Here is a 55124-nt window from a genome sequence, read left to right as displayed (position 1 = left end):
GGCGAGGAGGTGTCGATCGGTCACCCCCGGCAAGCGCAGGCGCTGGGGATCAGCACCATCCACCAGGAGCTCTCCACGGTGCCGGACCTGACCGTCCTCGAGAACATCTTCCTCGGGCGGGAGGAGGCGTTGACCGGCACCAAGTCGCTGTTCGTCAACCGCCGCCGGATCGCCCGTCAGATCCAGGACCTGGCCGGCGAGTTCGGCATCAGCCGATCCGAGCTGTGGCGTCCGGTCGGTGAGTTCGGCGCCCTGAAGAAGCGCGCCATCGAGATCGTCAAGGCTTTGGCCGTACCGCCGAAGATCCTGATCCTCGACGAGCCCACGTCGGGCCTCGAGGAGCACGAGAAGACGCTGCTCTTCGAGCACATGCGCAGCCTGCAGCGCCGCGGTGTCGCGCTGATCTGGGTCACCCACCACCTCGACGAGATTTTCGGGCTGGCGGACGTGGTCACCGTGATGCGCGACGGGCGCACCATCGCGCGCACCGAGACGGCGCGGCTCACGAAGCGCGAGCTGGCCGCACAGATGTTCGGCGGCGACGCCATGGAACTCATGGAGGCCGCCGACACCGTTCCCGCGCCGAGGAACCGGGCCGACGGCGACGACGCGCCGCCGCGGCTGCGGGCGCGGAACCTGACCCGCCACGGGGTGCTCCGCGACATCTCCTTCGAGGTGCGGCGCGGGGAGATCCTGGGCATCGCGGGACTGGCCGGCGCCGGGCGCACCGAGCTGGTGCGGGCCCTCATGGGCCTGGACAGGCTGTCGTCCGGCCAGATCGAGATCGACGGGCGGGTCCGCCGGATCCGCCATCCGAAGGTGGCCTACAAGGCGGGCCTCGCCATGGTGCCGGAGGACCGTAAACAGCTGGGCATCCTCGCGGAATTCTCCGTCGCCGAGAACATCTCCATCGCCGAGCTCGGCTCCGTCACGGCCGCCGGTGTGCTGCGCGGGCGGCGCGAGCGGACGCTTGCCGACGGGTACATCCGCAGCCTCGGCATCAAGACCCCGGACGGCACGGAGATGATCCGCAATCTCAGCGGTGGCAACCAGCAGAAGGCGATCATCGCGCGTTGCCTGAACACCAAGCCGTCGATCCTCATTTTCGACGAGCCGACCCAGGGCATCGACATCCACGCCAAGGCCGAGGTGCACCGCCTCATCCGGGAGGTTGTGCAGGAGGGGACTTCGGTGATCGTCATCGCCTCAGAGTTCTCCGAGCTCATCAGCCTCTGCGACCGGGTGGTCGTCCTGAACCGCGGAGCGCTCGTCGGCGAGATCCGCGACATCCCCGACCGGGTGGCGACAGAGGGCTACGACGCCGTCAAGCACGCCATCATCGACAAAGCATCGAGAGCTGACCGATGACAACATTTCGCTCGGGCGCCGCTCGAATCCTCGGGATCGAGGGCGTTCCCATCCTCCTGGCCTTCATGGCGGTCACCGTCGGCTTCGCCTTGGCCGTACCGTCGTTCGCCGACGGTGACTCCATCAAGTACTACCTCAACGAAGAAGTTCCGATCTTCATCATCACGGCCGGTCTGGCCCTGGTCATCATCGCCGGCGGGATCGATCTCTCGGTCGGCGCCGTCCTGGGCCTGAGCGCGGGCACCTCGCTGTGGGCGTCGATGCACGGGTTCAACTCGGTGGTGGCGGTGCTCGTCGGCGTCGGGACGGGCCTGGCCTTCGGGCTCGTCAACGGCCTGGTGATCGTCAAGTTCCGGCTCAACGACTTCATCGTGACGCTGGGAACGCTGAACGTGGCCGCCGGCCTGCTCGTGGTGCTCACCGACCACGTCCAGCTCGTCGGGACGCCGGACTCGAAGTACCTCGCCGTCGCCCGTACCTCCGTCGCGGGCCTCACCAGTGCCATGGTGCTGGCGGTGGTTGTCATCGCGGTGCTGCACCTCGTTCTGGTCAAGACCCCGTTCGGCCGCAAGATCCGCGCGACCGGCATGGGCAGTGCCCCCGCGTTGGTCGCCGGAATCGACGTCGGGCGGGTCAAGCTCTACGCCTACCTGGTGTCGGGCGCCCTGGCCGGATTCGCCGGCGTGCTCCTGGCCTCCCGGCTCAACTCCGTCCAGCCCGGCATGGCCAGCGGTTACGAACTCGTCGCGGTCGCCGCAGCGGTGCTCGGCGGCGTGAGCCTCGCGGGCGGCCGGGGCGGCATCTGGCAGGCCGGACTCGGCGCGCTGCTGCTGGTCACCCTCAAGCAGGGTTTCCGGCTCATGGGCGTCGACCCGCTCATCTTCTCCATCATCACGGGCGTCTGCATCCTCGTCGGCGTGATCGTGGACCGCGGTGTCCGCCGCTTCGCGCTGACGTTGCGTACCCCCGAGCCCGTCCAACCACCGGCCAGCGAACTGCAGCCAGCGACAAGTGAGGGACGATGACCACCATCGGGACTGAGCGGGTGTCCGCGTTCCGCATCCGGGTCCTGCGGGATCCCTCGTTCGGCATCCTCGCGCTCCTGGTCGTCGCGGTGGCCGTGATGTCGTTCGCCGAACCGACGTTCGCCACCGCCGGCAACCTGACCAACATCGTCAACGCGATGATCACCGTGAGCTTCCTGGCCATCGGTATGACCGTGGTCCTCATCGCCGGCGGTCTGGATCTGTCGGTGGGATCGGTGATGGGCCTCAGCGCGGGTGTGGCGGCCAGTTGCCTCAACAACGGACTGTCCCTGGCGGTGGCCTTCCTCGCCGCGTTGGGCGTGGGTGCGGGCATCGGCCTGATCAACGGGCTGTTGATCACGAAGCTGGGCATCCCGGACTTCATCGCGACCCTGGCCATGCTCGGCCTGGCCGGTGGGTTCCTGCTGTACTGGACCGCCGGTGTGCCGATCCTCGGCTATATGACCGAGCCCTACTACTACGTCGGCGGGCTCCGCCGGATCCTCGGCCCGATCACCGTGCCGATGCTGCTGGTGCTCGTGGTCGGCGTGGTGGTCTCCGTCTTCCTGCGCCGCACCGCCCTCGGCGTGAAGTTCTACGCGGTCGGCAGCTCACCCACCGGCGCCATGCACGCCGGCATCCGGGTCGACCGCATCAAGATCGCCGCGTACGTCATCAGCGGGCTCATGGCCGCGGTGGCCGGCATCCACATCGCCGGCCGTACCACCACCGTGCCGCCTCTGATCGGCAACGGCTACGAGATCAGTGCCATCGCGGCGGCCGTGATCGGCGGCGCCTCGCTGTCCGGTGGCAAGGGGCGGGTGATCGGCGCGCTCGTCGGCGCGCTCACCCTGACGCTGACCCGCAACATCATCAACCTGACCGGCGTCGAGTCGAGCTGGCAGGCCGTGGTCACCGGCCTGGTGCTCATCCTCGCGATCCTGGCGAACCAGGCGTGGAGCGGCATCGCCCGTTCGGTCGGTGCTCCCCGGCGCTGACGCGCAGCGCGGACAACAGACATCCCGGTAACACCCCTATACACCCCACACAGTTAGAGGAGATCGACATGGCCAACTTCGAAGGGTTGTCGCGCCGAGGCCTACTGCGGACCGCCGGGTTGCTGACCGGGGCGGGCGTAGGCGGGGCACTGCTCGCCGGTTGCTCGCCCAACGGCGGCGCATCGGGCGCCGGCGGTGGCGGTGGCGGCGGGACGGCCGGCGAGTCGTTCGACGAGGCTGTCAAGAAGATTGTCAACGGCCGGGAGATCAAGGTCGGCTTCACCCCGCCGGTCCTCTCGGAGAACTTCACCCAGATCGAGCACGCCGCCTGGCGCAAGATGAACGAGTACGAGCAGCGGTTCGGCTGCCGCTGGACCTGGGAGCGCCAGGCGCCGGTCGGCGACTTCAACGCGGTGCAGGGCACCCTCGGCATCGTCCAGTCGTGGGTCTCGCGCAAGTTCGACGCCATCGCCGTGTGCACCGGCGCCAACTTCGCGACGGTGCAAGGTCTCTACCGCGACGCCTCGGCGAAGGGCGTCAAGATCTACCAGTTCAACCAGCCCGCCGAGCTCTACCCCGAGGACCAGCTGCAGACCGTCACCAACGTCGGCTACGACAACAGGTGGCAGTCGGGCTACCTCGCCGGCAAGTACATCGCGGAGAAGCTCAAAGGCCAGGGCAACATCCTGCAGATCTGGGGCCCGTCCGGCTCGGACTGGACCCGCGGTCGCAAGATCGGCTTCGACAAGGCCCTCACCGAGTACCCGGGGATCAAGGTGGTCGGCGAGGCCGACGGCGGATACGTGCGCGACAAGGGCTTCGCCGCGGCGCAAGACCTGCTCACGAAGAACCGTAACGTCAACGCCGTCTACGGCGAGAACGAGGAGATGGCCCTGGGCGCGTCCCAGGCGATCGACACCGCCGGCCTCAAGCACTGGGACGGCACCAGCGGGATCCTGACCGTCGGCGCCGACGGCCTCGTCTCCGGCTACAAGCAGATCATGGCCGGCAAGCTGACCGCCACCGTGGACATCGGCGGCATCGACCAGGGGCAGAACCTCATCGAGGCGATTTTTGTCTCGGCCGTGCTCGGCCAGGCGGTGACCCAGTTCATCAACAACCCCACTCAGGTGGTCGACAAGTCCAATGTGGACTGGCATCTCGCGTACACCGAGTGGGGCCTCGCAGCCCCGAAGAAGTACGGCGCCTGAGTCGACGGATCAGGCCTGAAGGGTGGGCCGGCGGTGTTCCAGCCGCCGGCTCACCTCAACGTCCAGCAACACCAACTAGGCGAACGGTGAGTTGAACATGAAGATCGCGGGCGTACGGGCATACCCCGTCGGGCTGCCCCTCGAGGAGGAGCTGCGGTGGGGTGCGATGGCGGTGACCACCAAGGGCGGCATCATCGTCGAGGTGAGCACCAGCGATGGGTTGGTGGGAATCGGCGAGGCCGGCTTCTCGGCCGAGTACTTCCCGACCGTCGGCCCGCTGATCAACGGGCAGCTCGGTCCGATGATCACCGGTCGCGACCCCCGGGACATCGGCGCACTGTGGCACGACATGATGCGAGCGACGCACATGTGGGGCCGCCGGGGCGTCGAGACGTACGCGCTGAGCGGCATCGACATCGCCCTGTGGGACCTGCTCGGCAAGATCACCGGGCAGCCGGTCCACCGGCTGCTCGGGACGTCGCAGCACTCGGTGCGGGCCTACTTCGCCCCGTCGTTGAAGCCGGTCGACCAGGCCGTCGCCGAGGCCCGGGAGGCGGTGGCCGCCGGCTACACGGCGATCAAGCTGCGGGTGGACGGTGACCTGTCCCGGGCGATCCGGCTCGTCGAGGCGGTGCGGTCCGCGGTCGGCGCGGACGTCGACCTGATGGTCGACGCCAACATGGCCTACGAGCGCAGGGGCGCCCTGGCGCTCGCCAAGGAGCTGCACAACCTGCAGGTGGCCTGGCTCGAAGAGCCCATCATGTCGCGCAGCCTGTCGCAGTACGTGTCGAGCCACTCGTGGCTGGCGGACCGGATCGACATCCCGCTGGCCGGCGGCGAGTCGCTGCTGACCCGGTACGAGTACATCGATCTGATGGCGAACCTGCCGTTCGACATCATCCAGCCGGACGCCGCCAGCGTCGGCGGCGTCTCCGAGCTCAAGCGGATCGCGGACATGGCCAGCGCCTGGAACCTGCGGTGCGTCCCGCACATCGGCTGCTCGTCGGGGACCGGCATCGGCATCCACGCCGGTCTGCAGGTCATCCTCAGCTGCGACAACGCGCCGCTCATCGAGTTCGACGCCTACGGCGGGCTGGGCTGGGAGGGCTTCCTCGTCAACCCGCCCGTGGTCACCGACGGCCGCGTCTGGGGCAGCGAGGAGCCCGGAATCGGCGCGCGTATCGCTGACGGCGCGGCCGAACGCTACCGTGTCGGCTTCGAGGGCATGACCGCGTAAACCGCTCGCGCGGTCCGGTCCGCGCGGTCACCACGGCGAGGGCGTCCGCGACTCCCGGGCCGCTCGAGGACGTCCGATCAGACGTCGCCGGGGCGGCAATGGGACTACGCCGCTTCGAGCCGGTGGACCTCGACCTTGCCGAGGTCGAGGTCCACCGCTGCCATCGCGCCGCCGATGTGGCGCGGCGTGGGAGCGCCGCGAACGGGAGGCGGGCTACGCGGCGTCGAGCGTGCCGGGGTGGCGCAAGGTGCTGCACCTGATGCTCGGCGACGCCATGGCGGCCGGGCTGATCGCGACGAACCCGGCCGCGCGGCGCCGGGGCCGGGGCCGCCGGGCGGGCCGCTCGCGGCATCGGGCGCCGGAAAGGCGGTGACGACCGCGCTCGGCTTCCTGCGCATGGCCGAGCGCGCGGCGCCGCTGTCGGGCCGGGACGACACAGCGGCCAAGTTCGGCCAGCTCGCCCTCGGGCTCGGCGCGTTCGCCGTCGTCGTCGCCGCGATCCTGTTCGTCGCCGGCCGCCTCGACGGCCCGCGCGGCGACCGGCGGGTGGCCTGGCTGTTCCTCGCCCCGGCTGTCGGCGGCCTCGCCGTCGCCGTCGTCTACCCGGCGGTGCGCACCATCATCGCCTCGTTCTCCGACGCCCACGGCGAACGGTTGGTCGGCCTCGCCAACTACGCGACCGTCTTCGGATCCGCCGACCAGCTGCTCGTCGCGGCCGGCGGCACCCCGCGGCAGTGGCTCATCACCCCGCCGCTCAACACCCTGCTGCTCGTCGTCGTGGTCTCGATGTCCACCGCGATCCGCGACCTGGACGCCGTCTCCCTGCACCTGGGCCACCGCGTCCGCGGCGGCCTCGTCCGCGACGCCCTACTCTGAGGGCTGGCGATGTAAACGATTCGCCGGGCACAGCAACAGATGGAGGTGATATTCCCTAGCGTGCCATCCAAAGGGTTGACCAGACGCCGCCTTGTGAGTGGCGCTGCGGCGACCGTGCTGGCGTTCGCCTCCGGCTGTGCTCATGAAGACGACGACGGCTCCGGTGCCGGCGTGCTCGCCGGCGCACCTCAGGAGGAGTTCACACCGCCGACCGGGAAGCTGTCCGGATCGCTGCGGATCCTTGCCTGGAGCCATTTCGTGCCGACGTACGACCGTTGGTTCGACGACTTCGTCCGCCGGTGGGCGGGGCGGGTCGGCGTCGACGTCAGCATTGACCACATCGATCTGAGTCAGATCACGACCAGGGTGGCGGCCGAAATATACGCCGCTCAGGGCCACGACCTCATCCAGCACGTGGCGCCGTTGCCGCAGTTCGAGCCCGCCGTACTGGACCTGAGCGATCTCGTCAGGGAAGCCAACCGGCGGTGGGGGCCGCAGGCGGACCTGTGTCGGCAGTCGAGCTTCAATCCGACGACGAACCGGTACTTCGCCTACGCACCGGGTTGGGTCCCGGATCCCGGCAACTTCCGGCGCTCGATGTGGTCGGCGGTCGGCCTGCCCGATGGACCGGCAAGCTGGGACGAGCTGTTACGCGGCGGGGCCGAGATCCGCCGGGCCGGCGGCGTCCAGCTCGGCCTGGGGATGTCGCAGGAGCTCGACTCCAACATGGTCGGGTGGTCGCTGTTGTGGTCGTTTGGATCCTCCGTACAGAACGCCGATGGACGGGTCACGCTCAATGGGCCCGAGGCCGTCGCGGCGGTGGAGTTCATGACGCGGCTGTACCGCCAGGCCATGACCGACGAGGTGTTCTCGTGGATTCCCAGCTCCAACAACCAGGGGATGGTCGCCGGTCGGCTGTCGTACATCAGCAACTCGATCTCTGCCTGGCGCGCCGCGCAGCGCAACACTCCTGCGGTCGCGCGCGACATCGAGTTCGTGCCGGCGTTGGGCGGGCCGGCGGGTGCGTTGGCCGCGCACCACCTCGTGCACAACTGGGTCATCCCGAAGTACGCCGCCGGAGCGGCCGCCGGTCAAGAGTTCCTGTTGCATTACACCGCCAACTTCGCGGCCGCCACGTACTCGTCCATGCTGTACGACCTGTGCGCTTGGCCCGGCCGCACGCCAGAGCTGGCAGCCTGGCTGCGGCGCGACCCGTTCGGCGCCAGTCCGCCGGACAAGCTGGCGCTGCTCGCGGGCGCCGCCAAGTGGAGCGTCGGCCTTGGCCACCCGGGCACGGCGAACGCCGCCACCGGTGAGATAGTCAGTAGCTTCGTCATTCCCAACATGTTCGCCCGCGCGGCGCGAGGCGAGGTCAGCGCCGCAACCGCGGTCGCCGACGCGGCGGCTCAGGCCCGGTCCATCTACGCCAAATGGCAGACCCGGGGTCTGGTGGCCTGATGGGAAGTCACACGTTCGCGCAACGTCGCCGCCGCATCCGCGAGCGCGACACCGCGCTTGCCATGCTATTCGTCGTACCGACCGCCGGCTACGTCCTTGCCTTCATCCTCGGGCCGGTCGTCCTGGCCGTCGCCTACGCACTCTCCGACGTGACCGTTGCCGACCCGAGCTTCGACTGGGTTGGCCTGGCCAACATCGACGTCGTCCTGGCCGACTCCGTGTTCTGGCGATCGCTGCTGAACACGTTCGTCATCACCGCAGGAACGACCTCACTGGCCGTGGCCGGCGGCAATGTGCTGGCTCGACTCATGCTGGCTCGCGTGTACGGGCGCTGGCTGGTCCGCCTCTGTGTGCTGCTGCCCTGGGTCACTCCGGTCACCATTTCGGCGGTATCGTGGCTGTGGCTGCTCAACTCGGTCTACTCGCCCCTGGACTGGGCCGGACGGCAGCTGGGCCTGCTCGGCGCGGCTGAGAGCGCCAACTGGCTGGGCCGGCCTTCGACGGCCGTGGCGGCGGTCGTTGCGGTGCAGGCGTGGCGGCTCACCCCGCTCGCCGCCGTGATCATCATGGCCGGGCTCGTCGCGATCCCGCGCAACATCCATGAAGCGGCACGTATCGACGGCGCGGGTCGCTGGATGCGGGCCCGCTTCATGACGGTACCGCTGACCGCCCCGATCGTCGCGGTCGCAGCGTTGTTCTGCGCGGTCTTCACGTTCGGCGACATGGCGGTCGTGCGGATACTGACCGATGGCGGCCCGAACCGCTCCACTGAAATGCTTGCCACGCTTGCGTTCGGCAAAGCCATCGACGGCGGCGACGTGGGTCAGGGCGCCGCGGTGGCGCTGTTCCTGCTGCCCGTGCTGCTCGCGGCCACGCTGGCTATCGTCGGCCTGGTACGTCGGATGGTGGCCCGGTGATCCCCGCGGAGCGCACCGCACGAGCGCGGCGGCGGCAACGGCTCGGCACCATAGCCGTGCACGCGGCGGCGTACACCGCAGCGCTGCTGGGCGCGGGGCCGTTCTTGTGGAGCACCCTCACCGCCGTGAAGCTCAACCGGGACCTGTACGACCCGGCGCACAGCCCTCTGTGGTTCAACGCTCCACCGACCGCAGACCACCTTGTCCATCTGTTGCGGCACACCGCATTCCCGACGTTCGCGCGGAACACGCTGTGGATCAGTACCCTCGTGGTGGCGGGCACCCTCGTGCTCGCCACGCCCGCCGGTTACGCGCTGGCGCGGCTGCGGCGGCCTTGGGCCGGTCGCCTCGGCATGCTCATCTTCCTCACCTATCTGGTCCCGCCCAGCGTCCTGTTCCCGCCGCTGTCGCGGCTCGTCGCCGCCGCCGGGCTGCAGGACTCGGACTGGGCGTTGGTGCTGATCTATCCGACCATGACCATACCGGTTTCTGTCTGGCTGCTGATGGGATTCTTCAGCGCGATTCCGGCGCGGTTGGAGGAGCAGGCGATGGCGGACGGCTGCACCCGTTTCGCCGCGTTTCGCTGGGTTGCGCTGCCGCTGGTGGCGCCGGGGCTGGTGGCCGTCATGGTGCTCAGTTTCGTGCTGTGCATGGGCGAGTATCTCTACGCGACGGCGTTCGTTGCCCGCACCGCCGGGAAGGTGGTCTCGACCGGAGTCCCCACCGAGCTGATCGGCGGTGATCTCTTCTACTGGCAGTCCCTGCAGGGTGCCGTTGTGCTGGTCGTGGTGCCCGTCGCCGTCGTGTTCAACCTGCTGCTCAAGCGGTTCGTTGCGGGATTCACCGCAGGTTCGGTCGCCGTGGGATGAGGCAGGGCGCCGGCTACCGCCGTCGCGGCCGGCCGGGTTGCTGAGAACCCGGCCGGCCGCGATGGCGAACCATCTTTCAGCAGCAGCGCACGGTGGTGCGGTTTTTCAGCCGCTCGAACTCCCGGCGGGTCAGCGGGGCTTGCGCCGTGCGGTGTTTGTGGTGGTGCGCGAGGTAGTGGTCGTAGCCGGTCTCGCCGGCCAGTTCGCGCAGGTACCACCAGAGCCGTGCCAGTAGGTGCCGCCGGTTCATCGGTTGCTGTTGCCGTCGATGGCCGCCGCGACGACGAGTTCCCGGCGCTCGCCGGCCTTGGTGAAGAGGCCGGCGGGCACGGCGATCTCCGATTCCACGAAGGGCGCCTCCGTCGTCGGTACTTCCCGGCCCCGGATGATCGCCTGCAGGCATACCCGGGCTCCGTCGACGATGACGATGATGATCAGGACCGCGAGGAGCACCGCCAGGACGCCCTGGACCGTGGAGTTGGTGACGACCTGCTGCATCTGGTCGAGGTTCTTGGCGGGTGCGAGCACCTTGCCCTGCTCGAGTGCATCGGCGAAGCGCTGGCGCTGGGCGAAGAAGCCCATCTTCGGGTCGGTGGAGAAGATCTTCTGGTAGCTGGCGGTCATTGTCACCGCCGTGACCCAGGCCATCGGGATGGCGGTGACCCAGGCCCATTTGAGCCGGCCGCTCTTGACCAGGATGACGGTGACAATGGCCAGCGCCGCGGCGGCGAGCAGCTGGTTGGCGATGCCGAACAGCGGGTAGAGCTGGTTGATGCCGCCGAGTGGGTTGGTGACGCCGGTGTAGAGGAAGTAGCCCCATGCGCCGACGACGGCCGCGCTGGTCGCCCACACGCCGGGCAGCCAGCTGACCCGGCCGATCGGCTTCCAGATGTTGCCCAGCGTGTCCTGGAGCATGAACCGGCCGACCCGGGTTCCGGCGTCGACCGTGGTCAGGATGAACAGCGCCTCGAACATGATCGCGAAGTGGTACCAGAACGCCTTCACCGCCGTACCGCCGAGGAATCCGGAGAAGATCTCGGAGATCCCCACCGCGAGGGTGGGCGCGCCGCCGGTACGCGACACCAGTGTCGGCTCACCGACGGCCGCGGAGGCGGCCTGCAGGCTGTCGGGCGTGACGGTGAACCCGAGGTTGGTCACCGCGGTCGCGGCGCTCTGGAACGTCGCGCCGACCACGCCACCGGGCGAGTTCATCGCGTAGTACAGCCCCGGGTCCAGCAGCGACGCGGCGATGATGGCCATGACCGCGACGAAGGACTCCATGAGCATGGCGCCGTAGCCGACGAGCCGGACCTGGGACTCCTTCTGGATCATCTTCGGCGTGGTGCCCGAGGACATCAGCGCGTGGAACCCGGACAGCGCTCCGCAGGTGATCGTGATGAAGGCGAACGGGAACAGCCCCCCGACGAAGACCGGGCCGTTGCCGTTCGAGGCGAACTTGGTGATCGCCTCGTTCTGCAGGGACGGATTGGTCACGAGCACGCCGATCGCGAGCAGCGCGATCGTGCCGATCTTCATGAACGTCGAGAGGTAGTCGCGTGGTGTCAGGAGCATCCACACCGGCAGGATCGAGGCGATGAAGCCGTAGCCGATGAGGCAGAACACCAGCGTTTCGGGCTTGAGGGTGAACGCACCCGCCCAGCTCGAGTTCTGCACCCAGCCGCCCGCGGCGATGGCGAAGACCAGCAGGGCGACGCCGATCACGCTGGTCTCCACGACGCGGCCCGGTCTGAGTACCCGCATGTAGAAGCCCATGAACAGGGCGATCGGAATGGTCATGGCGATGGAGAAGGTGCCCCAGGGCGACTTCGCCAGCGCGTTGACCACGACGAGCGCGAGGACACCGAGCAGAATAATCATGATCGAGAAGACCGCGACGAGGGCCGCGGTGCCGCCGACCCGGCCGATCTCGTCGCGAGCCATTTGGCCCAGGCTCTTCCCGTCGCGGCGCATGGACAGGAACATGACCACCATGTCCTGCACGGCCCCGGCGAAGACGACACCGACAATGATCCAGAGGGTCCCGGGCAGGTAGCCCAACTGCGCGGCCAGGATCGGCCCGACCAGCGGCCCGGCGCCCGCGATCGCGGCGAAGTGGTGGCCCAGCAGCACGCGGCGGTCGGTGACGTGGTAGTCGATGCCGTTGTCCAGCCGCTCCGCGGGCGTGGCCCGCCGGTCGTCGACCTTGAGCACGCGCCGGGCGATGAACCGCGCGTAGAACCGGTAGGCGATCGCGTACGAGCACAGCGCCGCGAACACCAGCCAGATCGCCGAGATGTGCTCGCCGCGGGCCAGAGCGACGACTCCCCAGGCGACCGCGCCGACAATCGACACGGCCGTCCAGATCACGATGGACCGCACGCCCGGGCGGGCCCGGGTCGCCGGAGTGAAGATGCTCATGCATGCTCTCCAGGGTGAGGGTGTCCGCCTGGACGCGTCCCCGGCGCACGGACCCCACGGTCCGCGCGCTTCAGTAGCAGATAACTGGCGGTCATCAGCGCCATGCTGAGGAAGATCCAGGCGAACTGGAACCAGTAGAAGAAGGGCAGCCCTGCCAGCCGTGGCGTGGTCCGCGCGTACAGCGGAACGCAGAGGATAGCCACGAGCGGCAGGGCCAGGCCGGTGTACGCAGCGACCCTGATCGCCTTGCGGAATCTCGCCACCCCAGCCTCCGGAACAGTCGTCGACGATGCCTGAATGTTGCGCACCCATGTCGCGCGGTTTACCGCCCGATTGCCTCTTGTTTCGTGTCAACCGATCCGGAAGCCTGCGCAACATACGAAGGACTGAGAGGGTGCCCATGGTCGAATCCGCCAGCACCGCCGCCTTCACGCTGGTCGTCGCCGGCACGTCGCTGCTCGCGATCGCCGCGCGGCGCTTCCGGGTGCGCGACGAGCTGCCCACGCTCGACGACTGGGCGCTGGCGGGGCGGCAGTTCGGGCCCGTGCTTACCTGGTTCCTGCTCGGCGGCACGATCTACACGGCCTACACGTACGCCGCGGTACCAGGTCTGGTGTACGGCGTCGGGGCGCTGGGGTTCTTCGCGCTCGCGTACACGGTGATCGTCTACCCGCTGGCCTTCGTGCTCCTGCCGAGGCTGTGGCAGGTGGCGAGGGACAACGGCCACACGACGGTGGCCGACTACGTGCGAGCCCGCTACGACTCACCGCTGCTCGCGCTCGTGGTGGCGCTCACCGGGATCCTCGCGACCATGCCGTACATCGCCCTGCAGCTGCTCGGCATCCGCGCGGTCCTGGTCGCCGGAGGCCTCTACCCCGACGGGCTCGCGGGCGACCTCACGCTGGTCGCGGTGTTCGCGGTACTGGCCGGCGCCACGTACCGCAGCGGGCTGCGCGCGCCGACCGTCATCTCCCTGGCCAAGGGAGTCCTGGTCGGCACCACGGTCGTCGGCGTCGTCGTGCTCGTGCTCGACCGGCTCGGGGGACCGCAAGCCGTGTTCCGCGCCGCCGGGGACGCCATCACCGCGCGCGGCGTACCGGAGGCCTCCTTGACCCTCACCCCCTCGCTCTACACCGCCTACGCCACGCTGGCGCTCGGCTCGGCGCTCGCGCTGCTCATGTACCCGCACGTCCTGACCGCATCCTTCGCCGCGTCCAGCGGTGACCGGCTCCGCAAGGCGATCGTCGGGCTACCGGCGTGGACCGCCGTGCTGGGCCTCTTCGCGCTGCTCGGCGTCGCCGCGCTCGCCGCCGGCGTACAGGCCCGGCCCGGCAACGCCGAGGCGGCCGTGCCGCTGATGGTGCGGGAACTGACCTCACCGGCTGCCGCCGGCCTCGTGTTCGGCGCGCTCGCGGTGGGCGCGCTGGTGCCTGCCGCGGTGATGTCGGTCGGCGCGGCGGCGCTGTTCGTCCGCAACGTCTACGTCGAGTACTTCCACCCGACCGCGACGCCGAAGCACCAGGCCCACGTCGCCCGCGCGGTGTCGCTGGTGGCGAAGTTCGGCGCGCTGGCGTTCGTCTTCGGCCTGCCGGACCAGGACTCGATCAACCTGCAGCTGCTCGGCGGGGTGTGGATCCTGCAGACGTTCCCCACGGTGGCGCTCGGGCTGTTCACCCGCTGGCCGCACCGCGGCGCACTGCTCGTCGGCTGGCTCGTCGGCATGGTCGCGGGGACCGTATTGCTCGCCTCCGGCGGCTTCTCCTCGGTTGTCTCGTTCGGCGGCGTGCAGGTGTACGTCGCGCTCGCCGCACTGGTGCTCAACCTCGCCGTCGCGGCCGCGCTGACCCCCGCGCTGGACCGGCTCGGCGTCGCCCGGGAAGTCGGCAACGGTACCGCCACGGGAGCGGTGGTTCCGTGACACAACAGGTCTCGTCACGCCCGCTGGCACCGGCCGCCGACCCGGCGCCGGCCGGGCTCGGCCCCGCCGGCGGTAACCTCGCCGATCTGGAACGCGAGGCCGCACTGGCCAGGCTCTTCGACGCCAACCACACCCCGCTGCTGCGCCTGGCGGTGCTGCTCGGCGCGGAGGGCGACGCCGAGGACATTGTCTCGGAGGCGTTCTACGAGCTCTACCGGCGATGGCACCGGTTACGCAGTCACGACGCCGCCCTGAGCTACGTGCGCGCCGTCGTGTGCAACCTCGTCCGGATGCGCGTACGCCGGCTTCAGGTGGCGCGCAGGCACGCGGAGCAGGTGATCGAGTCGGTCGGGTCGGCCGAGGCCGAGGTGCTGCTGCGCGACGACCAGCGCGCCCTGGTGGAGGCGATCAAGCGGCTGCCGAGCCGGCAACGGGAAGCGCTGGTGCTGCGGTACTGGCTGGATCTGCGAGAATCGGAGATAGCCGCAGCAATGGGCATATCGGCCGGCGCGGTCAAGTCACACACGTCGCGGGGCATGGCCACGCTCACGCGGTTACTGGAGGAGCGGAGATGAGTGGCGTTCCATCCGGCCGGGTACCGCGCCGGACACCCGCGACCGGTTCGGCCGCGGACCCGGGAATCGCCGAGGAGCAGCTCCGCGATGTGTTCGACGCGCTTGCGACCTCGATCCACGGCGCGTCGGACCGCTACCCGGCCGCCCTGGCCGACTGGAGGCGCCGGGAACGGCGGCGGCGGATCGTGCTGGCGATCCTCGCCGCGGTGATCTTCGCGGTGGCCGACATCATCGGACTGTGGGCGCTCAGCCGCGCCGACGTCAATATCCACATCATCTTCGACGACCGGCCGGGCAGCAGCACCGAGGCACCTCGGGGCGGCATCGGGCCGCCCCCGTAGCCGGCGCTGCGCCGTTGGACCCCGACGCGAGGTTGGAGCTGTTGCCAGTGTACCGCCGCCAACGACGCTGAAGAATCGGTCGTGCGGCCCTGTTGACCTGCGCAAACTTCTTCTACGGTGACCGTTCGTCGGTGTGACGGCGAACGGGGAGGTCTCCGCTGAACGGCAACGAGACGTCGGTCAACCACCGGGACGAAACCACCAGGGCACGCCTCACCGGGCTGGCCCGCAACCCGGCCATTCCCGCGGAGCTGCTGCGGCGGCTCGTCGACGTGGGGTGGCCCGAAATGCGTAACGCCCTGCTGTTCCGCGAGGACTGGACCGACGAGCAGGTCGAGGCGCTCGTCGGGCATCCCAGCGAAGACGTGCGACGGCTGCTGGCCGAGGCGCCCTTCCTCGGGCCCGAGCAGCGGGCCCGGCTGGTCGAGGATCCGGCGTCGAGCGTGCTGGCCGCGCTCGCGTTCGGGCCCGAGTGGTTCTGGTGGCCGCTGCGGCCGGGGATGCCCCGCTGGGCGTACGAGCGGCTGCTCGAGCGGGCCCCGGGGCTGCGGGTGTGCATGTGGGACAACGGGTGGGCGCCGGAGGATCTGCGGGGGCGGTCGACGCCGGAAGAGGAACCGGCGGACGAGGAGCCGGTGGGAGACGTCAGCGAGGCCGTGGCGCTGGCCGACGACGAGCACGAAGGCAACCGCGCCCACGCCGCCACCGATCCGCGGCTGCCCGCCGAGATCGTCGCGCGGCTGGCGGTGGACCCCTCGGAGCTGGTGCGGATGGTCGTGGCGATGCGGCGCGAGCTCACCGAGGAGCAGCGGGCGGCCATCGACTACCGCGTCGAGCCCTGGGATCGGATCGCCCCCGCCCGGTGGGCCGCGCGGACCCGCGACCGGGAGGAGCAGCGGCGGTGCGTGTACTCGGCGCACATCGGGCTGCGCCGCAGCGTCGCCGGGAATCCGCACCTGGCGCCGGACCTGGTCGCGGTGCTCGCCGGCGATGCGGACTTCGCGGTCCGGCTGCTGCTGTGCGAGGGGCAGCGGGACGTGCCGGGCGACACCGTCCTCGAAACCTACCTGGAGGCCCGGACGATGATCACCCGGGGACGGCTGCTGGATCATCCCAGCTTCCGGCGCGCCGGGCTGGCCCGGCTGGCGGACGCGCCGGAGGCCCAGGCCCGGGCGCTGGCGCGGCTCGATCCCGACGCCCCGCCGGAGCTGATCGAGCGGCTCAGCCGCGATCCGGTGGCCGGGGTCCGCAAGACGGCGGCCGCCGATCCGCGGCTGTCGCTCGAGCGGGTGCTGGAGCTGTTCGACGATCCGTCGACGACGGGCGGGGCGGCCGCCAACCCGCGCCTGCCGGTGGAGCTCATGCGGCGGATCGTGGACGACGCCTGAACGCCCGATCGGGCCGGACCGTGCACCGTCCGGCCCGATCGGGGGGCAGAACCACTCCGGCTTCCGCGCACCGGGTCACGGTGTCGGCGGCCGGGGGTTCAGCTGCAGGTGGAGCCGTTGAGCTTGAAACCGGTGGGGGCGGCGGCGTTGCCGGTGTGGCTGGCCTGGTAGCCGATGGTGGCGGAGCCGCCGGGGGCGAGATTGCCGTTGTAACTGGCGTTGGTCGCGGTCACCGTGCCGCTGGTCGGGGAGTAGGTAGCGTTCCAGCCGCCGGTGATGGTCTGCCCGGCGGGCAGGGTGAAGACGAGGCTCCAGCCGTTGATGGCGGTGCTGCCGGTGTTGGTGATGGTGATGCTGTTGGTCAGGCCGGTGTTCCACGCGTTGACCGCGTTGACGACCCGGCAGGTGCCGGTACCGCCCGGGCTGCTCGTCGAGGTCGTGGGCGACGGCGAGCCGGGCGTCTTGCTCGGGGACGGCGTGACGGGCGGGGTGGTGGGGGACGTGCCGCCGGCGGCGGTCATGATGGCGCTGATGATGCCCTGCTGGGTCACGGTGTTGGAACTGCGGTTGAACAGGCCGAACCCGTACTGGCCGTTGTAGCCGTTGTCCCAGTAGGCGCTCGCCCCGCCGTACTTCTTCGCGGTGGCGACCAGTGCCTTGGCGAAGTTCGCGCGGTAGGTGTTGTTCGCCGGGTCGGCGGACGTTTTGTCGATCGAGCCGTACTCACCGACGAAGAACGGATAGCCCTTGGTGACGAAGGTGTCGTACATCTTCTTCAGCGTGGAGTCCATGTAGTCTTCCTGGCCCCAGGTCGACTTCTTGGCCGAGTTGGTCGCGGCCGCACCCCACTGCGTGATGTTGCCGTCCTCCTGGCCCGTGAAATCCCACGGGTCGTAGTAGTGCACGGAGATCATGAGTCGCTGCTCGCCGCTGGGGATGGAGGACGACCGGTAGGCGTCGGTGGGCAGCGAGAAGCCGTAGCTGCCCGTCGTGTACTCGATATTGGTGTTCCAGCCCGGGATGAGCAGCCATCGCGAGGCGTTGGTGCCGCCGGTCTTCCGGACGGTGTCGACGAAGATCTGGTTGTAGGCGACGATGTTCGAGTAGCACGGCTGGGTGGGGTTGCCGTACTGCCCGTCGAACTCCTCGTTCATCGACTCGAAGATCAGGTGATCGTTGTAGCTCGCGAACTTCGTCGCGACCTGCTGCCAGACCTTCTGGTACTTGGCCTTGATCGTGGTCTGGTCCGATGCGTCGCAGATCAGCCAGGAACCGGTCACGCTCTTGTAGCCGTCGCCGTGCATGTTGATCAGCACGTACAGGCCGGAGTTGTAGGCGTAGTTGACGACCTCCTGGATCCGGTTCAGCCAGGCCGAGTCGACGGTGTAGTTCGGGGCGGCCCCGATCTTTCCCAGGTACGAGATGGGGATGCGGATCGTCTTGAAGCCCGATGCCTTCACCCGGTCGATGAGGGCCTGGGTGATGACCGGGTTGCCCCAGGCCGTCTCGCTGGGAATGCCGTTGGCGTTGGCCTCCAGCTGATTGCCGAGGTTCCACCCGGCGCCCATGTCGGCGACCAGCTGGGGAGCGGTCAGCTGCGCCGCGGCGTTGGCCGCGGGTGCCCTCGTCACGCCGTACACGGCTCCGGCGAGGGCCAGGGTGGCGGCAACGACTGCGAGCCCGGCCCTCCTGACTGTCGAACTCATGAGGTTTCCTCTCGTACGGTCTCGAGCGCCGGACGTGGCGGCGTCTCCGGTCCGAACCTGGCGAGGAGTGTTGCCACGGGCGCGGCGGGTGTCAATCGACGCGCTTCGACGAACATGTTCGGCGGGCCGGCGCAGGCCGCGGAGCAGCCGGTTTGCCGGCGACGGCCGCAAACCGGCTCTGCATCTTTCGGCCGCGGTCGATGATCTTTACTCGCCGCGACTGAGGTGCCCGGCGAGACACTGGATGCGGTCTAGGCCGTGGCGGAGGACCGTGCGGCGGACCTACGTTGGTTGGCTGGCCTGCGGGTTCGCCTCCGCCAAAGCCATCGGCTACACAGAGCGATGGTTGGCCACTCCGTGGCGCCCGGAAGCCGAAGCGGCCACCCGGACGCCCACCCGGGAACTGGCCGCCGCCGTCGTGCGCGGCGGCCTCGGCGAACCCTGATCGGCACCACCGCGGCGCCGGTCACGGCTCACAGCCTGCGGTACGCGCGCAGCGCCACCGCGCCGCCCACGGCCGTGAGCAGCGCGCACCAGCCCAGCGAGGCCAGGACGTAGAAGCCGGCGTCGTGGCTGACGAAGTGGGCGGTCATCGCCTTGCCCTGGATCAGCACCCGCAGGGTGTCGTTGAAGACCGTGACGGGCTGGTTGCGGGCGAACGGCCGCAGCCAGCCCGGCAGGCTCGCGACCGGGATGAAGGCGCTGGAGACGAAGAGGAAGAGGAAGAACGGCGGCGTGAGCGCCTGGACGGTCTCGGGGTTGCGGGTGCTCAGGCCGATGGCAGCGAAGAGGGTGAACAGGGCGACGTTCACGGCGAGCAGGACCGCGAAGCCCGCCAGCACGGCGAGCCCGCCGCCGTGGAACCGGAACCCGAGCGCCAGCCCGGTGGCGAGCGTCAGCAGGGTGGCCACCGCGTTCAGCAGCAGGTCGGCCAGTGCCCGCCCGGCCAGCACCGACGACCGCGGGGTCGGCAGCGACCGGAAGCGGTCCAGGACCCCGCTCGTGGCGTCCTGGGCCAGCCCGGCGGCGCTGGTGAACCCGCCGAAGATGAGGTTCTGCACCAGCATCGCCGGCACTACGTAGTCGATGTAGCTGGTGCCGGGCACCGGGATCGCCCCGCCGAACACGTATCGGAACAGGGTGAGGAACAGGATCGGCGAGGTGAGGGCGGCGATCGCGGTCTGCGGGGTCCGCGCGACGCGCAGCAGTTGCCGGCGGGCGACGGCGAGCGGATCGGTGAACAGCGCCGACAGCGGCAGCCGGCCGCGGTACGGCAGATCGGAAGTGGTCATCGGTGCTCGCTTTCGGGCCGGTTGCCGGTCAGGGCGAGGTAGACGTCCTGCAGGGTCGGCCGGTGCACGGCGATGTCCGCGACCGCGATGTCCGCGTCGTCGAGGAGCCGGACCGCTGCCGCCAGCCCGGCACTGCCGCCGCGCACCGGGGCGGTGATCACGCCCGCCTCCGGGTCGGCCTCCGGGGGCGCCGTGGCGATGGGTGCGAGCCGGCGCACCGCCTCGCCGAGCAGGGCACGGTCGGCCAGGGTGACCGCGATGCGCTCGTCGCCCAGCCGGGCCTTCAGCTGCGCGCCGGTGCCGCTCGCGATGACGGTACCGTGATCGAACACGACGATCGCATCGGCGAGGTGGTCGGCCTCGTCGAGCTGCTGCGTGGTCAGCAGCACCGTGGTGCCCTCCCGCACCAGCCCCCGGATCCGCGACCACAGATCCAGGCGGGCGGCCGGGTCGAGGCCGGTGCTGGGCTCGTCCAGCAGCAGGACCGCCGGCTGCCCCACGAGGCTCGCGCCCAGGTCGAGCCGGCGCCGCATGCCGCCCGAGTACGTCCGCGCCGGCCGGTCCGCGGCCTCGGCCAGGCCGAGCTGGTCGAGGACGTCGGCGGTGCGGCGGCGGGCGTCGCGGCGGCCCAGCCGGTAGAGCCGGCCGACGATCTCCAGGTTCTCCCGCCCGGTCAGCGTCTCGTCGACGGCGGCGTGCTGACCGGCCAGGCCGATCAGCCGGCGTACCGCCACCGGGTGCGCCGCCACGTCGAAGCCGCCGACGACGGCCCGACCGGCGTCCGGCCGGACCAGCGTCGCCAGGACGCGCACCAGGGTCGTCTTCCCCGCGCCGTTGTGCCCGAGCAGCCCCAGGACCGTCCCGCGCTCGACGGCGAGGTCCACGCCGGCCAGCGCCCGGACCCGGCCGAAGCGCTTGCGGAGCGACTCGACCTCGATCATCGACACCACGGCCCTACCCCCGCCCCACCGGCACCGACGCCGGCCGGGCGGGCGCGCCCTCGCCGGGAAGGCCCATGGTGGGCAGCGATCGGGCGAGCCAGGCCGGAAGCCACCACGCGCCCCTGCCGAACAGATGCATCGTCGCCGGCAGGATCAGGCAGCGGATGACGATGGCGTCGAGGAAGACCGCCGAGGCCAGGCCGAGGCCGAACTGCTGGAGCACCCGCTCGGGGCTGAGCATGAAGGCGCCGAAGACGACGATCATGATGGCCGCGGCGGCGGTGACCACGCGCCCGGTCGTGGCCAGCCCCTCGTCCACGGCGGCACCCGGGTCGCGGTCGCGCTCCCACCGCTCGTGCATCCGGGAGAGCAGGAACACCTCGTAGTCCATGGACAGGCCGAAGACGACGGCGAAGTTCATCACCGGCACGTACGCCTCGATGGGCCCCGGCTGGATGCCGAACATGCCGTGCTGGAAGACGAGCGTGATCACGCCGAGCGAGGCGCCGACGCTGAGCAGGTTGAGCACGGCGGCCTTGATCGGAATCAGTACCGAACGGAAGACCAGCATCAGCAGCAGCGAGGAGAGGCCGACCACGATCGCGACGAACAGGGGCAGCCGGGAGGCCACGGCAGCGGCGTAGTCCTGGGTCGCCGCGGTGGCGCCGCCGACGAGGAACGTCGTCCCGCCGCCGCGCGCGAGCGGTGGGAGCACCTCCTGCCGCAGCCGGGTCGCCAGCCGGGCGGTCGCCTCATCCTGCGGCTTGCTGTCGGGGAAGACGACGATCGTGGCGAGGCCGTCCGCGACGGGCCTGGGTGGCGACACGGCGGCCACCCCCGGCATGGCCTTGACGGCGTCGGCCGCCGCTGTGGCCGCCGCCGAGTCACCCTTGACCACGACGATCAGCGGCCCGTTGAACCCGGGGCCGAAGCCCTCGGCGAGCAGGTCGTAGGCGGCCCGGCTGGTGCTGCCGCGCGGATCGCTGCCGGCGTCGGCGAAGCCGAGCCGCAGGCCGAACGCGGGCGCGGCGAGGGCGAGCAGGGCGGCGAAGGGCAGCAGCAGCGCCGCCCACCGGCCGCGGCGCACCAGTACGGACCACCGCCGCCACCCCCCGCCCTCGGGCCGCCGCCGGCGGCTCGCCCGTCGTTGTACGGTCCGCTCGAACCGCCGGCCGAAGATGGTGAGCAGGGAGGGCAGCAGGGTGAGCGAGGCGACGACCGTGAGCGCCACCGTGATCGCGACGGCGACCGCGACGCCCCGCAGCGACCCCAGCCCCAGCGCGACCAGCCCCATCAGGGCGATGATCACCGTGCCGCCAGCGAACATGACGGTGCGGCCCGCCGTGTCCAGGGCCGTGCGTGTCGCCTGCTCCCGGCTCGCACCGGCGGTCAGCTCCGAGCGGTAGCGGGAGAAGACCAGCAGCGCGTAGTCGATCCCGACGCCCAGGCCGACCAGGCTCATCATCGAGACGGTGAAGTCGGCCACGCCTACGACGTGTGAGGCGAGAATGATCACCCCGGTGGTCGCGCCGACGGCGAAGACGGCGATGACGATGGGCAGGGCCGCGGCCAGCAGCGACCCGAACAGCACCACGAGGATGACGAGCGCGGCGAGCACCCCGGCGCCCTCGGCGGCGCCTCCCGGCTTCTGCTCGGCGTCGCTCACCGCCCTGCCGCCCAGTTCGACACGCAGACCACCGGTGCCGGCCGCCTTGGCGGTGTCGATGATCGTCCGGACGTCCTGGGCCGGCACGTCCTCCTTGGTGCCGTCCAGCGTCACCGTGGCGTAGCCGATGGTGCCGTCGCGGGAGATCGCGGCGCGGTCGTCGTACGGGCTGCGCACGTCGACCACGTGCGGCAGGTTTCGCACGCGGCTCAGCATGGCCCGCACCTGATCCTGGACCGGCGGCGTCCAGAGACCGTTCGGGTCCTGCACCACGATCTGCACCGGGTCGCCCGCGTCGGCGGGCGCCTTGGCCCGCATCGTGTCCAGCGCCGCCTGGGACTCGGTGCCGGGCAGCGAGTAGTCGTTGTGGTAGTCGCTGCCCGCCGCGCTCGCACCCACCGTGACGGCGACGAGGACGAGCAGCCACGCCGCCAGGGACCACCAGCGATGTCGCTGGGACCAGCCGGCGAGCCGCACGAAGACGTTGGACCGCTCCGCCATGGTGAGTACCCTCCAAGATCCGTTCGGCTGGATGCGACGGCAACGCTAAGGAGCGGCGGGGTGGACGGAAACGCCCCGCGGGGCGAGCGGCGCGTCCCCTCGCTGGGGGAGCCCGGGTACCACCCCGGTAGGATTCGGCCTGATCATCGGCCGGTTACCATCGAGCGATGCGGCGGCGGGACCTTGTCATCGATGCCGGGATCGGCGCACTGGCGTTCGGCGTCACGGTCGCGATCCTGGCGGCGCGCGGCCTCGGCACCCCGAACCTGCACGATCGCGCCCTGGACGTCCCCGGTGTCCTGCTCGCCGCGGCGTCCACGCTGCCGCTGGCCGCGCGGCGGCGGTTCCCGACGGTGGCCTTTCTGGTCATCGCGGCGGCGAGCCTGGCGCTGATCGGGCTGGCCTACCCGCTCGACGCCCCGATCGGCGCGACGGTCGGTGCGTACGCCCTCGGTGCGACCTACGGCAGTCAGCGCCGGTCGGTCCGTCGCGTGGCGGCCACCCTCGCCGTCGCGGCGTTCATCCCGGCGGTCGCCGTCGTGTACGCCTCGACCGGCGTCGACGTGCCCAGGATCTCGATGGACCTGCTCTTCTGGGCCGCCGTGCTCGCCGGGTTGTGGATCGTCGGCGACCGGACCCGGCTGCGGGCCGAGCGGATCGTCGAGCTGGCCGAGCAGGCCCGGCGCGCCGAACGTGAGGCGCAGCGCGAGCGCCGGCTGGCCGCGGCCGAGGAGCGCACCCGCATCGCCCGCGACCTGCACGACTCGGCCGGCCACGCGATCAACGTGATCCTGGTCCAGGCCGGCGCCGCCCGGCTGCTGCACCAGCGCGATCCGGAGCGCTCGCAGCGCGCCATCGCCACGATCGAGGAGGTCGCCCGCAACCTGATCGGCGAGATCGACGGGCTCGTCCAGGCCCTGCGCGACGACGTACTCCCCGAGCCGTCGACCCCGGGCGACCAGCTCGCGATCGCCGACCTGCTCCGCCAGCACAAGGACGCCGGGCTGCGCATCCGCGCCGACATCCGGGGCACCCGGCCCAGCCTGCCGGCGAGCGTCGCCTGGGCCACCCACCGCATCCTGCGCGAGGCGTTCACCAACGCGACCCGGCACGGCACCGGCACCGCCGAGCTCAGCCTCGTCTTCGGCGCCGAGGAGCTCACGATCACCGTCACCAACCCGACCGGCCCGGCGGCGCCGTCCCGCCGCGCGGCCACCGACCGGCGGGGGCACGGCATCCTGGGCATGCGGGAGCGGGTCGGCCTGCTCGGCGGCGATCTCGACATCGGCGCGGAGGGCGACACCTTCCGGCTGCACGCCCGGCTCCCGTACGGTGGCCTGACGCCGGCGCCTTCCGGGCCGGATCGCCGCGCCCCCGGCGTCAAGAGCATCGGCGCGGCCGTCTCGTGACCGGCCGGCGGGTGCTCATCGTCGACGACGACGACCTGATGCGCGCCGGGCTGCGCGCCATCCTCTCCACCGACGACGCGATCGAGGTCGTCGACGAGGCGACGAACGGCGCCCAGGCGGTGCAGAAGGCTGTCCACCACGGCCCGGACGTGGTGCTCATGGACGTGCGGATGCCCCACCTCGACGGCATCGCGGCGACCCGGCAGATCACCGCCGCCGTCCCGCACGCCCGGATCCTCGTCCTCACCACGTTCGAGGACGAGGAGTACATCTTCGGCGCGCTCAACGCCGGAGCCTCCGGCTTCCTGCTCAAGCGCACCCAGCCCGAACAGCTCATCGCCGCCATCCACACCATCGCGGACGGCGACTCGCTGCTCTCGCCGTCGGTCACGCGCAAGGTGATCCAGCGCATGGTCGACACCCCGCAGCCCGACTCGTCCGCCGCCCGCCGGCTCGGCACCCTGACCCAGCGCGAGCGCGAGGTGCTGGAGCAGGTCGCCCGCGGCCTCTCCAACGCCGAGATCGCCCACGCCCTCGGCGTCGAGGAGTCGACCGTCAAGACGCACATGAAACGGGTCCTGGCCAAGCTCGGCCTCCGGGACCGGATCCAGGCCGTGATCCTGGCCTACGAAACCGCGCTCGTCCGGCCCGGGAGCTGAGCCGCGCTTTCACGCATGCGCATCAGTCTGGCGGGGAAGCAAGGTGACGCGAACAGGGCGCGTGATCATCTGAATCAGGCGTCGACGGTTCGACGCCCGCGACGGGCCGCGATGCCGGCGATCAGGACCTGCAGGCCCTCGTCGAACGCCGCGTCGCTGTCACCGGCTTCCCGGATGGCCGCAGCAAGGGTGGGAGTGGCCCGGAAGAAGTCGGCCCCGGCCGGAGGCTGCGCGCCCTCGGCGGCGTGGCTGGCCATGGCCTGCTCGTCCAGCACGAAACCGTTCACGTAACGGGTGATGGTGCCGACGGCGTGCAGTGCCTGGCCCGGGGTGAACCCGGCCGTCACGAGCGCGTGCAGTTCGGCTTCGAACTTTTCGATGAGCGCCGGTCCCGCGCGGGTGCCGGCCACGAGCCGGGCGGCATCCCGGCAGGACAGCAGCACCCGGCGGCGGTCCCGTCCCCGCCGAGCCAGCCATTGCTGCCAGGACTCGCCCTCATGTGGCGGCCCGAAGTCCTGCCGCGACTGCAGCATCTGCGCCATCTCGTCGAGCAGTGCCCGCTTGCTCGGGAAATGCCAGTAGAGCGCCGGGTTCTTCACCTGCAGGCGCTCGGCCAGGCGGCGGACGGTCAGCCCGTCCAGCCCGGTCTCGTTGAGCAGGTCCAACGCCGCCCCGACGATCGCGTTCTGGTCCACGCATCCCTCCTCCCGAGGTGCATCTTGACAGCTTAGCAGTGCAAAGGGATAGTACCGACAACGTCATTTAGCGTTGCTAAGGAGGATGCGCGATGACCCTGACGACCCGCTCCCGCTCAACCCGTGCCCTGCTGGCCTGCGGCCTGGCCGCGCCACTGTTCGTCGCGGCGATCTTCGTCGAGGGCGCCCTGCGCCCCGGCTACCGGTCCGTGGACCACTTCATCAGCGAACTCAGCCTCGGCCGATGGGGCTGGATCCAGATCACGAACTTCATCGCAACCGGACTGCTCCTGATCGCCTTCGCTGTCGGCCTGCGCTCGGCCCTGTCCACGGGCCGGGGCTCCCGATCGGCGCCGATCCTGGCGGCCGCCTGTGGCCTGGCACTGATCACGGCCGGCATCTTCAGCATGGACCCCACGCCCGGCTACCACCCGGACGGCTCGGTTCCCGACAAGCCGACGCTGCACGGCACCATCCACGGCTTCATGCCGTTCGCCCTCTACGTCGCGCTCGCCGCGCTCGCCTGCGTGCTCGGCCGCCGCTTCGCCGCCCAAGGTGGGCGGCGTGCCTGGATGTGGTACTGCTACATCTCCGCCGTCGCCACGCCGGCGACCTTCATGCTGGCCGCCACGCAGTACAACTTCCAGACGCAGACCGGCCACAACCACGGGCTGTGGAACCGTGTCAGCCTCGTGATCGGCCTCGGCTGGCTCGGCCTGGTCACCCTCCGCCTGATCCTGGACGCGGCCGACACGCGCCGTGCATCAGGCGCGCCGACGGCACCCGACCGTCCGCTCGCCGCCCGTCCGTGAAGCCCGCCGAGCCGGCGACGTACCAGACCGGCCCCGCGTCGAAGTCCAGCCGCAGCGCGACCGGCACGTCGACCTCGTACGCCGCGCCGACGATCCGGCCGTCGGACCGGTAGCTCGGCCCGATCCGCAGTTGCTCCCAGTGCACGGCCGTGTCGCTGATCTGCGATCCAAGCAACGGCGCCCAGGGGCTGTCGCCCTCGAGGTTCGGCCCGATGCGCTGCGGCCCATGCTCGTCCACGACGACGTGATGCTCGATCGGCTCGTGGAAGACCTCGACGCCGTACGGGTAGAACGTGCTGGTCCAGGTCACCGTGACCGGCCCGAGGTCGGTGCCGAGCTGCACGCCCATGACGGCGTGATGCCAGTCGCCGTAGTCCCACACCGCGGGGTCCGGCCCGTAGTTGTACACGTCCCAGTAGTCGACTGCGGTCAGCCGCCGCCCGCGCAGGCCGCGCACGCTGTCGTTGAACCGCCGCCGTACATCGTCGGCTTCAGCGCCGTTCGTCACGCCCAGATGATCTGCGGCCCTCCGGCGCCCCGCATCCGGTTTTGCCGGCGCGTAGGGTGGCGGCATGCTCGAGTCGCAACGCGAACGCGTGCCGCTCAACGACGGTGGTGAGTTGGACACGGCGATGGCGTTCCTGGCCTTCGCCCGGGCGTGTGTGCTGAAGAAGGTCGACGGCCTCGACGAGGAGCAGCTGCGGAGGCGGCTGGTGGTCTCCGGCACGACGCTGCTCGGGCTGGTGCAGCATCTGACGGACGCCGAGCGGTACTGGTTCGGGCACAAGGTGGCCGGCGACGCCCGCTACGCCGATGTCGACTTCGACATGGACGTCGCCGCGGACCGCCGCGCGGACGAGGTCGTCGCCGGCTACCGGGCCGCGATCGCCGACAGCGACGCGCTCATCCGCGCCGCCGGCGACCTCGAGGCGCGCACGGCGCACCCGGTCCACGACGACACCCGCACGCTGCGCTGGGTGCTGGCCCACATAACGAGCGAGACGGTCCGCCACGCCGGCCACGCCGACATCCTGCGGGAGCTCATCGACGGCGTCACCGGGCGCTGAGCGGGCCGGGCGGGGGAGGAAGCGTCGAACGCGGTGCGGGCCGGCCGGGATCGGGGCAGGATGGACGCGACGCGCGGCCGTCCCGGGGCGCGCGGGACGGAGGCCCACAGTTGTTCGCGAAGACGAAGGCGTTCAGCGGCTTCGCCGTGCCCGACGTCGCCGCCGCGAAGGCGTTCTACGGCGACACGCTCGGGCTTGAGGTGACGGAGCAGCACGGCATCCTGACGCTGCACCTGGCCACCGGCGGCACCGTGATCGCGTACCCGAAGCCGGACCACACCCCGGCGACGTACACCATCCTGAACTTCCCGGTCGACGACATCGACGCCGCGGTCGACGCGCTGGCCGCCAAGGGCGTGACCATGATCCGGTACCCCGGGTTCGACCAGGACGAGCGCGGCGTCTTCCGCGGCGGCGGGCCGTACATCGCCTGGTTCACCGACCCGGCCGGCAACGTCCTGTCGGTACTGCAGGAGCGCTGACGAGGCCGCCGAGCGCGTTGGCGCTCGGCGTCATCGGCCGCCGCGCCCGCCTAACCGGGCACCAGTACGGCGGCGGTGAGCTGTTCAAGCTGGCGCAGTGCGCCCTGGACGTCGCCGGCCAACGGCTGGATCAGCACGTGATCAGCACCGGCGGCATGGTGCGCGCGGATCCGGGCCGCGACTGTCGCCTCGTCGCCCCACGCCACGATCGTGTCGACGAGCCGGTCGCTGCCCGCGCCGGCAAGGTCCTCGTCGGTCAGGCCGAAGCGCTTGAGGTTGTTCACGTAGTTCGGCAGGCCGAGGTAGAAGCCGGTGTGCTGGCGGGCGATCCCCCGCGCCGTGACCGGGTCGGTCTCCAGGCAGATCGCCTGCTCGGGGATGAGCAGCCGATCGGGGCCGAGAACCTCACGGGCCTGTGCCGTGTGCTCGGGCGGGACGAAGTAGGTGTGTGCACCGTCCGCCCGGTCCCGGGCCAGCTCCAGCATCCGGCGCCGCAGCGCCGCCAGCATCCGGGGAACCGGCCTGGGCGGCGGGGAGACCGAGGCCCGGTCCATGCCGTCGAGGTAGTCGCGCATGCGTTCCAGCGGCCGCTCATAGGTCAGGCCGGTCCGGTCGATGAGCGGGGCGTGGCTGACGCCCAGGCCGAGCACGAACCGGCCTGGCCAGGCGTCACCAAGAGCCGCCGCGGCGGCCTGTGCCGTGCCCGGGTGGCGGGCCCAGATGTTGGCGATGCCGGCCCCGGTCACGATCCGGGAGGTTGCACACAGCCATGCCGCCTCCTGGGCGAATACATCGTTTCCACCGACCCCCTCGCCCTCGAAGATCGAGCCGTAGCCCAGCTCCTCGATGCGGCGCACGGCCGAGCGCTGGGTCTGCGCCTGCTCGCGCGCCAGCGCGCCCAGCCATACGCCCACCTGGCCCAGGGCCTGCCTCGTTGCGGTCACCGTCTCAGGTACAGCCACAGCACATCTCCAGGAATCGCCGCGGTCCGCTCGTCGGCCGTGTGATGCCCACATGGCCCGGCATCATGCCTCGCGGCCCAGGATGGCTCGCCCGCGCGCGGCCAGCCCGGGAACCCGGGAGACGGTGCGTTCGGCGAGCGGCCGCCCCGGCTTCGGAGACGTCGGGTTTCATGGCCGGAGTGCCGAAAGGTCAACCGCGTAGGCCCGTCACGTCGAATGTGCCGAACTTCCCGGCATCCGCCTTGCCGCGCATGCTGTCGCCCTCCACGGTGACCGTGAACGCGACCGTCGCTTTCACCCTCAGCAGCTTGTCCAGCGTTTTCGTGACGTTCCACCTGGCATCGTCACCCGAGATCATCCCGTCGGTGATCTCCAGCCGGGTCGTTCGGTAGTCGAGGGACCCGGTCAGCCGGTCGCGGTCACGGTGCAGCACGAGTATGGCCTTCTGCTCGCCGATCGGCGTACTGATCAACAATGTCCACGTTCCCTCGACGGCCACCACGCGACCTCCCACGTCCAGTCCCACCGGCACCTGCCCGGCGATCGCGAACGGTAACCGGCGCCGGTGGTCGTGCTTCGGTAACGGGCCTACCAGCTTGACATCCGAGCGCGCGCGTGCCGCGCACAGGCATTTGCCCTCGGACGAGGCGCTCGGCCACGCCGCCGGCTGACTCCGCCCGACCCGCTGCAGGCGCGCGCTCAGGTGGTCGTGGCCCGTCTAAGCTCGCGGGCATGTCCGACAAACCCGACAACCCTGTGGCGCTGCGGCCGGGCGTCGTGGGGCCGTGGGCGGTGCTGGCCGGGTCGCTGGCGTTCGTGGTGTGCGGGGGCTGGGCCGCGGTGAGCGCCGACAACTGGGGCGACCGGGCCGCCGGGGTGGCCGTCGTGCTGTTCTTCGGGATCGGGGTCGTGGTTGCGGTACACAGGCTGCGCCGGCAGCGGCCCCGGTTCATCGGTGTGCCGAGGAAGCTGCCGGCGGAGGGGCGGGCCGAGCGCTGGTTCCACGACTGGCAGGCCGGGGAGAACGCGTTCACGGAGGCCGAGCGGGCGTTCCTCGACGAGCTGCGGCTCGCGGCGCGCTGGCTGCCGGCCGGTGGGGTGCGCAGCTTCGCCGAGCGCGACGCCGGCGACGGGGTCGAGGCCGTCGTGGCCGTGCAGGACCACACGACGGTGTTCCGGTTCGCGCTGCACCTGTCCGGCGGGCGGCTGCACGGCGACCTGCTGGGGCACGAGCCGGTGCCGCTGGACGGCGTCGCGGCCGGGGTCCGCTGGGTCGACTGGGTGCTGCGCCGGCCGGTGGAGCGGCTGGAGTGGTGGTGCGGCGGGCGGGTGTGCGCGGCGCGGTACCGGTTCGCCGACACGCGTGAGGCGATCGCCGACCTGGTCGAGGCGGGGTGGGAGATCAAGGGGGAGCCGGACGCCGTGGTGGCCGTCCGGGCCCAGGGGTGCTATCTGGAGACGCCGCGGCTGCCGCGGATGACGAGGTTCACCATGTCGACGACCGGGCGGTAGCCCAGCGCGGCGTAGACCTTGTTCGACGTCGGGTTGGCCTGGTCGGTGAACAGGCAGGCCCGGGCGCCTTCGGCGCGGATGCGGCGGGAGACCTCGGCGACGGCGTTGCTGGCCCAGCCGCGGCCGCGCTCGGCCGGCGGCGTGTACACCGGGCCGATCCGCGCGACCCCGAACGACGGCGGGTTGGCGGCCGTCATGTGCACCGGCCGGCCGTCGCCGTCGGTCCACAGCCACACCCAGCCGTCCTCGATGCGGCGGCGGATCTCGGCGGTGTCCGGGGCCTCGTCGGCGCTGGCGTCGCGCGGGCGGCCGGCCTGCTCGTCGGCGTCGCCCATGAACGCCGCGTACCAGGCGGCGACCAGGTCCAGGTCGTCCGGCGTCGCGGGGCGCAGGCCGCCGGGGGCGGGGGCGGGCGCGACGAGGTCGCCGAGCTCGTGCAGGCGGGTGTGCCGGCTGACCTCGACCTCGCCGCCGGTGAGGCGGGCGGTCTCGGCCGCGAACGGCTCGACCGCGGGGCGGGCGCCGTTGACCGCGGCGATCGGCTCGCCGCGCTCGTGCAGCGCCCGGGCCAGGGCGACGGCGGCGTCGGCGGGCATCGGCAGCAGGAACGGCGGGCGCGGCGCGAACGGCGCGGTGCGCATGCCGGCGCCGAGCACCGCGCCGCCGGGGTCCGTCGCCACGACCCACCAGCTCTGCGCGTCGGGCGGCCGGGACTGCAGGCGGTGCGCGTTGGTGGTGACCACGGTGCTGACCACCGGGTCGGCGGCGAGGTGCGCGCCGGCGACGGCCAGGAACTCGCCGGGGTCGTCGTAGAACGCAAGCATCACGCCATTGTGGACCGGGTAGCGTTGGCCGTCGTGCAGATTTTCACGCGCCCGGACGGGTCGCCGCCCGTCAACGGATACAGCCACGCCGTGCGCTTCGACGGCCCGATGGTTGCCGTGTCGGGGCAGGTGCCGCTGGACGCCGAGGGCCGGCTCGTCGGCGACGGGGACCCCGAGGCCCAGGTCCGGCAGGTGTTCGCCAACCTCGCCACCGCGCTGGCGGCGGCCGGCTCCGGCCTCGACCGGATCGTCAAGCTGACCGTGTTCCTCACCGACCTGGCCGACCTGCCGGCGTTCCGGGCCGTCCGCGACGAGCTGCTCGACCCGGCCGCGCCGCCGGCGAGCTCCCTGGTCCAGGTGAGCGGGCTCGTCCACCCGGCGTTCCGGGTGGAGATCGAGGCGCTGGCCGTCGCCTAGGATCAGCGTCGTGAGCATACGGACGTTTGTCGATGCGGCGGGACGGCGCATCGACGCCCTGCACGGTATGGTGGTCATGCGCGGCGACGAGGTCGTCGCCGAGGGATACTGGCACCCATACCGCAAGGACGAGCCGCACCGGCTGTTCTCGCTCAGCAAGAGCTTCACCTCGACCGCCGTGGGCTTCGCCGTCGCCGAGGGCCTGGTCGACCTCGACGAGCCCGTCGCGAGCTACTTCGGCGGGCGCGGCGACCCCCGGATGCTGGTGCGGCACCTGCTCACCATGACCACCGGGCACGTCGACGACACCGCACCGAAGATGCCCCACGCCGGGGACTGGGCCGGCGTCTTCCTCGACCTGCCGGTCCCGCGCGAGCCGGGGACGCACTTCATGTACAACACCGGCGCCACCTATGTCGCGGGCGCCATCGTGCAGCGGGCCACCGGCCGGCGCCTCGTCGACTATCTGCGCCCGCGGCTGTTCGACCCGCTGGGCTTCGGCGAGGTGACGTGGGAGCAGTGCCCGGACGGGTTCGACGTCGCCGGCTGGGGCATGACGGCGCGGACCTCCGAGATCGCCCGGTTCGGCCGGCTGTACCTCCACGACGAGCACGGCATCCTGCCCGCCGGCTGGGCCGCGCAGGCCACCGCGAAGCAGGTCGACAACGCCTACGCCGGCCAGACGCCGGACTGGCAGCAGGGGTACGGCTTCCAGTTCTGGCGCTGCCGCCACAACGCCTACCGGGGTGACGGCGCGTTCGGCCAGTTCTGCGTCGTCGTCCCCGACCACGACCTGGTCCTCGCGCTGAACGCCGGCACGGGCGACCTGCAGGCCGTGCTCGACCTGGTGTGGGAGCACCTGCTCGACGACCTCGAGCCGACGGCGCTGCCGGCGCTCGCCATGCCGGCCGTCGCGGCAACGACGACGAACGCAGACCGCGACGGCACCTACGTCGTGCAGCGGCCGCGCGTCTCCCGGCCCGAGGACTGGCGGCCCAGCCACGAGCGGCCGCCGACGATCCGCTCGATCACGTTCGCCGCCGGGCGGGTCACCGTCGAGGACGAGACCGGCACCCACGAGCACGACTGCCGGCCGGGGGAGTGGCACCGCGACGGGCGCACCGCGGGCACCGGCGGGTGGACCGGCCCGGACGAGTACACCTTCAAGGTCGCCTACACGGACGGACCGTTCGTGCGGACGTACCGCTGCCGCTTCAGCGCCGACGCGGTCCGCATCGACGCGAGCGACAACGTGTCATTCGGCCCGACCGGCTACGCGCCGATCCTGGCGTCGGCGGTCGCTCACCGGCTGTAGCGGTGCTTCACACCGATCGGGAAAAATTCGGAGTCGCCCGGGTCGCGGACCTCGACCAGTGGCGCCTGGTAGGCGGCCGGCACGTAGTTGGCGTACTCGCTGTTGAGCCGCACCAGCGCCGCCCGGATCGCCCCGGCGACCGCGGCCGCGTCCGGGGCGGGCCGGTCGGGGGCGCGCTCGACGGCGACGCAGAAGCGGCGCTCCTCGTCGGCCTCGGTGCGCACCTGCATGACGAACCTGCCGGTGATGTCGTCGGCCAGCGCCGGGTCGTCGAGGGCGGCGGCGACGTTCTCGGGGTAGATGTTGGCGCCGAAGTACGACACCGTGAACAGCGACCGCCCGAAGACGTAGGCGAACGGCCGGTCGTCGCCGTCGCCGGGGTCGAAGCCGTGCCGCCGGCAGAATGCGACGAGGTCGTCGCGGGAGAGCAGCCCGCCCTCGTCGGCGATGTGGTACCGGATGAGCGGCACCCCGCCGTCGCCCGTGAACAGCAGGGTGCCGTCGCGGCTTTCGAAGAAGCGGGTCATGGGGTCGTACTGCACCAGCGTCGGCAGCCGGGAGTCGCCGAACAGCTCGCGGGCCGTCGCCGGGTCCGCCGCGAGGAACCGGCGGATCCGCACGCTCAGCGGCGTCTCGTTGCCCAGCACGCCGGCGTCCGCGGTGCCGTACAGCGACACCGAGTCCCGGTCGGCGTCCGGCATCCCGGCCCGCAGCCCCATGAGGTCGCGCCACTGCTCGCTGAACACCTCGCCGGCCAGCAGCATCCGGATGCGGTACGCGCCCCAGTCCACGCCGCGGCGCGCGCCCTCGTCGACGACGTTCTTCACGAACGGCGGGTAGCCGGCGAGGACCGTCTGCTCGTACCGCGGCGACAGCTCGCCGACGACCCGCAGGATCTCCTCGACGCTGTTGCCGGGCGTGGCCACCGTGACGGGGTAGCCCTTGGCGGCGAGGTGCCGGCAGGCGGCCGCGGTGTACATCCCGCCGACCCAGCTGCCGAGCGCGAAACACACCACGACGAGCGTGCTGGCCCGGTCGCCGCCGAAGCTGTGCACGAGCGCGTCCTCGAACCGCCGCGCCACGGCGAGCTCGTCGACCACGGAGCGCGGCCACACGGTCGGCGACCCGGACGAGCCGGACGACACGGCGACGGTGTCGCTGTCCTGCAGCCGCCCGCCCCGGCACCGCCGCGGCAGCGGATACCGGCGCAGGTACGACTCCTTCGTCACCAGCGGCAGCCGCTCCCACGGCGTGTCGACGCCGGCGCCGTGCTCGGCGAGGAACTCCGCGTAGGCCGGCACGCTCGCCGCCACCTCGCGGAACAGCTCCGCCGCCCGCTGGGCCGGGTCACCGGCGAGGGGCGCGGCCGGCGCCGCGTAGAACTCCCGGAGCCGCTCGAGCGTGTGTGCGGCGCGTTCATGCATGCCCGGAACGTAGCACCACCGGTTGTGGTCAGCGGCGCACGTCGGCGGGCCCCCGGTGCAGCGGCAGGCCGGCCTGCTGCCACGCCTCGACGCCGCCGGCCAGGTCCGTCGCCCGCCACAGCCCGACCCGGCGCAGGCTCTCCGCCGCGAGGCTGGAGCTGTACCCCTGCCGGCACACCACGATCACCTCGACGTCGTACCCGCTCGCCTCGGGTATCCGCGCGTCGCTGGCCGGGTCGAGGCGCCACTCGAGCACCGTGCGGTCGATGACGAGCGCGCCCGGCAGCTCTCCGGCCTCGGCCCGCTGGGTCTCCGTGCGCGTGTCGACGATGAGCGCACCCTGGGCCCGCGCCGCCTCGGCCTCGTGCGGCGTGTACCGCCGGACCCCGCGCCGCGCCTCGGACAGCACCCGGTCGACCCCCGGCCCCCGCTGTGTGATTCTCACGGCACGATTCTGCCGCCCGGACGGCACAATTGGGGCATGAACCTTCGTCGGCGCAAGAAGCTGCAGCGGCGGCTGCTCGAGGCGGCCGCGTGGGCCGAGCCCCGCGACGTGGCCGCGCTGCTGCGGGCCGGCGCCGACCCGGACCGGCCGGGCGGCGGGAGCACGCCGCTGTACCGGGCGAGCGTGCAGGGCCGGGCGGCCAACGTCCGCACCCTGCTGGCCGCGGGCGCCGACCCCGACCGGGAGAGCGGCGCCGGCGAGGAGGGCCTGCCGCTGTGCGCCGCCGCGTGCTGGGGCCACGAGGAGACGGTCCGGGCACTGCTCGCCGCCGGCGCCGACCCGCGCCGCCGCGAGGACGCCGGCCGCGGCCGCACGGCCCTGGAGTGGGCCGAGGCCGCCGGCCACGAGCCCACGCGCGCCCTGCTGGCGGCGGCCGGCGCGAGCCGCTGACCCGCGCGGCGCTCCCGCCCGCGTCGTGGCGGCGCCGGCAGGACTACCATGTCGGACTTATGGCGAGGATTCTGGTCACCGGCTCGACCGACGGGATCGGGCTGGAGACGGCCCGCACGCTGCAGGGCCTCGGGCACGACGTGGTGTTCCACGCGCGCAGCGACGAGCGGGCGGCCGCGCTGGACGGCGCGCCCGAGGTGCTCGTGGGCGACCTCGCCTCGCTGGAGCAGACGCGGGCGATGGCCGCGGCGGCCGGCAAGTTCGACGTGGTGATCCACAACGCGGGGATCGGCGGGCAGGACGAGCGCCGCGAGACCGCCGACGGGATCGAGCGCACGTTCCAGATCAACGTGCTCGCGCCGTACCTGCTCACGGCGCTCATGCCGCGGCCGCAGCGGCTGGTGTACCTCACCTCCGGGCTCGAGTCCGTCGGCGTCGCCGACCTCGCGGACCTGCAGTACACCTCGAAGCCCTGGCACGGCATGCAGGCCTACAGCGACTCGAAGCTGCACGACGTCGCCCTCGCCCTCGCCGTGGCCCGCCTGTGGCCCGACGTGTACAGCAACGCCGTCGACCCGGGCTGGATCCGCACGAAGCTCGGCGGCCCGAACGCCACCGACGAGCTGCCGATCGGCGCCGCCACGCAGGTGTGGCTGGCCGACGGCGACGGCGACGCGCTCGTCACCGGCCGCTACTTCAAGTGGCGCCAGGAGCTGCGCCCCAACCCGGCCGTCCACGACCGCTCGTACCAGGACGGGCTGCTGCGCGCCTGCGCCGAACTCTCCGGGGTCGCGCTCCCGCTGTGAGCAGAACGGGCAGCGGCCGGTAACACCGGGGCGACCGGTCGGCAACACCGCGTCGCGAGCATGGCAGGGGTCACCTGACGAAGGGAACCCGCCGTGCACAGCACCCCACGCTTCCTGCAAGGTGTCTACAACGTCGAGGGCAAGGGCCTGGACCGGCCGGTCCTGATCGACCCGGCGCTGACCTACACGGTGCCGGGCGGCGTGGTGACGCAGCCGGTGTACTTCCGCGGCGGCAACGCCGGCGCCGAGCTGATCTGCGTCTTCCTGATGCGCGACGGCCAGCCGATGCGGTACTTCCCGATCGGCGCGCGGAACCACACCCACGTGGCGCTGCGCGTCGTCGAGGACCTCGAGCCCGGCACCGGCATCGAGCTGCACGCCGCCGCGCCGGCCGGGCTCGCCGTCACCGTCATCATCGACCTGGGGCTGGTCGAGGTCGCATGACGAAACGGAAGCTGGTCGTCGTCGGCAACGGCATGGCCGGCGCGCGCACCGTCGAGGAGATCCTGCGTCGCGGCGGCGCCGAGCGGTTCGACATCACCATGTTCGGGGCCGAACCGTACGGCAACTACAACCGCATCCTGCTCTCCGAGGTGCTCAGCGGCGCCGAGGAGGAGGCCGGCATCTTCCTCAACGACCTGGCCTGGTACCGCGACAACGGCATCGAGCTGCGCGCCGGCGTCCGGGTGACCCGCATCGACCGCTTCGCCCGGCTGGTGCGGGCCGAGGACGGCACCGAGCGGCGCTACGACAAGCTCGTCATCGCCACCGGCAGCCGCCCGCACGTGCCCGACATCCCCGGCATCCACCGCCCGAACCGCGGCTACCACCAGGGCGTGTTCGCGTTCCGCACGCTCGACGACACCCGCGGCATGATCCGCTACGCCCGGGAGCACGAGCGCGCCGTCGTCATCGGCGGCGGGCTGCTCGGCCTCGAGGCGGCCCGCGGCCTGCAGCACCACCTGCCGCACGTCACGCTCGTGCACTCCGGCACCCACCTCATGCACGCCCAGCTCGACGCGCAGGGCGGCGCGATCCTGCAGCGCAGCGTCGAGGCGCTCGGCATCGACGTGGTCCTCGGGGCGTACACGGCGGAGATCCTGGGTCGCGACGCGGTGACCGGGGTGCGGCTGCGCGACGGCCGCGAGCTGCCCTGCGACGTCGTCGTGGTGGCCGCCGGCATCCGCGCCAACACCGAGCTCGCCGAGGTGAGCGGCCTGGTCGTGGAGCGCGGCATCGTCGTCGACGACCACCTGCGGGCGCTGGACGAGCCCGACATCTACGCCGTCGGGGAGTGCGTGCAGCACCGCGGCGAGACCTACGGGCTGGTCGCGCCGCTGTGGGAGCAGGCCCGCGTCCTGGCCGACCACCTCACGGGCGCGGATCCGACGGCGGCGTACCACGGCACCCGCACCGCCACCCGCCTCAAGGTCGCCGGCCTCGACGTCGCCTCCATGGGCGTGCGCGACGGCGACGAGACCCTCTCCTTCGCCGAGCCCGGCCGGGGCATCTACCGCAGCGCCGTCGTCCGCGACGGAAGACTGGTCGGCGCGACCTTCGTCGGCGACGTGAGCCGCGTCGCGCAGCTGACGCGGGTGTACCACGAAGGCCTCCCCCTGCCCGAGGAGCGCGCCGCCCTGCTGTTCGACCTCGGCGAGGCCTCCGCGCTCGAGGACCTTCCCGACGACGCGCAGGTGTGCAACTGCAACGGCGTCAGCAAACGCGCCCTGGTCGAGGCCGTCGGGTCCGGCGCCCGCAGCGCCGGCGCCGCGATGGAGGCCACCCGGGCCGGCAAGGGCTGCGGCTCGTGCAAGACTCTGGTCGCCCAGATCGTCGAGCGGGCGGCCGGCGGCAAGGTCGCCGAGGACCCGTCGGCCTCGTGGTACGTCCCCGGGGTACCGCTGCCGAAACCGGAACTGATGGCGGCCGTGCGGCGCCTGGGCCTGAAGTCGGTCTCGGCCGTCTTCGCCGCCCTGACCCCCGGCGGCATCGAGGACGCGAAGAGCAAGATGGGCCTGGCCTCGCTGCTGCGGATGATGTGGGGCGACGAGTACGTCGACGAGCGCGACGCCCGCTTCATCAACGACCGCGTCCACGCGAACATCCAGAAGGACGGCACCTTCTCGGTGGTACCGCAGCTCAAGGGCGGCGTCACCACCCCGGCCCAGCTGCGCCGCATCGCCGACGTGGCCGAGAAGTACGAGGTCGGCATGGTGAAGCTCACCGGCGGCCAGCGCATCGACCTGCTCGGCGTGCGCAAGGAGGACCTCCCGGCAATGTGGGAGGACCTGGGCATGCCGTCGGGCTGGGCGTACGGCAAGTCGTTCCGCACCGTGAAGACCTGCGTCGGCGCGGAGTTCTGCCGCTTCGGCCTGGGCGACTCGACGTCGCTGGGCATCGCGCTGGAGGAGCGCTACCAGGGCATCGAGGGCCCCGGCAAAATGAAGCTGGCGGTCACCGGCTGCCCCCGCAACTGCGCCGAGGCCTACGTGAAGGACCTGGGCGTCGTGGCCATCGAGGGCTCCCGCTGGGAGATCTACGTCGGCGGCGCCGCGGGCGCGCACGTGCGCAAGGGCGACCTGCTGACGACCGTGTCCACCGCCGCCGAGGTGGTCACGCTGACGGGCCGTTTCCTGCAGTACTACCGGGAGACGGCCAACTGGCTGGAGCGCACCTACGCCTGGGTCCCGCGCCTGGGCATCGACCACATCCGCGCGGTCGTCGTCGACGACGCCGCGGGCCTGGCGGCCCGCCTGGACGAGGCGATGGCGGCGTCGGTCGCCGCGTACCGCGACCCGTGGCTGGAACGCCACGCCGAGGCCACCCCGGGCCAGTTCCGCCCGGCAGTGCCATGACCCGCCTGGGCCCGCTGTCCGACATCCCACCGGGTGAGGGCCGCACCTACATCGTGGACGGCGAACCGGTCGCCGTCTTCCATCTCCGCAACGGCACGGTCCGCGCGGTCTCGGCGATCTGCCCACACGCCGGCGGCCCCTTGGCGGACGGCCTGACCGACCTCCAGCACGTCGTCTGCCCGCTGCACCACCACACGTTCGACCTGTCCACGGGCTGCTCGACGACGAGCGCGTTCGCCTTGACGGTCTACCCGGCCACCGTCGACGAGGAGGGCGAAGTGATCATCGGCCAAGTTCCTTGAGTCGCTCAGGCGTGATCGGGCCACGTACGCACAGTAGTGGAGCCGCGCTCGTGGACCGTCTCCCCGTCGATGAGGACCAGGTCCGCGCGCACGTCGTGCAGCGTGGTGTCCGGAGCGAACGGGTCGCGGTCCAGGACGACCAGGTCCGCGGCCTTCCCGGGCGTTAGGGTGCCGATCACGTCGTCGAGGTGGCTGACGTAGGCCGAACCCGACGTGTACGCGGTCAGCGCCTGCTCCAGTGTCAGGGCCTGCTCCGGGAGCATCGGGGTCTGGGACGCGGGCCACGAGGACTCGGCCGAACCCGGCGGCTCGGTGCGGTGGACCGCCACGTGGATCGCCGGCCACGGGTCCGGGGTGCTCACCGGCCAGTCGCTGCCCGCGGCCAGCCGGCCGCCGGCCCGCGCGATCGCGGCGAACGGGTACTGGTGCGAGACTCGTTCGGGGCCGAAGAACGGCACGCACAGGGTGTCGTTCTGCTCGTGGTGGGTCGCCCACAGGGCCTGGATGTTCGCCGTCACGCCCAGGGCGCCGAAGCGCGGCACGTCCGCGGGGTGGACCACGTGCAGGTGGGCGATGTGGTGGCGGCGGGTGGTGCCGCCGGCCTCCACGGCGTCGAGGCACTCGCGCACCGCGCGGTCGCCGATCGCGTGGAAGTGGACCGCGAAGCCCGCCCGGTCCAGCGCGGCGACGTGGTCCTTCAGCCGGGCCGGGTCCACATTGGACGTACCGCAGAAACCCTTGCCGACATAGGGCTCCAGCATGGCGGCGGTGAAGTTCTCGGCCACGCCGTCCTGCATGATCTTCACGATGCCGGCGCGGAAGCGGGTGGCCCCGGCGGCCAGCGCGCGGCGGGCCGTCAGGGTTTCCAGCTGCTCGGCGCCGCGTTCCCGCTCCCACCACAGGGCGCCGGCGACCCGTGCGCGGAGGCGGCCGGCGGCGTCGGCGCGCAGGTAGGTGCCGAGCTGGTCGCGTGAGCCCGCGTAGGCGCCGACGATGGCGTCCTGCCAGCCCGTGATGCCGAGCGAGAAGAGGTACCGCTGCGCCTCGGTCAGCGCCCGGTCGTAGTCCTCGTCGGTGTCCGGCGGCAGCAGCGGGGTGACGAGGTCCATGGCGGCCTCGTGCAGGACGCCGGTGGGGGTGCCGCCGGGGTCGCGCTCGATGCGGCCGCCGGGCGGGTCCGGGGTCGTGGCGTCGATGCCGGCCCGGGCCAGGGCCGCCGAGCTGACCCAGGCCGAGTGGTGGTCGCGGTTGGGCAGGAACACCGGGCGGCCCGGGGCGGCGGCGTCGAGGTCCTCGCGGCGCGGCAGGCCGCCGGGGAACGCCGACATCGACCAGCCGCCGCCGGTGACCCAGGGCCGGCCGGGGTCGGCGGCGGCGACGGCGCGCAGGTAGGCGTCGCGGTCGTGCAGGTCGGACAGGTCACAGCGCAGGCGCTCCAGGGCGCCGCTGACCGGGTGCACGTGGGCGTCGTGGAAGCCGGGCATGAGCATCCGGCCGGCCAGGTCGACCAGGTCGTACGGGCCGGCGCCCAGCGCCGCCCGCGCTTCGGCCGGGGTGCCGGCGGCCACGATGCGGCCGTCGCGCACGGCGAGCGCCCCGGCCCGGGGGCCGCCGAGCCCGGTCCAGACCGGACCGCCCGTGAACAGGATTCCGCCCATGGTCCACATTGTGAGGCAACCGGCGGGCCCGTATAGGGTGCGGGCGTGATTCGGGTACTGCTCGCCGACGACCACCAGCTCGTCCGGACCGGGTTCCGGGTCATCCTCGAGACGGAGGACGACCTGACCGTCGTCGGCGAGGCGGCGGACGGCCGGCAGGCGGTCGACCTGGCGCGCACCACCGACGCCGACGTGCTGCTCATGGACGTCGAGATGCCGGGGCTCGACGGGCTCGCCGCGACCCGGGAGATCACGGCGGCCGGGGCGGCGCCGGCGGTGCTCATGCTCACCACGTTCGACCGCGACGACTACCTCTTCGCCGCGCTCGAGGCCGGGGCCAGCGGGTTCCTGCTCAAGAACGGCACGCCCGAGGCGCTCATCGACGCGGTGCGGATCGTCGCCCGGGGCGACGCGCTGCTCGCGCCGGAGCTCACCCGGCGGGTCATCGCGGCGTTCGCGCGGCCGAAGACGCAGCCGTCGCGGCGCCTGGAGGAGCTCACGCCGCGGGAGCAGGAGGTCCTCGTCGAGCTCGCCGGCGGGGCGACGAACGCCGAGATCGCGGCGCGGCTGCACCTCGGCGAGGCGACCGTGAAGACGCACGTCAGCCGGGTCCTGACGAAGCTCGGGCTGCGCGACCGCACGGCCGCGGTGGTGTTCGCCTACGAACACGGGGTGGTGACCCCGGGTCCGTCGCGCGACGGACCCCGCGCGTAGATCGCGGGCCGGATTCGCGCCGCCGCCGCAGCGCCTAGCGTGGTCGGTATGAGCGACGCGCTGCAGCTGGAGGGGGTCGACCGGCGCTTCGGCGACCGGCCCGTCCTCACCGACGTCACGTTCGCGGTGGGCGCCGGTCGGATGACCGGGTTCGTCGGGGCGAACGGGGCCGGCAAGACCACGACGATGCGGATCATCCTCGGCGTGCTGGCCGCCGACGCCGGCACCGTCACCTGGCGGGGCTCGCCGCTGAGCCGGGAGGACCGCCGCCAGGTCGGCTACATGCCGGAGGAGCGCGGGCTGTACCCGAAGCAGAGCGTCCGCGAGCAGCTCGTCTACCTGGGCCGGCTGCACGGGCTCGGGCTGGAACGGGTGCGCCGCAACGCGGCCGACCTGATCGACCGGCTGGGGCTGGGGGAGCGGGCCGACGACCCGCTGCAGCAGCTGTCGCTGGGCAACCAGCAGCGGGCGCAGATCGCCGCCGCGCTGGTGCACGACCCGGTGCTGCTTGTCCTCGACGAGCCGTTCTCCGGGCTGGACCCCCTCGCCGTGGATGTGGTGCTGGGTGTACTGCGGGAGCGCACCGCCGCCGGCGTCCCCGTCCTGTTCTCCAGCCACCAGCTCGACGTCGTGGAACGGCTGTGCGACGACCTCGTCATCATCGCCGGCGGGCGGATCCGCGCCGCCGGCACGCGCGCCGAGCTGCGCGCCTCCTACGCCGAGCCCCGCTACGAGCTGCGCGTCGACGGCGACGCCGGCTGGCTGCGCGACCACCCCGGCGTGGCGCTCGTCGACCTCGACGGCGACCGGGCCGTCTTCGACCTCGCCGCGGACGCCGACGACCAGGCGGTCCTGCGCTCCGCGCTGGCCCGCGGCCCCGTGCGCTCGTTCGGCCCCGTCGTGCCGTCCCTGGCCGAGATCTTCCGAGAGGTGACCCGATGAACCGGCTGGAAGCCGTCCGGCTCGTCGCCGCGCGCGAGCTCAAGGTGAAGCTGCGCGACAAGACGTTCCTGTTCAGCACCCTGTTCTTCCTGTTCTTCGCGGCCGTCTCGACGATCCTGCCGGCCCTGTTCGCCGGCGGGCCGTCCAGCGTCGCGGTCGCCCGGGGCTCGGCCTACGAGGCGCCGCTGCGCGACGCCCGCCTCGAGGTCAAGGTCGCCGACAACCCGGAGCAGCTCGTGCGGGACGGCGACGCCGACGCCGCGGTCGTGGACAGGGGCGGCCGGCCCGAGGTGCTCGCGATGAAGTCGGCGCCGAACGACGTCGTGCGGGCGCTGTCGACGGCGCCCGACGTACGGCTGCTGGATCCGAAGGCCGTGGACGAGGTCGCCGCGTTCCTCGTGCCGTTCATGTTCGCACTGGTGTTCTTCTTCACGTCGCTGACCTTCGGCATCCAGATCGCGCAGAGCGTGGCCGAGGAGAAGCAGACCCGGATGGTCGAGATCCTCGTCGCCGCCGTGCCCGTGCGGGCGCTGCTGGTCGGCAAGGTCGTCGCCGGCGGCATCCTGGCCCTCGCCCAGGTCGCGCTCATCGCGCTGGTCAGCGTGACCGCCGCCCAGTTCACCGACGACGCCGGCAAGCTGCTGCCGCTGCTCGCCCCGGCGATGACCTGGTTCATCCCGTTCTTCGTGCTCGGCTTCGTCATGCTCGCCTCGCTCTGGGCGGCCGTCGGCGCGCTCGTCAACCGGCTCGAGGACGTCAACAACGCCGGCATGCCGGTCCAGCTCCTGGTGATGGCCCCGTTCTTCCTGGTCCTCTTCCTGCAGGACAACCCGGTCGCGATGCGCGTGATGTCGTACGTCCCGCTGTCCGCGCCCACCGCGATGCCCGTGCGCCTCTTCGACGGCGACGCCGCCGGCTGGGAGCCGTTCGCGGCCCTGGCCCTGCTGGCCCTCGCCACGGCCGGCGCGCTGCTGGCCGGGGCGCGCATCTACGAGGGCTCGCTGCTGCGCACCAACGGCCGCACCTCGTGGTCGGCGGCCTGGCGCGACCGGGAGCTGCGCCGGGTCTGACAGACTGGCGCAAATGGACTATCCCGCGCACCGGCTGGCGCACGAGGCGGCCCCTCCCTACCTCGGGGAGGGGCCGCACGCGCTGTGGCACTACAGCGAGGACCCCGGCCTCGGCCGGTTCCGGCCGCACACGCCCGTCACCAACCCCACCGCGCCGCCGCTGGTCTGGGCGGTCGACACCCGGCACGCGCCGATGTTCTGGTTCCCGCGGGACTGCCCGCGCGGGTGCGTCTGGCCCGTGTCGAGCACGACGGACGAGGACCGGGAGCGGTTCTTCGGGCAGAGCGCCGCCCCGCGCATCCACGTGACGGAGTCCGGGTGGCTCGACCGGATGCGCTCCTGCCGCCTGTACGCCTACCGCCTCCCGCCCGAGCCGTTCCGCCCGCACGAGGAGGTCGGCGGCTACTGGGTCAGTGACGAGCCGGTCGAGGCGCTGGAGCGGGTGAGCGTCGACGACCTCGTCGGGCGGCACGCGGCGGCCGGGATCGAGCTGCGGCTCACCCCGTCGATCCGGCCCTTCTGGAACCGGGTGACCGCATCGACGCTCGAGTTCAGCGGCTCCCGGCTGCGCAACGCCTCATAGCGACACCGCGTGCAGCGCCAGCCACAGCTGCACGCGGTCGGCCGTCGAGGTGAGCCGCCGGCCGGTCAGGCGCTCGATCTGCTCGATGCGGTAGCGGACCGTGTTGCGGTGCACGTAGAGCCGCGCGGCGACCTTCGCGACCGAGCCGTCGTCCTCGAGGTACGCCCGCAGCGTCTCGACCAGCGCCGCGCCCGATGTCGCGTCGAAGTCCAGCAGCGGCGCGAGCACCTCGCGGCCGAGGTCGGCCAGCGGCAGGTCGTCGCTGGCCAGCAGCAGGCCGGGCAGCGACAGCGGTTCCCGGCCGTTGACGCCGGGGCCGCGGCTGAGTGCCTCGCGGGCCTCGTAGAAGCTCCAGCGCAGGCCGTGCACGCCGGCGTAGGCGCCGCCGACGCCGACCCGGGCGCCGTCGCCGAGCTGCGCGACGTAGGCGAGGGTCTTCGCGGCGACGTCGGCCGCGCTGGGCGAGCGGCCGACGAGCACCACCAGGTGGTCGTCGAGGTGCGCGGTGGCGACCGGCTCGACGCCCGTCTCGGCGAGGGGGTAGACGCTGCCGGGCAGCGCCCGCAGGCCGGCCACGTCCGGCGAGGTGGCCAGGACGACCGTGTACGGGTGGGAGACGTCGACGCCGAACGCGAGCAGCCGCCGCTCGGCCTCCGCCGGGGCGATCGTGGTCCGCACGATGTCCTCGACGAGGTGGCCGATGAGCTCGCGCCGCCCGGCCAGGACGGCCTGGCGGCGGGCCAGCTCCAGCCCGACGAGGCCGGCCGCGTAGGGCAGGATGTCGTCCGGTCCGCCGCCCGCGCCGGCGACCGGCCCGGTGCACAGCGCCGCCTCGACCGTGCCGCCGACCTCGACCGGGTCCTGCCGGGCGGCGCCGGCCGGCCACGGCACCCCGGGTGGGGCCGAGGCGAACACGTGGCCGTAGGCGTCCACGACGCCGACCGGCGCGCCGACCATGCGCCGCAGCGCCTCGACCATGCCGGTGAGCCCGTCGCCGGACAGCAGCGCCCGGGTCAGCTCGTCGTGCATGCGCAGCAGGGCCCGCAGGCGGCCGTAGTGCGCGGCGAAGACGCGGTCGGCGACGAGCCGGTCGACGGCGATGAACGGGGTCTCGTACGGCACCTCGAGGATCGGCAGCCCCGCCGCCCCGGCCGCGGCCAGCGTCGCCGGCGGCACGGTGCGGTGGCTCAGGCCGGTGCCGAAGCCGATCGCGGCGGCCCCGCGCTCGGCGACCCGGCGCACGAACTGCCGCTGGGCGGCGGCGGTGCGCTGGCGCAGCCCGGTGGTGAGCACCAGCTCGCCGCCCTGCAGCCAGTGCCGCGGGTCGTCGAGCTCGGTCACCGCGCACCAGCGGACCTCCCGCTGCAGGTCCGCGCGGGAGCCGGCCCGCACGACGAGGTTGAGCCCTTCATCGGCGAGCAGATCCGCCAGGCGCACGCTCACGGCGTGACTGTACCGCCGCACAACGATTCGCTGAAGCATTGTGCGGCTGTCCATTGGAGTCGGTGCCTGATGTTCATACGGTTCCGTCACCAGATCGCAGCGAAGCGGAGGCCACAGCATGAGCGAGCCGGCGATCCGCCTGACGGGGCTGCGCAAGTCGTTCGGCGCGGTGCACGCCGTCGACGGCGTCGACCTGGAGATCGCCGACGGCGAGTTCTTCTCGATGCTCGGGCCGAGCGGCTCGGGCAAGACGACCGTGCTGCGGCTCATCGCCGGGTTCGAGTCGCCCACCGCCGGCACGATCGAGCTCGCCGGCGCCGACGTCACGCGGCGCCCGCCGTACGAGCGCGACGTCACCACCGTCTTCCAGGACTATGCGCTCTTCCCGCACATGTCCGTGCTCGACAACGTCGCCTACGGGCCGCGGGTGCGCGGCGTGGGCCGGCGGGAGCGGCGCGAGCGGGCCGAGGAGGCGCTGCGCTCGGTGCGACTGGACGGCTACGGCGCCCGGCGCCCGGCCCAGCTGTCCGGCGGCCAGCGCCAGCGCGTCGCCCTGGCCCGGGCGCTGGTGAACCGGCCGCGGGTGCTGCTGCTGGACGAGCCGCTCGGCGCCCTGGACCTCAAGCTGCGCGAGGAGATGCAGGTCGAGCTCAAGGCGCTGCAGCGGCAGGTCGGCATCACGTTCGTGTTCGTCACCCACGACCAGCAGGAGGCGCTGACGATGAGCGACCGCGTCGCCGTCTTCGCCGCCGGTCGCATCGAGCAGGTGGCCGCCCCGGCCGAGCTCTACGAGCGCCCGGCGTCCCCGTTCGTGGCCGGGTTCGTCGGTACATCGAACCTGTTCGCCGGCGACGAGGTCCTCGGCCGGCCCGGGTCGTTCGCCCTGCGCCCCGAGAAGATCCACCTCGACGGCAACGGCGACTGCGCGGCGCCCGGGACCGTGGCCGAGGTGGTGTACGCCGGGGCGTTCACCCGCCTGGTCGTCGACCTCGACGCCGGCCCCCGCCTGGTCGTGCTGCAGACCTCCGCGCCCGGCCTGGACGCCCTGCGCGACCGGCCCGTGCGCCTGACGTGGAACTCCTCCGATCTCATCGCTCTGGACAAGGAGTAGGCATGCGCCGATACATCGCCGTATTCGCGACCGTGCTGGCCCTCGCCGCCTGCGGGGACGACGCCGGCAAGGCCAACGGCCCGGCCGGGCCCGGCGGCGCCCAGCTGCCGAAGATCGACAAGCTGGCCAGCCTCGGGCCCGGCGAGGGCGCGGTGAACATCGTCGCCTGGGCCGGGTACGCCGAGAACGGCAGCAACGACCCGAAGGTCGACTGGGTGACGCCGTTTGAGAAGCAGACCGGCTGCAAGGCCAATGTGAAGATCGCCGGCACGTCCGACGAGATGGTCACGCTCATGAAGACCGGCGACTACGACGTGGTCTCCGCCTCCGGCGACGCGTCCCTGCGGCTCATCTACGGCGGCGTGGTCGCGCCGGTCAACACCGACCTGGTGGCCAACTACAAGGACGTCTTCGACGGGCTGAAGAACAAGGCGTGGAACTCCGTCGGCGGCGTGAGCTACGGCATCCCGCACGGCCGCGGCGCCAACCTGCTCATGTACCGCACCGACGTGGTCAAGCCCGCCCCGACCTCGTGGGACGTGGTGTTCGACGCGAACTCCCCGTACAAGGGCAAGGTCACCGCCTACGACTCGCCGATCTACATCGCCGACGCCGCGCTGTACCTCATGAAGCACAAGCCGGAGCTGGGCATCAAGAACCCGTACGCGCTGGACGACAAGCAGTTCGCCGCGGCCGTGGATCTGCTCAAGGGCCAGCAGAAGGTGATCGGCGAGTACTGGTCGGACTACACCAAGGAGGTGCAGGCGTTCAAGGCCGGCAACTCCGTGCTCGGCACCACCTGGCAGGTCATCGCCAACCTCGCCAAGGCCGACCAGGCGCCGGTCGAGGCGCTCCTGCCCAGCGAGGGCGCGACCGGCTGGTCCGACACCTGGATGATCGCGGCCAAGGCCAAGCACCCCAACTGCGGGTACCTCTGGATGAACCACATCATCTCCCCGGAGGCCAACGCCGCCGTCGCCGAGTGGTTCGGCGAGGCCCCGTCCAACCGCCTCGCGTGCGCCAAGACCGCCGACCCGCAGCACTGCGCCACCTACCACGCCGACGACGAGGCCTACTACGGCCAGGTCTGGTACTGGACGACCCCGGTCGCCGAGTGCCTCGACGGGCGCACCGGCGTGACGTGCAAGGACTACAGCGAGTGGACCAAGGCCTGGACGAGCATCAAGGGATGACGGGTATCAGGGATAGAGGATGACGGCGTTCTTCCATCGCCATCCGCGGGCCCGGCTGGCGGCGCTGCTCTCGGCGCCGCTGGCCTGGCTCGTCGTGGCCTACCTCGGGTCGCTCGCGGTGCTGCTCACCTCGGCGCTGTGGTCGGTCAACACCTTCACCGGCCAGGTGGTGCACACCGCGACGCTGGACAACTTCCGCACGATCCTGACCGAGCCGGTGTACCGCACCGTCGTGCTGCGCAGCGTCGCCGTCGCCGCCGCCGTCACGCTCATCGACGGGGTCCTCGCCGTGCCGATGGCGTTCTTCATGGCGAAGGTGGCCCCGCCGCGGTACCGGCGCATCCTGCTCGTCGCCGTGGTCACCCCGCTGTGGGCGAGCTACCTCGTGAAGGCCTACGCGTGGCGGGTCATGCTGGCCAACGACGGGCCGCTGGACCGCATCTTCGGCGGGCCCGGCTACGGGCTGCCGGCGACCGTGCTGGTGCTGTCGTACATGTGGCTGCCGTACATGATCCTGCCGGTCTACGCGGGCCTGGAGCGGCTGCCCGGCTCGCTGCTGGAGGCGTCCTCCGACCTCGGCGCCCGGCCCGGGCGCACGCTGCGCTCGGTGGTGCTGCCGATGCTCGTGCCCTCGATCGTGGCCGGCTCGATCTTCACGTTCTCGCTGTCGCTGGGCGACTACATCACCGTGCAGATCGTCGGCGGCAAGAGCCAGCTGATCGGCAACCTGGTGTACGCCAACATCGGCGCCGCCAACGACCTGCCCTTCTCCGCCGCCCTGGCCGCGATCCCGGCCCTGGTCATGGTCGTGTACCTGCTGGCGGTCCGGCGCACCGGAGCCCTGGAGAACCTATGACCCTGTCCCGTACGGCCCGCTGGGTGCTCGGCGCCGTCACGGCGCTCGGCCTGGCGTTCGTGTACGTGCCGCTGGCCCTGGTGGTGCTGAACTCCTTCAACGCCGATCGCACGTTCGCCTTTCCGCCGCGCGGGCTGACGCTCGGCTGGTGGTCGCGGGCGTGGGACAGCGCCGGCCTGCGCTCGGCGCTGTGGACGTCGCTGCAGGCGGGGCTCGGCGCCACGCTCGTCGCCCTGGTGCTCGGCACGATGGCCGCGTTCGCGGTGCAGCGCTACCGCTTCTTCGGCCGCGAGGCCGTCTCGCTGCTGGTGCTGCTGCCGATCGCGCTGCCCGGCATCGTCACCGGCATCGCGCTGGACACCGCGTTCCGCTCGGTCGTCGAGCCGCTCGGCGTCGGCAAGGGCCTGCTGTCGGTGGTGATCGGCCACGCCACGTTCTGCGTCGTCGTGGTGTACAACAACGTGCTGGCCCGGCTGCGGCGCACCGGCGCCTCCTACGAGGAGGCGTCCGCGGACCTCGGCGCCCGCCCCGGCCAGACGTTCCGGCTGGTGACGTTTCCGCTGCTGCGCTCGGCCCTGTTCGCCGGTGCGCTGCTGGCGTTCGCGCTGAGCTTCGACGAGATCGTGGTCACCACGTTCACCGCCGGGCCGGGCACCGAGACCCTGCCGATCTGGATCTTCAACAACCTGTTCCGCCCCAACCAGGCCCCGGTCATCAACGTCGTCGCCGCGGTGCTCGTGGTGGCCTCGATCCTGCCGGTGTACCTCGCCCAGCGCGTCTCCTCCGACGCCACCGGCGGGCGGCTCTGACCCCGCATAGCATGGCGGCATGACGCTGAACCTGTTCGCCGGCATCTCCGTGCGCGACCTCGCCGCCGCCGAGGACTGGTACCGGCGGCTGTTCGGCGCGCCGCCCACGTTCTACCCGAACGACGTCGAGGCGGTGTGGCAGCTGGCCGGGGAGCGGTTCGTCTACATCCAGCTGCGGCCCGAGCACGCCGGGCACGCGCTGCACACGCTCGTCGTCGACGACCTCGACGCCACCGTCGCCGGCATCGCCGAGCGGGGCCTCGAGCCGGCCATGCGGGAGACCTACGACAACGGCGTACGCAAAATCACCTACGTCGACACGGACGGTAACGAGATCGGCTTCGGCGGCCTGCCGGCCTGATCGCCGACGGGCCGGCGCGGCAGCGGGAAGCGGGCCCGGACGCGGAAGCCGGGGCCGCCGCTGCGCGGGCCGGCCTCCAGCTCGCCCGCGTGCGCGGCCACCCGCTCCCGCATGCCGATCAGGCCCAGGCCGCCCGGCGAGCGGCGCAGCGGGCCGTGCCCGTCGTCGGCGACGTCGAGCTCGAGCTCGTCGGCGTGGTAGCGGATGCGCACGTCCAGCTTCGTCGCCCCGGCGTGCTTCAGCGTGTTCGTCGCGGCCTCCTGCACGACGCGGTACCCGGCCAGCGACAGCGACTCGGGCAGCTCCACCGCGTCGCCGAACACGCCCAGCGACGTCTGCAGGCCGGCGTGGCGGACCGAGTCGAGCAGCTCGGGGACGCGGTGCAGCCCGAACGCGGCCGGCGCGGCGTCCGGCGCCGGCGCCTCCGGGCCGGGGTCGCCCTGGCGCAGCAGGCCGAGCATGCGGTGCAGCTCGTCGACGGCGGTGCGGGCGCTGTGCTCGACGGCGCTCAGCGCCTGCTTGGCCTGCGCCGGGTCGCGGTCGAGGACCCGGCGGGCGGCCGAGGCCTGCACGCCCATCACCGACACGTGGTGGGCGACCACGTCGTGCAGCTCGCGGGCGATGCGCAGCCGCTCGTGCAGCACCGAGCGGGCGGCCTCCTCCTCCTTCGCGGCCACCAGCTGCGCGGCCTGCGCCTCGACCTGCTGGCGGCGGGACTCGGCGATCCAGGACAGCTCGCCGAAGAAGTACGCGAACCCGAAGATCAGCACATTGATGAGCACGCCGTTGATCGCCGAGGCGAGGATCGGCGACACCGGCCCGTCGGCGTCGGCGAACTCGGCGGCGGACAGGGCGGGCAGCGCGATGAGGTAGGAGATGCCGAGCCACACGAACATCGCGGCGATGATCCCGGCCCGGATCCACGACGCCCGCCGGTGGTCGCGGCCCCACGCGCCGAGGGTGTAGATCGCGGCGAACAGGGCGCCGGAGGTCAGCTGCTGCTCGGGCGCGTGGCGGACCTGCCCGGCGATGAACGCCGCCGACACGACGATCGCGACGGCGTCGGGCCAGCGCCGCCGCACGCACAGCGGCAGGGTGACGAGGACGGCCCACAGCACCTGCTCGAACACCGCCGGCGGGTGCCCGAACGCGTAGAACCCGACGCTGCGCACCAGCGTCAGGCTCAGCAGCGTCGTCGCGGTGACGGCCAGCCCGATGCCGATGTCGATGCGCAGCCGCCGCCCGTCCGGCCGCGGCCGCTGCCAGCTCTCGCTCGTTTCCCCTGGTCCCACGCCCCGCAGTGTACGGGGGCGGCGCCCTCAGGCCCGCTGCCGCGCTCGCTGCCGGGGCTGCTGGGGGCCCACCTCGGCCCCAGGCGGGATCGGGCGCCGGCGCCGCATGTAGTGCTCGATCGCGCCGCTGGCCTGGCCGTCCCTGACCGCCGTCTGCACCGCCTCGCGCAGCCAGTTGGGCAGGCGGCCGCCCAGGGTCGAGCCGTTCTCGACCATCCAGCCCTGGTTGCCCAGCTCGTTGAGCAGCGCGATCTTGCTCGCCACGGCCCCCGACCGGACGCTGTCGCCGTCGACGATGACGGCGGCCATGCCGTACTCGCCGGCCTCGCGCTGCTCCTCGGACATTGTCGACACGAAATACAGGTAGCCGTACTCCCACTTCACGCTCACCCGGCGCAGCCTGCCCCAGCGGCCGTGAACAAAACGTAGATATGCGCCGACGCCATCCCGCCCGGGCCGGCCGTCCGGCCGTGCCTCAGGCGGTCCGGGAACGGTCCACCCGGTCGCCGCGGTCGAGGCGGTGGAGCAGGAGCCGCTGCTGGCGGGCGTACGCGCGCTGGCCCAGCTGCCGCAGCTGTTCCCGGCTGCGGGCACCGCGCAGGTAGTGATCCAGTGGCTCCGCGGGCTCGCCGAGGGCCTCCTCGACCGGCGGGAGCACCGCGTGCTGGGCGAGGCGGTAGGCGCCGGCCCGGCCGGGCACCGCCTCGATCGGCAGCCCGGCCGCGGTCAGCAGGTCGATGTCGAGGTAGATCGTCCGCACGTCGACGCCGAAGCGGCAGGACAGGGCGGCGGCCGAGACCCACGGGCGGGAGCGCAGCTGCAGCAGGATCCCGACGTGCCGGGCGTGGCGGGCGCTCATGCCGTCACCTCCGCAACGCTGCGGCGCCGGCACGAGTCAGAGCTGAGTACATGATGAACGGCCACTCCGCTTCGCCCCGTACCGTTCATGACGCCGCCAGCAGGGCCGACAGGGCCGAGGCCTGGGTGCGCCAGTCCGGCGGTGAGGCCGGGGGCGCCCATCGGCTGCCGACCCGGTTCATCGGGTCGCGGCCGTTCCACAGGCTCGCGGCCTGAGCGTCGGCGAAGGACTGGAACTGCTGGCCGGCTTCGGCGAGGTACCGCATGAACACGCCCTTGAACTGTTTCTGGTTGTCGTCACAGGTCTGCCCGGTCCGGTCGCACGACTCGGTGAGCACGCCGCCCTGCACGAGCGACGAGTTGAGGGCGGCGGTGCCGAGCCGGCGCGCCGCGTCCTGGTAGGCCGTTGAGCCGGTGGCGCGGAAGAGCTCCATCGCCGCGCCGATCGCCAGGCCCTGGTTGTACGTCCACACGGTCTGCCCGTTGTTCTGGCACCCGGTGGTGAGGCCGTCGTTGACGAGCCCGGCCGAGTTGATCATGCCGCTGGCGTTGAACCAGTTCCAGCCGGTGACGGCCCGGTTCAGCCAGGCGGTGTCGCCGGCGATGCGGTTGTGCAGCGCGGCGGTGAGCCGCAGGTACAGCCCGATCGTCACGGCGTTCTTGTACGTGTGCTCGCGGTCCCACCAGACCCCGCCGCCGCAGGTGGCGGTGTCCCAGAAGCCGGCCACGTAGTTGGCGATCGTGACCGCCTCGTTGAGATAGGTCTGGTCGTGGGTGAGGTCGTAGGCGTCGACCCAGGTCAGGCCCCACCACGCGGTGTCGTCGACCGAGCGGCTGATGAAGTGGCCGTCGACGGGGTCGCTGGAGCGGGCGCCGGCCGGGAAGGCGACGCGGTTGACGTCGAAGGTGCGGCGGACCGCCCAGGCGTAGGCCTGGTCGCCGGTGCGCCGGGTGTAGCCGATCACCGCGCTGAGCGCGACGGCGGAGTTCCACCAGCTCGACGGCCACCACGCCGGGTTGGGGTCGTAGTGGTACATGAGCGCGTCGGCCGCCGCGCGCAGGCGGTTGGCCGAGGGGCGGGTCCATGCGGTGCACGCGCCGTTCTGGCCCTCGACCGCCCGGCCGCAGGCGCGCACGGCCCCGCCGTACAGCAGTGAGACGGGGTCGGTCGCGTTGAAGCGGTTGGTGCGGCCGGTACCCGGCTGAGTATTCGTACGGCCGAGGGATGAGCCGCCCGGCCAGCTGGCGCCGCCGTCGAAGGAGCGGTCCAGCCACACCTCGTCGCCGGCCCGGTTGTTGGTGATGGTGCCCCACGCCATCCCGGCCGCGTCGAAGTGCAGCGAGATGCTGCGCCCGGCCAGGGTGACGGTGCTGACCGGCTGGGCGTCGGTGCCGCCGCTCGCGTTGTCGCAGGCCGGGTTGCAGACCTGGGCGTGCACCCAGCCGGTGCAGGCCACGCCGTGCGCGTCGCCGCAGGCGCGGACCATGCCGCGGCGGTGGTACGAGGGATCGGCGAGGTTGTACATCAGGGTCCGGGTCCCGGTCCACGTGGCGGGGATCCACGCCTTGCCGAGCAGGCCCTCCCAGGTGGCGCCGCCGTCCCAGGTGCGGTCCAGCCACACGGACTCGCCCTCGGTGCCGGCGTCGATGCTGGCCCACGCCATGGCGTCGGTGTCGGACAGGTGCAGCCGGATCTGGCGGTTGTTGATGAGCAGCGTGGCGAGCGGGAAGGTCTCCTGGCGGGCCAGCGACGGGTCGCGGGTGTCGCAGTACTGGGCACAGACGGGGGTCGCCGCGTGCGCGGGGTCCGCCGCGACGGCGAGGCCGGCGGCGAGCAGCAGCAGGACGGCGAGCGTCCGGTGGATGGCGGCCACGTTAAACTTCCTTTACAGAAAGCGCTCTCACAACGTTTTACGTCGGCGCGAACCCCCGGTCAACAGGCAGTGTTCCTTCCAGATACGGCTCAGGCGATCGCCCGGACGTCGGCGTCGGTCAATGCCCTGGTCCAGACCTTCAGCTGGTCGATGCGGCCGGGGAAGTGGTCGGCGTCGCCGCCGTTCCACTTGCCCCGGCCGATCGTGAACGCGCCACCGGCGGCCCACGCCGGACTCGCCGCCACGTCGGCAACGAGCACGCCATCGACGTAGAGCCGAAGCCGCCCGCTGGACGCATCCCGCACCCCCGCGAGATGCGTCCAGCCGTCGACACGCGGTGGGAACGGCGACACCGCCCGGGTCGCCGCCGCGTTCGGTTGGTCGGCGGCAACCATCGCGAACGCCCACGCGTTGTCCGCCGCCGAGTACTGCAGGTAGAAGCCGCTCGCCTGCGCGCCGTCCTGCCCCGCCACCGTCGCGAAGTTCGACGTCGCCGCGAGCTGCACCCAGGCCGACACGGAGAAGCTTGCCGAGGTGTCGACCAGCCGCTGCACGGTCGCGTAGCCGGTGCTGCCGTTGAGCACCAGCGCCGAACCGCTGTATCCGCCACCGAGCGCCGCGCCGCCGCTGAGGGTCAGGGACGCGTCGGCGACGTCGAACTGCAACGCCGCGACCTGGCTCGTGGCCAGGCCCGCAGCGGCGGAGATCGTGGCCGCCGGCAGCGCGTGGTCGTAGGTGCGCACGTCCTCGATCGCGCCGGCGAAGGTGTCGGCGGCGGCGCCGTTCCAGCGCGCCCGGCCGATCGCGAGCGGGCCGGCGGCCGGCCAGCCGGCCGTGTAGGCGGCCTGGCCGCGCAGCACGCCGTCGACGTAGAGGCGCAGCTGCCCGGCCTCGGCGTCGTAGACGCCGGCCAGGTGTGCCCACACCCCGGTCGCCGCGGGGGTGGAGGCCACCGCCCGGGTCGAGGCGGCGCCGTCGGCGTCCGCGGCGGTCATCGCGAACGCCCAGCGGCCGTCGGATCCGCAGTACTGCAGGAAGAAGCCGCTCACCCGGGCGCCGTCCTGGCTGACCGCGGTCCGGAACCCGCCGAGGTCGGTGGGGTTGACCCGGGCCATGACCGTGAACGACCCGTCGGTGCGCACCACCGGGCGCGCGGTCGTCAGCGGGCTGCCGGTCGCGTCGTTGCCGTTGCCGCTCGCGTCTTCGCCCGGGGTTGCGA

General features: G+C 72.1%; 55 protein-coding genes and 1 pseudogene (2 of these 56 cut by a window edge). 35 read left to right on the top strand and 21 right to left on the bottom strand.

Translation table 11 applies throughout. The features are described 5' to 3' along the window. The 9 genes and pseudogenes from ACQEVU_RS27610 to ACQEVU_RS27570 all read left to right on the top strand — a co-directional run. Nucleotides 1–1368 carry the 3' portion of a sugar ABC transporter ATP-binding protein gene (locus ACQEVU_RS27610; RefSeq protein ID WP_433328448.1) on the top strand. 237 nt of this gene lie to the left of the window's left edge, so only the last 1368 of its 1605 coding nucleotides appear in the window; its start codon lies beyond the left edge, outside the window; its stop codon occupies nucleotides 1366–1368. After that, on the top strand, nucleotides 1365–2393 hold the full coding sequence (locus tag ACQEVU_RS27605) for an ABC transporter permease (RefSeq protein WP_433328446.1): 1029 nt from the start codon (nucleotides 1365–1367) through the stop codon (nucleotides 2391–2393). The genes ACQEVU_RS27610 and ACQEVU_RS27605 overlap by 4 nt, the downstream gene beginning before the upstream one ends. Further along, nucleotides 2390–3391 (top strand): ABC transporter permease, encoded by a 1002-nt coding sequence (locus ACQEVU_RS27600; protein WP_433328444.1) that lies wholly within the window; start codon nucleotides 2390–2392, stop codon nucleotides 3389–3391. Before ACQEVU_RS27605 ends, ACQEVU_RS27600 begins: the two co-directional genes overlap by 4 nt. Before the next feature lie 68 nt (nucleotides 3392–3459). Continuing rightward, a complete protein-coding gene (locus ACQEVU_RS27595) occupies nucleotides 3460–4602 on the top strand; it encodes a sugar ABC transporter substrate-binding protein (protein ID WP_433328442.1) in 1143 nt (380 codons plus the stop codon). 97 nt (nucleotides 4603–4699) lie between these two features. Further along, nucleotides 4700–5839: a mandelate racemase/muconate lactonizing enzyme family protein gene (locus tag ACQEVU_RS27590; protein ID WP_433328440.1), complete on the top strand. Its 1140-nt coding sequence runs from the start codon at nucleotides 4700–4702 to the stop codon at nucleotides 5837–5839. Between the two features lie 157 nt (nucleotides 5840–5996). Then, nucleotides 5997–6274: pseudogene (locus ACQEVU_RS27585) on the top strand (LacI family transcriptional regulator); the annotation flags it as partial. A gap of 555 nt (nucleotides 6275–6829) precedes the next feature. Continuing rightward, nucleotides 6830–8173 (top strand): ABC transporter substrate-binding protein, encoded by a 1344-nt coding sequence (locus ACQEVU_RS27580; RefSeq protein ID WP_433328438.1) that lies wholly within the window; start codon nucleotides 6830–6832, stop codon nucleotides 8171–8173. 149 nt (nucleotides 8174–8322) lie between these two features. After that, nucleotides 8323–9090: a carbohydrate ABC transporter permease gene (locus ACQEVU_RS27575; RefSeq protein WP_433328436.1), complete on the top strand. Its 768-nt coding sequence runs from the start codon at nucleotides 8323–8325 to the stop codon at nucleotides 9088–9090. Beyond that, nucleotides 9087–9959, top strand: coding sequence for a carbohydrate ABC transporter permease (locus tag ACQEVU_RS27570; protein ID WP_433328434.1), 873 nt, complete (start codon nucleotides 9087–9089; stop codon nucleotides 9957–9959). Before ACQEVU_RS27575 ends, ACQEVU_RS27570 begins: the two co-directional genes overlap by 4 nt. A 76-nt stretch (nucleotides 9960–10035) precedes the next feature. On the opposite strand, the gene ACQEVU_RS27565 is transcribed toward ACQEVU_RS27570, so the two are convergent. From ACQEVU_RS27565 to ACQEVU_RS27555, 3 genes are read right to left on the bottom strand one after another with little or no spacing between them, the layout of a single operon-like run. Further along, nucleotides 10036–10209 carry a CstA-like transporter-associated (seleno)protein gene (locus ACQEVU_RS27565; RefSeq protein ID WP_433328432.1) on the bottom strand — a complete coding sequence of 58 codons (174 nt, stop codon included), beginning with the start codon at nucleotides 10207–10209 and terminating at the stop codon, nucleotides 10036–10038. Continuing rightward, entirely contained in the window at nucleotides 10206–12377 is a 2172-nt protein-coding gene (locus ACQEVU_RS27560) for a carbon starvation CstA family protein (RefSeq protein WP_433328430.1), read from the bottom strand. The genes ACQEVU_RS27565 and ACQEVU_RS27560 overlap by 4 nt, the downstream gene beginning before the upstream one ends. Beyond that, nucleotides 12374–12640 carry a DUF3311 domain-containing protein gene (locus tag ACQEVU_RS27555; protein ID WP_433328428.1) on the bottom strand — a complete coding sequence of 89 codons (267 nt, stop codon included), beginning with the start codon at nucleotides 12638–12640 and terminating at the stop codon, nucleotides 12374–12376. The genes ACQEVU_RS27560 and ACQEVU_RS27555 overlap by 4 nt, the downstream gene beginning before the upstream one ends. A gap of 137 nt (nucleotides 12641–12777) precedes the next feature. Here ACQEVU_RS27555 and ACQEVU_RS27550 point away from each other — a divergent pair, with 137 nt between their 5' ends. The 4 genes from ACQEVU_RS27550 to ACQEVU_RS27535 all read left to right on the top strand — a co-directional run bounded on the left by ACQEVU_RS27550 (nucleotide 12778) and on the right by ACQEVU_RS27535 (nucleotide 16599). Then, nucleotides 12778–14295: a sodium:solute symporter family protein gene (locus tag ACQEVU_RS27550; protein ID WP_433335108.1), complete on the top strand. Its 1518-nt coding sequence runs from the start codon at nucleotides 12778–12780 to the stop codon at nucleotides 14293–14295. Further along, the gene (locus ACQEVU_RS27545; RefSeq protein WP_433328426.1) at nucleotides 14292–14870 is read left to right on the top strand and encodes a SigE family RNA polymerase sigma factor; all 579 of its coding nucleotides are present in this window, start codon (nucleotides 14292–14294) and stop codon (nucleotides 14868–14870) included. Before ACQEVU_RS27550 ends, ACQEVU_RS27545 begins: the two co-directional genes overlap by 4 nt. Beyond that, nucleotides 14867–15211 (top strand): hypothetical protein, encoded by a 345-nt coding sequence (locus ACQEVU_RS27540; protein WP_433328424.1) that lies wholly within the window; start codon nucleotides 14867–14869, stop codon nucleotides 15209–15211. The genes ACQEVU_RS27545 and ACQEVU_RS27540 overlap by 4 nt, the downstream gene beginning before the upstream one ends. Before the next feature lie 287 nt (nucleotides 15212–15498). Next, nucleotides 15499–16599: a hypothetical protein gene (locus tag ACQEVU_RS27535; protein WP_433328422.1), complete on the top strand. Its 1101-nt coding sequence runs from the start codon at nucleotides 15499–15501 to the stop codon at nucleotides 16597–16599. A 98-nt stretch (nucleotides 16600–16697) separates the two neighbouring features. On the opposite strand, the gene ACQEVU_RS27530 is transcribed toward ACQEVU_RS27535, so the two are convergent. From ACQEVU_RS27530 to ACQEVU_RS27515, 4 genes are all read right to left on the bottom strand, one after another. Then, the gene (locus tag ACQEVU_RS27530) at nucleotides 16698–18305 is read right to left on the bottom strand and encodes a cellulase family glycosylhydrolase (protein WP_433328420.1); all 1608 of its coding nucleotides are present in this window, start codon (nucleotides 18303–18305) and stop codon (nucleotides 16698–16700) included. Nucleotides 18306–18778: 473 nt separating this feature from the next. Continuing rightward, nucleotides 18779–19597 carry an ABC transporter permease gene (locus ACQEVU_RS27525; protein WP_433328418.1) on the bottom strand — a complete coding sequence of 273 codons (819 nt, stop codon included), beginning with the start codon at nucleotides 19595–19597 and terminating at the stop codon, nucleotides 18779–18781. Further along, nucleotides 19594–20538: an ATP-binding cassette domain-containing protein gene (locus ACQEVU_RS27520; protein WP_433328416.1), complete on the bottom strand. Its 945-nt coding sequence runs from the start codon at nucleotides 20536–20538 to the stop codon at nucleotides 19594–19596. Before ACQEVU_RS27520 ends, ACQEVU_RS27525 begins: the two co-directional genes overlap by 4 nt. 13 nt (nucleotides 20539–20551) lie before the next feature. After that, nucleotides 20552–22705 carry an MMPL family transporter gene (locus ACQEVU_RS27515; RefSeq protein WP_433328414.1) on the bottom strand — a complete coding sequence of 718 codons (2154 nt, stop codon included), beginning with the start codon at nucleotides 22703–22705 and terminating at the stop codon, nucleotides 20552–20554. Nucleotides 22706–22872: 167 nt separating this feature from the next. On the opposite strand from ACQEVU_RS27515, the gene ACQEVU_RS27510 reads away from it, so the two are divergent. Both ACQEVU_RS27510 and ACQEVU_RS27505 read left to right on the top strand, forming a co-directional pair. Then, complete coding sequence (locus ACQEVU_RS27510) at nucleotides 22873–24114, top strand: histidine kinase (RefSeq protein ID WP_433328412.1); 1242 nt, start codon at nucleotides 22873–22875, stop codon at nucleotides 24112–24114. Then, nucleotides 24111–24773, top strand: a complete 663-nt coding sequence (locus ACQEVU_RS27505) for a response regulator (RefSeq protein WP_433328410.1) — start codon at nucleotides 24111–24113, stop codon at nucleotides 24771–24773. Before ACQEVU_RS27510 ends, ACQEVU_RS27505 begins: the two co-directional genes overlap by 4 nt. Before the next feature lie 74 nt (nucleotides 24774–24847). Here ACQEVU_RS27505 and ACQEVU_RS27500 read toward each other — a convergent pair whose 3' ends face one another. Beyond that, nucleotides 24848–25468: a TetR/AcrR family transcriptional regulator C-terminal domain-containing protein gene (locus ACQEVU_RS27500; RefSeq protein WP_433328408.1), complete on the bottom strand. Its 621-nt coding sequence runs from the start codon at nucleotides 25466–25468 to the stop codon at nucleotides 24848–24850. Nucleotides 25469–25560: 92 nt separating this feature from the next. On the opposite strand from ACQEVU_RS27500, the gene ACQEVU_RS27495 reads away from it, so the two are divergent. Then, nucleotides 25561–26280, top strand: coding sequence for a DUF998 domain-containing protein (locus ACQEVU_RS27495; RefSeq protein ID WP_433328406.1), 720 nt, complete (start codon nucleotides 25561–25563; stop codon nucleotides 26278–26280). On the opposite strand, the gene ACQEVU_RS27490 is transcribed toward ACQEVU_RS27495, so the two are convergent. Further along, entirely contained in the window at nucleotides 26189–26788 is a 600-nt protein-coding gene (locus ACQEVU_RS27490) for a hypothetical protein (protein WP_433328404.1), read from the bottom strand. The two genes, ACQEVU_RS27495 and ACQEVU_RS27490, sit on opposite strands and share 92 nt — an antisense overlap. 64 nt (nucleotides 26789–26852) lie before the next feature. On the opposite strand from ACQEVU_RS27490, the gene ACQEVU_RS27485 reads away from it, so the two are divergent. After that, entirely contained in the window at nucleotides 26853–27347 is a 495-nt protein-coding gene (locus tag ACQEVU_RS27485) for a DinB family protein (protein ID WP_433328402.1), read from the top strand. Nucleotides 27348–27457: 110 nt separating this feature from the next. Beyond that, complete coding sequence (locus tag ACQEVU_RS27480; RefSeq protein ID WP_433328400.1) at nucleotides 27458–27829, top strand: VOC family protein; 372 nt, start codon at nucleotides 27458–27460, stop codon at nucleotides 27827–27829. Nucleotides 27830–27879: 50 nt separating this feature from the next. Here the strand turns inward: ACQEVU_RS27480 and ACQEVU_RS27475 are convergent, their stop codons facing one another. Both ACQEVU_RS27475 and ACQEVU_RS27470 read right to left on the bottom strand, forming a co-directional pair. Further along, complete coding sequence (locus ACQEVU_RS27475; RefSeq protein WP_433328398.1) at nucleotides 27880–28791, bottom strand: TIGR03620 family F420-dependent LLM class oxidoreductase; 912 nt, start codon at nucleotides 28789–28791, stop codon at nucleotides 27880–27882. A gap of 190 nt (nucleotides 28792–28981) precedes the next feature. Next, the gene (locus ACQEVU_RS27470; RefSeq protein ID WP_433328396.1) at nucleotides 28982–29293 is read right to left on the bottom strand and encodes a hypothetical protein; all 312 of its coding nucleotides are present in this window, start codon (nucleotides 29291–29293) and stop codon (nucleotides 28982–28984) included. Nucleotides 29294–29523: 230 nt separating this feature from the next. On the opposite strand from ACQEVU_RS27470, the gene ACQEVU_RS27465 reads away from it, so the two are divergent. Next, nucleotides 29524–30303, top strand: coding sequence for a hypothetical protein (locus ACQEVU_RS27465; protein ID WP_433328394.1), 780 nt, complete (start codon nucleotides 29524–29526; stop codon nucleotides 30301–30303). Here the strand turns inward: ACQEVU_RS27465 and ACQEVU_RS27460 are convergent. Further along, nucleotides 30240–31127 (bottom strand): GNAT family N-acetyltransferase, encoded by an 888-nt coding sequence (locus ACQEVU_RS27460; protein ID WP_433328392.1) that lies wholly within the window; start codon nucleotides 31125–31127, stop codon nucleotides 30240–30242. The two genes, ACQEVU_RS27465 and ACQEVU_RS27460, sit on opposite strands and share 64 nt — an antisense overlap. A gap of 33 nt (nucleotides 31128–31160) precedes the next feature. Here ACQEVU_RS27460 and ACQEVU_RS27455 point away from each other — a divergent pair, with 33 nt between their 5' ends. Continuing rightward, on the top strand, nucleotides 31161–31544 hold the full coding sequence (locus tag ACQEVU_RS27455) for a RidA family protein (RefSeq protein ID WP_433328390.1): 384 nt from the start codon (nucleotides 31161–31163) through the stop codon (nucleotides 31542–31544). A gap of 10 nt (nucleotides 31545–31554) precedes the next feature. After that, a complete protein-coding gene (locus tag ACQEVU_RS27450; protein ID WP_433328388.1) occupies nucleotides 31555–32859 on the top strand; it encodes a serine hydrolase domain-containing protein in 1305 nt (434 codons plus the stop codon). On the opposite strand, the gene ACQEVU_RS27445 is transcribed toward ACQEVU_RS27450, so the two are convergent. Together ACQEVU_RS27445 and ACQEVU_RS27440 are read right to left on the bottom strand one after the other, a co-directional pair. Next, nucleotides 32847–34283 carry a phenylacetate--CoA ligase family protein gene (locus ACQEVU_RS27445; protein ID WP_433328386.1) on the bottom strand — a complete coding sequence of 479 codons (1437 nt, stop codon included), beginning with the start codon at nucleotides 34281–34283 and terminating at the stop codon, nucleotides 32847–32849. The genes ACQEVU_RS27450 and ACQEVU_RS27445 overlap by 13 nt on opposite strands. Before the next feature lie 28 nt (nucleotides 34284–34311). Continuing rightward, a complete protein-coding gene (locus ACQEVU_RS27440) occupies nucleotides 34312–34728 on the bottom strand; it encodes a rhodanese-like domain-containing protein (RefSeq protein ID WP_433328384.1) in 417 nt (138 codons plus the stop codon). Between the two features lie 36 nt (nucleotides 34729–34764). Here ACQEVU_RS27440 and ACQEVU_RS27435 point away from each other — a divergent pair, with 36 nt between their 5' ends. From ACQEVU_RS27435 to ACQEVU_RS27415, 5 genes are all read left to right on the top strand, one after another. Then, nucleotides 34765–35178: an ankyrin repeat domain-containing protein gene (locus ACQEVU_RS27435; RefSeq protein WP_433328382.1), complete on the top strand. Its 414-nt coding sequence runs from the start codon at nucleotides 34765–34767 to the stop codon at nucleotides 35176–35178. A 59-nt stretch (nucleotides 35179–35237) separates the two neighbouring features. After that, the gene (locus tag ACQEVU_RS27430) at nucleotides 35238–35984 is read left to right on the top strand and encodes an SDR family NAD(P)-dependent oxidoreductase (RefSeq protein WP_433328380.1); all 747 of its coding nucleotides are present in this window, start codon (nucleotides 35238–35240) and stop codon (nucleotides 35982–35984) included. Nucleotides 35985–36077: 93 nt separating this feature from the next. After that, nucleotides 36078–36428: a molybdopterin oxidoreductase gene (locus ACQEVU_RS27425; RefSeq protein WP_433328378.1), complete on the top strand. Its 351-nt coding sequence runs from the start codon at nucleotides 36078–36080 to the stop codon at nucleotides 36426–36428. Further along, nucleotides 36425–38839 carry a nitrite reductase large subunit NirB gene (gene nirB, locus ACQEVU_RS27420; RefSeq protein WP_433328376.1) on the top strand — a complete coding sequence of 805 codons (2415 nt, stop codon included), beginning with the start codon at nucleotides 36425–36427 and terminating at the stop codon, nucleotides 38837–38839. Before ACQEVU_RS27425 ends, nirB begins: the two co-directional genes overlap by 4 nt. Continuing rightward, nucleotides 38836–39141, top strand: a complete 306-nt coding sequence (locus ACQEVU_RS27415) for a Rieske (2Fe-2S) protein (protein WP_433328374.1) — start codon at nucleotides 38836–38838, stop codon at nucleotides 39139–39141. The genes nirB and ACQEVU_RS27415 overlap by 4 nt, the downstream gene beginning before the upstream one ends. A gap of 5 nt (nucleotides 39142–39146) precedes the next feature. Here ACQEVU_RS27415 and ACQEVU_RS27410 read toward each other — a convergent pair whose 3' ends face one another. Further along, the gene (locus ACQEVU_RS27410; protein ID WP_433328372.1) at nucleotides 39147–40799 is read right to left on the bottom strand and encodes an amidohydrolase; all 1653 of its coding nucleotides are present in this window, start codon (nucleotides 40797–40799) and stop codon (nucleotides 39147–39149) included. Between the two features lie 45 nt (nucleotides 40800–40844). Between ACQEVU_RS27410 and ACQEVU_RS27405 the strand changes: the two genes are divergently transcribed. From ACQEVU_RS27405 to ACQEVU_RS27390, 4 genes are read left to right on the top strand one after another with little or no spacing between them, the layout of a single operon-like run. Then, nucleotides 40845–41513, top strand: a complete 669-nt coding sequence (locus ACQEVU_RS27405) for a response regulator (RefSeq protein WP_433328370.1) — start codon at nucleotides 40845–40847, stop codon at nucleotides 41511–41513. 48 nt (nucleotides 41514–41561) lie between these two features. Then, a complete protein-coding gene (locus ACQEVU_RS27400) occupies nucleotides 41562–42455 on the top strand; it encodes an ABC transporter ATP-binding protein (RefSeq protein ID WP_433328368.1) in 894 nt (297 codons plus the stop codon). After that, nucleotides 42452–43525, top strand: coding sequence for an ABC transporter permease (locus ACQEVU_RS27395; protein ID WP_433328366.1), 1074 nt, complete (start codon nucleotides 42452–42454; stop codon nucleotides 43523–43525). The genes ACQEVU_RS27400 and ACQEVU_RS27395 overlap by 4 nt, the downstream gene beginning before the upstream one ends. Nucleotides 43526–43538: 13 nt before the next feature. Then, nucleotides 43539–44108, top strand: coding sequence for a DUF6886 family protein (locus ACQEVU_RS27390; RefSeq protein WP_433328364.1), 570 nt, complete (start codon nucleotides 43539–43541; stop codon nucleotides 44106–44108). Here the strand turns inward: ACQEVU_RS27390 and ACQEVU_RS27385 are convergent. Beyond that, on the bottom strand, nucleotides 44103–45551 hold the full coding sequence (locus ACQEVU_RS27385; RefSeq protein WP_433328362.1) for a PucR family transcriptional regulator: 1449 nt from the start codon (nucleotides 45549–45551) through the stop codon (nucleotides 44103–44105). The genes ACQEVU_RS27390 and ACQEVU_RS27385 overlap by 6 nt on opposite strands. A 118-nt stretch (nucleotides 45552–45669) precedes the next feature. Here ACQEVU_RS27385 and ACQEVU_RS27380 point away from each other — a divergent pair, with 118 nt between their 5' ends. The 5 genes from ACQEVU_RS27380 to ACQEVU_RS27360 are packed head-to-tail and all read left to right on the top strand — an operon-like array spanning nucleotide 45670 to nucleotide 49881. Beyond that, the gene (locus ACQEVU_RS27380; protein ID WP_433328360.1) at nucleotides 45670–46662 is read left to right on the top strand and encodes an ABC transporter ATP-binding protein; all 993 of its coding nucleotides are present in this window, start codon (nucleotides 45670–45672) and stop codon (nucleotides 46660–46662) included. Nucleotides 46663–46664: 2 nt separating this feature from the next. Further along, on the top strand, nucleotides 46665–47855 hold the full coding sequence (locus ACQEVU_RS27375) for an ABC transporter substrate-binding protein (protein ID WP_433328358.1): 1191 nt from the start codon (nucleotides 46665–46667) through the stop codon (nucleotides 47853–47855). A gap of 19 nt (nucleotides 47856–47874) precedes the next feature. Next, nucleotides 47875–48711: an ABC transporter permease gene (locus tag ACQEVU_RS27370; RefSeq protein ID WP_433328356.1), complete on the top strand. Its 837-nt coding sequence runs from the start codon at nucleotides 47875–47877 to the stop codon at nucleotides 48709–48711. After that, nucleotides 48708–49520, top strand: a complete 813-nt coding sequence (locus ACQEVU_RS27365; protein WP_433328354.1) for an ABC transporter permease — start codon at nucleotides 48708–48710, stop codon at nucleotides 49518–49520. Before ACQEVU_RS27370 ends, ACQEVU_RS27365 begins: the two co-directional genes overlap by 4 nt. Before the next feature lie 19 nt (nucleotides 49521–49539). Continuing rightward, the gene (locus ACQEVU_RS27360) at nucleotides 49540–49881 is read left to right on the top strand and encodes a VOC family protein (protein ID WP_433328352.1); all 342 of its coding nucleotides are present in this window, start codon (nucleotides 49540–49542) and stop codon (nucleotides 49879–49881) included. Here ACQEVU_RS27360 and ACQEVU_RS27355 read toward each other — a convergent pair. The 5 genes from ACQEVU_RS27355 to ACQEVU_RS27335 all read right to left on the bottom strand — a co-directional run. Beyond that, nucleotides 49830–51173, bottom strand: a complete 1344-nt coding sequence (locus ACQEVU_RS27355) for a sensor histidine kinase (protein ID WP_433328350.1) — start codon at nucleotides 51171–51173, stop codon at nucleotides 49830–49832. The two genes, ACQEVU_RS27360 and ACQEVU_RS27355, sit on opposite strands and share 52 nt — an antisense overlap. 27 nt (nucleotides 51174–51200) lie before the next feature. Then, nucleotides 51201–51563 (bottom strand): hypothetical protein, encoded by a 363-nt coding sequence (locus tag ACQEVU_RS27350; protein WP_433328348.1) that lies wholly within the window; start codon nucleotides 51561–51563, stop codon nucleotides 51201–51203. 85 nt (nucleotides 51564–51648) lie between these two features. Then, entirely contained in the window at nucleotides 51649–52032 is a 384-nt protein-coding gene (locus ACQEVU_RS27345; protein WP_433328346.1) for a helix-turn-helix transcriptional regulator, read from the bottom strand. Between the two features lie 85 nt (nucleotides 52033–52117). After that, a complete protein-coding gene (locus ACQEVU_RS27340) occupies nucleotides 52118–53905 on the bottom strand; it encodes a glycoside hydrolase family 76 protein (RefSeq protein ID WP_433328344.1) in 1788 nt (595 codons plus the stop codon). 89 nt (nucleotides 53906–53994) lie between these two features. Then, nucleotides 53995–55124: the final stretch of a glutaminase domain-containing protein gene (locus ACQEVU_RS27335; protein WP_433328342.1), read on the bottom strand. Its footprint extends 2161 nt past the window's final position; 1130 of the gene's 3291 nt are visible here — the last part of the coding sequence; its start codon lies off the right edge, out of view; it ends in the stop codon at nucleotides 53995–53997.

It is taken from the genome of Dactylosporangium sp. CA-139066, from assembly GCF_050936175.1.
Taxonomy (GTDB): Bacteria; Actinomycetota; Actinomycetes; order Mycobacteriales; family Micromonosporaceae; genus Dactylosporangium.
This window is presented reverse-complemented; position numbering and strand designations above follow the sequence as displayed.

Bases quoted from the DNA above. Each gene is read 5' to 3' on its own strand.
- ACQEVU_RS27560 (WP_433328430.1), bottom strand. From the start codon at position 12,377: ATGAGCATCTTCACTCCGGCGACCCGGGCCCGCCCGGGCGTGCGGTCC.
- ACQEVU_RS27540 (WP_433328424.1), top strand. From the start codon at position 14,867: ATGAGTGGCGTTCCATCCGGCCGGGTACCGCGCCGGACACCCGCGACC.
- ACQEVU_RS27380 (WP_433328360.1), top strand. From the start codon at position 45,670: ATGAGCGAGCCGGCGATCCGCCTGACGGGGCTGCGCAAGTCGTTCGGC.
- ACQEVU_RS27550 (WP_433335108.1), top strand. From the start codon at position 12,778: ATGGTCGAATCCGCCAGCACCGCCGCCTTCACGCTGGTCGTCGCCGGC.
- ACQEVU_RS27465 (WP_433328394.1), top strand. From the start codon at position 29,524: ATGTCCGACAAACCCGACAACCCTGTGGCGCTGCGGCCGGGCGTCGTG.
- ACQEVU_RS27525 (WP_433328418.1), bottom strand. From the start codon at position 19,597: ATGACCACTTCCGATCTGCCGTACCGCGGCCGGCTGCCGCTGTCGGCG.
- ACQEVU_RS27510 (WP_433328412.1), top strand. From the start codon at position 22,873: ATGCGGCGGCGGGACCTTGTCATCGATGCCGGGATCGGCGCACTGGCG.
- ACQEVU_RS27400 (WP_433328368.1), top strand. From the start codon at position 41,562: ATGAGCGACGCGCTGCAGCTGGAGGGGGTCGACCGGCGCTTCGGCGAC.
- ACQEVU_RS27345 (WP_433328346.1), bottom strand. From the start codon at position 52,032: ATGAGCGCCCGCCACGCCCGGCACGTCGGGATCCTGCTGCAGCTGCGC.
- ACQEVU_RS27375 (WP_433328358.1), top strand. From the start codon at position 46,665: ATGCGCCGATACATCGCCGTATTCGCGACCGTGCTGGCCCTCGCCGCC.
- ACQEVU_RS27390 (WP_433328364.1), top strand. From the start codon at position 43,539: ATGGACTATCCCGCGCACCGGCTGGCGCACGAGGCGGCCCCTCCCTAC.
- ACQEVU_RS27590 (WP_433328440.1), top strand. From the start codon at position 4,700: ATGAAGATCGCGGGCGTACGGGCATACCCCGTCGGGCTGCCCCTCGAG.
- ACQEVU_RS27410 (WP_433328372.1), bottom strand. From the start codon at position 40,799: ATGGGCGGAATCCTGTTCACGGGCGGTCCGGTCTGGACCGGGCTCGGC.
- ACQEVU_RS27600 (WP_433328444.1), top strand. From the start codon at position 2,390: ATGACCACCATCGGGACTGAGCGGGTGTCCGCGTTCCGCATCCGGGTC.
- ACQEVU_RS27530 (WP_433328420.1), bottom strand. From the start codon at position 18,305: ATGAGTTCGACAGTCAGGAGGGCCGGGCTCGCAGTCGTTGCCGCCACC.
- ACQEVU_RS27520 (WP_433328416.1), bottom strand. From the start codon at position 20,538: ATGATCGAGGTCGAGTCGCTCCGCAAGCGCTTCGGCCGGGTCCGGGCG.
- ACQEVU_RS27595 (WP_433328442.1), top strand. From the start codon at position 3,460: ATGGCCAACTTCGAAGGGTTGTCGCGCCGAGGCCTACTGCGGACCGCC.
- ACQEVU_RS27415 (WP_433328374.1), top strand. From the start codon at position 38,836: ATGACCCGCCTGGGCCCGCTGTCCGACATCCCACCGGGTGAGGGCCGC.
- ACQEVU_RS27515 (WP_433328414.1), bottom strand. From the start codon at position 22,705: ATGGCGGAGCGGTCCAACGTCTTCGTGCGGCTCGCCGGCTGGTCCCAG.
- ACQEVU_RS27395 (WP_433328366.1), top strand. From the start codon at position 42,452: ATGAACCGGCTGGAAGCCGTCCGGCTCGTCGCCGCGCGCGAGCTCAAG.
- ACQEVU_RS27360 (WP_433328352.1), top strand. From the start codon at position 49,540: ATGACGCTGAACCTGTTCGCCGGCATCTCCGTGCGCGACCTCGCCGCC.
- ACQEVU_RS27565 (WP_433328432.1), bottom strand. From the start codon at position 10,209: ATGAACCGGCGGCACCTACTGGCACGGCTCTGGTGGTACCTGCGCGAA.
- ACQEVU_RS27435 (WP_433328382.1), top strand. From the start codon at position 34,765: ATGAACCTTCGTCGGCGCAAGAAGCTGCAGCGGCGGCTGCTCGAGGCG.
- ACQEVU_RS27430 (WP_433328380.1), top strand. From the start codon at position 35,238: ATGGCGAGGATTCTGGTCACCGGCTCGACCGACGGGATCGGGCTGGAG.
- ACQEVU_RS27365 (WP_433328354.1), top strand. From the start codon at position 48,708: ATGACCCTGTCCCGTACGGCCCGCTGGGTGCTCGGCGCCGTCACGGCG.
- ACQEVU_RS27485 (WP_433328402.1), top strand. From the start codon at position 26,853: ATGCTCGAGTCGCAACGCGAACGCGTGCCGCTCAACGACGGTGGTGAG.
- ACQEVU_RS27370 (WP_433328356.1), top strand. From the start codon at position 47,875: ATGACGGCGTTCTTCCATCGCCATCCGCGGGCCCGGCTGGCGGCGCTG.
- ACQEVU_RS27445 (WP_433328386.1), bottom strand. From the start codon at position 34,283: ATGCATGAACGCGCCGCACACACGCTCGAGCGGCTCCGGGAGTTCTAC.
- ACQEVU_RS27460 (WP_433328392.1), bottom strand. From the start codon at position 31,127: ATGCTTGCGTTCTACGACGACCCCGGCGAGTTCCTGGCCGTCGCCGGC.
- ACQEVU_RS27495 (WP_433328406.1), top strand. From the start codon at position 25,561: ATGACCCTGACGACCCGCTCCCGCTCAACCCGTGCCCTGCTGGCCTGC.
- ACQEVU_RS27535 (WP_433328422.1), top strand. From the start codon at position 15,499: ATGCGTAACGCCCTGCTGTTCCGCGAGGACTGGACCGACGAGCAGGTC.
- nirB (WP_433328376.1), top strand. From the start codon at position 36,425: ATGACGAAACGGAAGCTGGTCGTCGTCGGCAACGGCATGGCCGGCGCG.
- ACQEVU_RS27605 (WP_433328446.1), top strand. From the start codon at position 1,365: ATGACAACATTTCGCTCGGGCGCCGCTCGAATCCTCGGGATCGAGGGC.